General features: G+C 37.6%; 56 protein-coding genes and 1 tRNA gene (2 of these 57 running past the window's edge). 48 read left to right on the top strand and 9 right to left on the bottom strand.

The window, feature by feature from the left end:
* The 26 genes from SULBA_RS09240 to SULBA_RS09120 form a co-directional block, all read left to right on the top strand.
* A protein-coding gene (locus SULBA_RS09240) for a glycosyltransferase family 4 protein (protein ID WP_014770026.1) crosses the window boundary here: on the top strand, positions 1 to 160 show its 3' portion. The gene continues 860 nt to the left of window position 1, outside the view; 160 of the gene's 1,020 nt are visible here — the last part of the coding sequence; the start codon falls outside the window, past its left edge; its stop codon occupies positions 158 to 160.
* A 114-nt stretch (positions 161 to 274) separates the two neighbouring features.
* Positions 275 to 1,309 (top strand): acyltransferase, encoded by a 1,035-nt coding sequence (locus SULBA_RS09235; RefSeq protein ID WP_014770024.1) that lies wholly within the window; start codon positions 275 to 277, stop codon positions 1,307 to 1,309.
* Positions 1,310 to 2,824: an oligosaccharide flippase family protein gene (locus tag SULBA_RS09230; protein WP_014770023.1), complete on the top strand. Its 1,515-nt coding sequence runs from the start codon at positions 1,310 to 1,312 to the stop codon at positions 2,822 to 2,824.
* A 17-nt stretch (positions 2,825 to 2,841) separates the two neighbouring features.
* A complete protein-coding gene (locus SULBA_RS09225) occupies positions 2,842 to 3,075 on the top strand; it encodes an acyl carrier protein (protein WP_014770022.1) in 234 nt (77 codons plus the stop codon).
* Positions 3,076 to 4,083 carry a ketoacyl-ACP synthase III gene (locus tag SULBA_RS09220; RefSeq protein WP_014770021.1) on the top strand — a complete coding sequence of 336 codons (1,008 nt, stop codon included), beginning with the start codon at positions 3,076 to 3,078 and terminating at the stop codon, positions 4,081 to 4,083. It begins immediately after the preceding gene.
* Positions 4,084 to 4,113: 30 nt separating this feature from the next.
* Positions 4,114 to 5,307: a Coenzyme F420 hydrogenase/dehydrogenase, beta subunit C-terminal domain gene (locus tag SULBA_RS09215; RefSeq protein WP_014770020.1), complete on the top strand. Its 1,194-nt coding sequence runs from the start codon at positions 4,114 to 4,116 to the stop codon at positions 5,305 to 5,307.
* On the top strand, positions 5,294 to 5,989 hold the full coding sequence (locus tag SULBA_RS12805; protein ID WP_014770019.1) for an acyltransferase: 696 nt from the start codon (positions 5,294 to 5,296) through the stop codon (positions 5,987 to 5,989). Before SULBA_RS09215 ends, SULBA_RS12805 begins: the two co-directional genes overlap by 14 nt.
* A gap of 2 nt (positions 5,990 to 5,991) precedes the next feature.
* The gene (locus SULBA_RS09210; RefSeq protein WP_014770018.1) at positions 5,992 to 6,909 is read left to right on the top strand and encodes an aldo/keto reductase family protein; all 918 of its coding nucleotides are present in this window, start codon (positions 5,992 to 5,994) and stop codon (positions 6,907 to 6,909) included.
* A 20-nt stretch (positions 6,910 to 6,929) separates the two neighbouring features.
* The gene (locus tag SULBA_RS09205; protein WP_014770017.1) at positions 6,930 to 8,057 is read left to right on the top strand and encodes a polysaccharide pyruvyl transferase family protein; all 1,128 of its coding nucleotides are present in this window, start codon (positions 6,930 to 6,932) and stop codon (positions 8,055 to 8,057) included.
* Positions 8,044 to 9,042, top strand: a complete 999-nt coding sequence (locus SULBA_RS12800) for a glycosyltransferase family 2 protein (protein ID WP_014770016.1) — start codon at positions 8,044 to 8,046, stop codon at positions 9,040 to 9,042. The genes SULBA_RS09205 and SULBA_RS12800 overlap by 14 nt, the downstream gene beginning before the upstream one ends.
* A gap of 278 nt (positions 9,043 to 9,320) precedes the next feature.
* Positions 9,321 to 10,415, top strand: coding sequence for a glycosyltransferase (locus SULBA_RS09195; RefSeq protein ID WP_014770015.1), 1,095 nt, complete (start codon positions 9,321 to 9,323; stop codon positions 10,413 to 10,415).
* Positions 10,412 to 11,590 (top strand): glycosyltransferase family 4 protein, encoded by a 1,179-nt coding sequence (locus tag SULBA_RS09190; protein ID WP_014770014.1) that lies wholly within the window; start codon positions 10,412 to 10,414, stop codon positions 11,588 to 11,590. The genes SULBA_RS09195 and SULBA_RS09190 overlap by 4 nt, the downstream gene beginning before the upstream one ends.
* A complete protein-coding gene (locus tag SULBA_RS09185) occupies positions 11,590 to 12,336 on the top strand; it encodes a glycosyltransferase family 2 protein (protein WP_014770013.1) in 747 nt (248 codons plus the stop codon). The genes SULBA_RS09190 and SULBA_RS09185 overlap by 1 nt, the downstream gene beginning before the upstream one ends.
* Complete coding sequence (locus SULBA_RS09180; RefSeq protein ID WP_014770012.1) at positions 12,333 to 13,190, top strand: NAD-dependent epimerase/dehydratase family protein; 858 nt, start codon at positions 12,333 to 12,335, stop codon at positions 13,188 to 13,190. Before SULBA_RS09185 ends, SULBA_RS09180 begins: the two co-directional genes overlap by 4 nt.
* On the top strand, positions 13,190 to 14,161 hold the full coding sequence (locus SULBA_RS09175) for an MraY family glycosyltransferase (RefSeq protein WP_041672002.1): 972 nt from the start codon (positions 13,190 to 13,192) through the stop codon (positions 14,159 to 14,161). The genes SULBA_RS09180 and SULBA_RS09175 overlap by 1 nt, the downstream gene beginning before the upstream one ends.
* Entirely contained in the window at positions 14,161 to 15,888 is a 1,728-nt protein-coding gene (gene pglF / locus SULBA_RS09170; RefSeq protein ID WP_014770010.1) for a UDP-N-acetylglucosamine 4,6-dehydratase (configuration-retaining), read from the top strand. Before SULBA_RS09175 ends, pglF begins: the two co-directional genes overlap by 1 nt.
* 8 nt (positions 15,889 to 15,896) lie before the next feature.
* The gene (locus SULBA_RS09165) at positions 15,897 to 18,053 is read left to right on the top strand and encodes an STT3 domain-containing protein (protein WP_014770009.1); all 2,157 of its coding nucleotides are present in this window, start codon (positions 15,897 to 15,899) and stop codon (positions 18,051 to 18,053) included.
* A gap of 32 nt (positions 18,054 to 18,085) precedes the next feature.
* A complete protein-coding gene (locus SULBA_RS09160; protein WP_014770008.1) occupies positions 18,086 to 18,991 on the top strand; it encodes a PDC sensor domain-containing protein in 906 nt (301 codons plus the stop codon).
* Complete coding sequence (hisH, locus tag SULBA_RS09155) at positions 18,988 to 19,599, top strand: imidazole glycerol phosphate synthase subunit HisH (protein WP_014770007.1); 612 nt, start codon at positions 18,988 to 18,990, stop codon at positions 19,597 to 19,599. Before SULBA_RS09160 ends, hisH begins: the two co-directional genes overlap by 4 nt.
* A complete protein-coding gene (hisA, locus tag SULBA_RS09150) occupies positions 19,599 to 20,321 on the top strand; it encodes a 1-(5-phosphoribosyl)-5-[(5-phosphoribosylamino)methylideneamino]imidazole-4-carboxamide isomerase (protein WP_014770006.1) in 723 nt (240 codons plus the stop codon). Before hisH ends, hisA begins: the two co-directional genes overlap by 1 nt.
* 67 nt (positions 20,322 to 20,388) lie before the next feature.
* Positions 20,389 to 20,754, top strand: a complete 366-nt coding sequence (locus tag SULBA_RS09145; RefSeq protein WP_014770005.1) for a chemotaxis response regulator CheY — start codon at positions 20,389 to 20,391, stop codon at positions 20,752 to 20,754.
* Between the two features lies 1 nt (position 20,755).
* Positions 20,756 to 21,583 carry a 50S ribosomal protein L11 methyltransferase gene (locus tag SULBA_RS09140; protein WP_014770004.1) on the top strand — a complete coding sequence of 276 codons (828 nt, stop codon included), beginning with the start codon at positions 20,756 to 20,758 and terminating at the stop codon, positions 21,581 to 21,583.
* Positions 21,584 to 23,542, top strand: a complete 1,959-nt coding sequence (gene ftsH, locus SULBA_RS09135) for an ATP-dependent zinc metalloprotease FtsH (RefSeq protein ID WP_014770003.1) — start codon at positions 21,584 to 21,586, stop codon at positions 23,540 to 23,542.
* Positions 23,529 to 24,188, top strand: a complete 660-nt coding sequence (locus tag SULBA_RS09130; RefSeq protein WP_014770002.1) for a phosphatidylserine decarboxylase — start codon at positions 23,529 to 23,531, stop codon at positions 24,186 to 24,188. The genes ftsH and SULBA_RS09130 overlap by 14 nt, the downstream gene beginning before the upstream one ends.
* A complete protein-coding gene (gene pssA, locus SULBA_RS09125) occupies positions 24,178 to 24,912 on the top strand; it encodes a CDP-diacylglycerol--serine O-phosphatidyltransferase (protein WP_014770001.1) in 735 nt (244 codons plus the stop codon). The genes SULBA_RS09130 and pssA overlap by 11 nt, the downstream gene beginning before the upstream one ends.
* A 208-nt stretch (positions 24,913 to 25,120) precedes the next feature.
* The gene (locus SULBA_RS09120; protein ID WP_014770000.1) at positions 25,121 to 26,680 is read left to right on the top strand and encodes a 2-isopropylmalate synthase; all 1,560 of its coding nucleotides are present in this window, start codon (positions 25,121 to 25,123) and stop codon (positions 26,678 to 26,680) included.
* Between the two features lie 34 nt (positions 26,681 to 26,714).
* On the opposite strand, the gene SULBA_RS09115 is transcribed toward SULBA_RS09120, so the two are convergent.
* The 6 genes from SULBA_RS09115 to SULBA_RS09090 are packed head-to-tail and all read right to left on the bottom strand — an operon-like array spanning position 26,715 to position 34,374.
* Positions 26,715 to 29,078: a tetratricopeptide repeat protein gene (locus SULBA_RS09115; RefSeq protein WP_014769999.1), complete on the bottom strand. Its 2,364-nt coding sequence runs from the start codon at positions 29,076 to 29,078 to the stop codon at positions 26,715 to 26,717.
* Position 29,079: 1 nt separating this feature from the next.
* The gene (gene serS / locus SULBA_RS09110) at positions 29,080 to 30,324 is read right to left on the bottom strand and encodes a serine--tRNA ligase (RefSeq protein ID WP_014769998.1); all 1,245 of its coding nucleotides are present in this window, start codon (positions 30,322 to 30,324) and stop codon (positions 29,080 to 29,082) included.
* Positions 30,325 to 30,332: 8 nt separating this feature from the next.
* The gene (gene trpS, locus SULBA_RS09105; protein ID WP_014769997.1) at positions 30,333 to 31,298 is read right to left on the bottom strand and encodes a tryptophan--tRNA ligase; all 966 of its coding nucleotides are present in this window, start codon (positions 31,296 to 31,298) and stop codon (positions 30,333 to 30,335) included.
* 13 nt (positions 31,299 to 31,311) lie between these two features.
* Positions 31,312 to 31,791: a shikimate kinase gene (locus tag SULBA_RS09100; RefSeq protein ID WP_041672001.1), complete on the bottom strand. Its 480-nt coding sequence runs from the start codon at positions 31,789 to 31,791 to the stop codon at positions 31,312 to 31,314.
* Between the two features lie 28 nt (positions 31,792 to 31,819).
* Positions 31,820 to 33,256, bottom strand: a complete 1,437-nt coding sequence (gene der / locus SULBA_RS09095; protein WP_014769995.1) for a ribosome biogenesis GTPase Der — start codon at positions 33,254 to 33,256, stop codon at positions 31,820 to 31,822.
* A gap of 47 nt (positions 33,257 to 33,303) precedes the next feature.
* Positions 33,304 to 34,374: a mechanosensitive ion channel family protein gene (locus tag SULBA_RS09090; protein ID WP_014769994.1), complete on the bottom strand. Its 1,071-nt coding sequence runs from the start codon at positions 34,372 to 34,374 to the stop codon at positions 33,304 to 33,306.
* A gap of 77 nt (positions 34,375 to 34,451) precedes the next feature.
* Here SULBA_RS09090 and SULBA_RS09085 point away from each other — a divergent pair, with 77 nt between their 5' ends.
* The 18 genes from SULBA_RS09085 to SULBA_RS09005 all read left to right on the top strand — a co-directional run bounded on the left by SULBA_RS09085 (position 34,452) and on the right by SULBA_RS09005 (position 51,008).
* Complete coding sequence (locus SULBA_RS09085) at positions 34,452 to 35,357, top strand: DMT family transporter (protein ID WP_041671841.1); 906 nt, start codon at positions 34,452 to 34,454, stop codon at positions 35,355 to 35,357.
* Positions 35,354 to 36,154 carry a 3-deoxy-8-phosphooctulonate synthase gene (gene kdsA / locus SULBA_RS09080; protein WP_014769992.1) on the top strand — a complete coding sequence of 267 codons (801 nt, stop codon included), beginning with the start codon at positions 35,354 to 35,356 and terminating at the stop codon, positions 36,152 to 36,154. Before SULBA_RS09085 ends, kdsA begins: the two co-directional genes overlap by 4 nt.
* Before the next feature lies 1 nt (position 36,155).
* Positions 36,156 to 38,252 carry a 5-histidylcysteine sulfoxide synthase gene (gene ovoA, locus SULBA_RS09075; RefSeq protein ID WP_014769991.1) on the top strand — a complete coding sequence of 699 codons (2,097 nt, stop codon included), beginning with the start codon at positions 36,156 to 36,158 and terminating at the stop codon, positions 38,250 to 38,252.
* Between the two features lie 64 nt (positions 38,253 to 38,316).
* On the top strand, positions 38,317 to 38,934 hold the full coding sequence (locus tag SULBA_RS09070) for an acetate uptake transporter (RefSeq protein WP_014769990.1): 618 nt from the start codon (positions 38,317 to 38,319) through the stop codon (positions 38,932 to 38,934).
* Between the two features lie 65 nt (positions 38,935 to 38,999).
* Positions 39,000 to 39,464: a 6,7-dimethyl-8-ribityllumazine synthase gene (gene ribH / locus SULBA_RS09065; RefSeq protein ID WP_014769989.1), complete on the top strand. Its 465-nt coding sequence runs from the start codon at positions 39,000 to 39,002 to the stop codon at positions 39,462 to 39,464.
* A 9-nt stretch (positions 39,465 to 39,473) separates the two neighbouring features.
* A complete protein-coding gene (nusB, locus tag SULBA_RS09060; RefSeq protein WP_014769988.1) occupies positions 39,474 to 39,881 on the top strand; it encodes a transcription antitermination factor NusB in 408 nt (135 codons plus the stop codon).
* On the top strand, positions 39,881 to 40,564 hold the full coding sequence (gene pyrF, locus SULBA_RS09055) for an orotidine-5'-phosphate decarboxylase (RefSeq protein WP_014769987.1): 684 nt from the start codon (positions 39,881 to 39,883) through the stop codon (positions 40,562 to 40,564). Before nusB ends, pyrF begins: the two co-directional genes overlap by 1 nt.
* A gap of 17 nt (positions 40,565 to 40,581) precedes the next feature.
* The gene (locus tag SULBA_RS09050) at positions 40,582 to 42,012 is read left to right on the top strand and encodes an AsmA family protein (RefSeq protein ID WP_014769986.1); all 1,431 of its coding nucleotides are present in this window, start codon (positions 40,582 to 40,584) and stop codon (positions 42,010 to 42,012) included.
* A gap of 56 nt (positions 42,013 to 42,068) precedes the next feature.
* Complete coding sequence (locus SULBA_RS13050; protein ID WP_014769985.1) at positions 42,069 to 42,212, top strand: hypothetical protein; 144 nt, start codon at positions 42,069 to 42,071, stop codon at positions 42,210 to 42,212.
* A 75-nt stretch (positions 42,213 to 42,287) separates the two neighbouring features.
* Positions 42,288 to 42,377: transfer RNA gene (locus SULBA_RS09045), tRNA-Ser, on the top strand.
* Positions 42,378 to 42,536: 159 nt separating this feature from the next.
* Positions 42,537 to 43,484 (top strand): phosphate/phosphite/phosphonate ABC transporter substrate-binding protein, encoded by a 948-nt coding sequence (gene phnD / locus SULBA_RS09040; protein ID WP_014769984.1) that lies wholly within the window; start codon positions 42,537 to 42,539, stop codon positions 43,482 to 43,484.
* An 8-nt stretch (positions 43,485 to 43,492) separates the two neighbouring features.
* Positions 43,493 to 44,317, top strand: a complete 825-nt coding sequence (gene phnC, locus SULBA_RS09035; protein WP_014769983.1) for a phosphonate ABC transporter ATP-binding protein — start codon at positions 43,493 to 43,495, stop codon at positions 44,315 to 44,317.
* The gene (phnE, locus tag SULBA_RS09030; RefSeq protein WP_014769982.1) at positions 44,314 to 45,105 is read left to right on the top strand and encodes a phosphonate ABC transporter, permease protein PhnE; all 792 of its coding nucleotides are present in this window, start codon (positions 44,314 to 44,316) and stop codon (positions 45,103 to 45,105) included. Before phnC ends, phnE (SULBA_RS09030) begins: the two co-directional genes overlap by 4 nt.
* Complete coding sequence (gene phnE / locus SULBA_RS09025; protein WP_014769981.1) at positions 45,093 to 45,908, top strand: phosphonate ABC transporter, permease protein PhnE; 816 nt, start codon at positions 45,093 to 45,095, stop codon at positions 45,906 to 45,908. The genes phnE (SULBA_RS09030) and phnE (SULBA_RS09025) overlap by 13 nt, the downstream gene beginning before the upstream one ends.
* A complete protein-coding gene (locus SULBA_RS09020) occupies positions 45,908 to 46,828 on the top strand; it encodes an HAD-IIA family hydrolase (protein WP_014769980.1) in 921 nt (306 codons plus the stop codon). Before phnE (SULBA_RS09025) ends, SULBA_RS09020 begins: the two co-directional genes overlap by 1 nt.
* Before the next feature lie 133 nt (positions 46,829 to 46,961).
* Complete coding sequence (locus SULBA_RS09015) at positions 46,962 to 47,909, top strand: lipid A deacylase LpxR family protein (protein WP_014769979.1); 948 nt, start codon at positions 46,962 to 46,964, stop codon at positions 47,907 to 47,909.
* Between the two features lie 96 nt (positions 47,910 to 48,005).
* Positions 48,006 to 50,483, top strand: coding sequence for an efflux RND transporter permease subunit (locus SULBA_RS09010; RefSeq protein WP_014769978.1), 2,478 nt, complete (start codon positions 48,006 to 48,008; stop codon positions 50,481 to 50,483).
* On the top strand, positions 50,484 to 51,008 hold the full coding sequence (locus SULBA_RS09005; protein WP_014769977.1) for a lipocalin family protein: 525 nt from the start codon (positions 50,484 to 50,486) through the stop codon (positions 51,006 to 51,008).
* Here SULBA_RS09005 and SULBA_RS09000 read toward each other — a convergent pair.
* Both SULBA_RS09000 and SULBA_RS12795 read right to left on the bottom strand, forming a co-directional pair.
* A complete protein-coding gene (locus SULBA_RS09000; protein ID WP_014769976.1) occupies positions 50,962 to 51,579 on the bottom strand; it encodes a LysE family translocator in 618 nt (205 codons plus the stop codon). The genes SULBA_RS09005 and SULBA_RS09000 overlap by 47 nt on opposite strands.
* A 45-nt stretch (positions 51,580 to 51,624) precedes the next feature.
* The gene (locus SULBA_RS12795) at positions 51,625 to 52,437 is read right to left on the bottom strand and encodes a helix-turn-helix transcriptional regulator (protein ID WP_014769975.1); all 813 of its coding nucleotides are present in this window, start codon (positions 52,435 to 52,437) and stop codon (positions 51,625 to 51,627) included.
* A 45-nt stretch (positions 52,438 to 52,482) separates the two neighbouring features.
* Here SULBA_RS12795 and SULBA_RS08990 point away from each other — a divergent pair, with 45 nt between their 5' ends.
* The 4 genes from SULBA_RS08990 (at position 52,483) to SULBA_RS08975 (ending at position 57,464) form a co-directional block, all read left to right on the top strand.
* On the top strand, positions 52,483 to 53,166 hold the full coding sequence (locus tag SULBA_RS08990; protein ID WP_014769974.1) for a tetratricopeptide repeat protein: 684 nt from the start codon (positions 52,483 to 52,485) through the stop codon (positions 53,164 to 53,166).
* An 8-nt stretch (positions 53,167 to 53,174) separates the two neighbouring features.
* The gene (locus SULBA_RS08985; RefSeq protein ID WP_014769973.1) at positions 53,175 to 55,880 is read left to right on the top strand and encodes an HAD-IC family P-type ATPase; all 2,706 of its coding nucleotides are present in this window, start codon (positions 53,175 to 53,177) and stop codon (positions 55,878 to 55,880) included.
* Between the two features lie 17 nt (positions 55,881 to 55,897).
* Complete coding sequence (locus SULBA_RS08980) at positions 55,898 to 56,296, top strand: cupin domain-containing protein (RefSeq protein WP_014769972.1); 399 nt, start codon at positions 55,898 to 55,900, stop codon at positions 56,294 to 56,296.
* A 76-nt stretch (positions 56,297 to 56,372) separates the two neighbouring features.
* On the top strand, positions 56,373 to 57,464 hold the full coding sequence (locus SULBA_RS08975; protein ID WP_014769971.1) for a hypothetical protein: 1,092 nt from the start codon (positions 56,373 to 56,375) through the stop codon (positions 57,462 to 57,464).
* 164 nt (positions 57,465 to 57,628) lie between these two features.
* Here SULBA_RS08975 and cydB read toward each other — a convergent pair whose 3' ends face one another.
* Positions 57,629 to 57,671: the end of a cytochrome d ubiquinol oxidase subunit II gene (cydB, locus tag SULBA_RS08970; RefSeq protein ID WP_014769969.1), read on the bottom strand. Its footprint extends 1,088 nt past the window's final position; 43 of the gene's 1,131 nt are visible here — the last part of the coding sequence; the start codon falls outside the window, past its right edge; the stop codon is at positions 57,629 to 57,631.

Raw genomic sequence — 57,671 nt, 5'->3', positions numbered from 1 at the left:
AGTTTTTATTTTAGGTTTATTACAAATTTTGTTTTCGTATATTGGGTTAGGATTTAAAGTAAGAGATGATATTTTTATTTTTGTATTGTATGCGCTCGTTTTTGTTTTGGTCTATTCGCTTTTGACAATATCAGATAAGGGCTATAAAGAGAATGTATAAGCTTATTAAAGAGTTGTTTTTTTTACTGACATTTGCTCAGCGCAAACAATTTTATCGTTTACAACTTTTAGTCATCTTTATGTCTTTTGCGGAAATTATTGGGGTGGCATCTATATGAAGTTAAGTTATGAAAGAATTAAATATTTTGATATGTTAAGAGGAACTGCAATTATTTTCGTTGTGATAATACACTCATCAAATAAGGGATTTCAATTTTCAAGTGATAGCTTTAATTTTAACTTCACAGTATTAACTAGACAATTAATAAATATAGCTGTTCCTTTATTCCTTGCAATTTCAGGTTATTTTTTAGTTCAAAAAAATATATCCAGATGGGGTGAATACTTTAGTTTTATCAAAAAGCAAATTCCAAAAATATACATCCCTTTTTTATTTTGGTCTAGTGTATTTTTAATATTAGAAGTTTTGATTTTTAATCAATCAATTGCAAGTGAACTATTTAAATTAGTGGTTTTTCAATCGTCCGGACCTTATTATTTCATAGCTCTAATTATTCAATACTATATTTTATTGCCAATACTAAAAAAGCTTGCAAACTTTAGAGGATTGATTATTAGCTTACTTATAAGTTTTGCTGTAGTAGGTATTACATTTTATATTAGAAATTATATGGGCATAAAACTACCACTAATACTTTATGCAGGAAATTTTCCTGTTTTATTAGTATTTTTTGTTCTTGGTTTATATCTTGGGTCAATAAAAAAAATTTCTATAAGCAATAAACTACTTATTACTTTAGTGGTAACTTTTTATATATTATCTTGCCTTGAATCATACTTTTTATTTTCACTTTTTAGAAATGGAGGACTTGCTGCTACGGCTATGAAACCTTCGTCTTTTATGTTTTCATTTTTTTTGATTATCTTACTTTTTAAAAATATTGATTTTTTTAAATCTAGAACACTAGAATATCTAGGAAAAATATCTTTTGGAATATATTTAATACATGTTTTATTATTAAAAATTATCCCCCCCCTTATCGTAAAAATTGTACCATCTCTAATAGAAAATCAACTAGTTTATCAATCCCTATTAGCTTCATCCGTCTTAAGCTTTTGTGTTTTAATCATTTTAATTTCAAGAAAAATTTTTCCAAAAAAGATTATAGAAGTATTAGGTTTTAAATAAATGACCCAGAACTACAAACGAATAGCTAGAAATACAATGTTCCTTTACTTCCGCATGATAATTATCATGGCGGTGAGTTTATACACCACTAGAATAGTTCTGATTACTCTAGGGGTTACTGATTTTGGTATATATAATGTAGTAGCTAGTTTTGTAGTTATGCTCGCATTTTTAAATTCTGCTCTTACCTCCGCCACACAAAGATTTATAACTTTTGAATTAGGTAAGCTTGGAGCCCAAGAGTTACAAAAAGTATTTTCTATTTCCATGATTATTCATATTGGGCTAGCATTAGTTGTTTTTATTTTAGCCGAGATTATAGGTCTTTGGTTTTTAAACAACAAGCTCAATATTCCAGTCGATAGAATAGAGGCAGCTTTTTGGGTGTTTCAATTTGCAGTATTAAGCACTATGGTAAATATCATAAAAGTGCCTTATCATGCAATGGTGATTGCTCATGAAAAGATGAGCTTTTTTGCATATATGAGCATACTAGAAGCACTTTTGAGACTTGCAGCAGTCTATCTTTTGGTAATAATTGTTTTTGATAAGCTGGTTGCTTATGCAGCTTTTACAGCGTTTGTGGTATTGATGATTTTAGGATTTTACTATTTCTATAATAAAAAGTATTACAAGGCAGAAACAACTTTTAGTCTCACATGGGACAAGCCACTTGCAAAAGAGATGCTTTCTTTTAGCGGATGGAGTTTGTTTGGAAGTCTAGCCTGGATGCTTATGAATCATGGCATAAATATCATGCTAAATATTTTTTTTGGTCCAGCAGTGAATTCCGCTAGGGGTATCTCCATGCAAGTAAATATGGCTATTGGCTCACTAATAAATAGTTTTAGAATGGCAGTAGATCCACAGATAGTGAAAATGCATAGTGGTGAAAATAGTGAGGGAATGAAGCATCTCTCACTATTGAGTGCAAGATATACATTTTATTTAGCTTTACTGCTGATCCTTCCTTTGTATTTAGAGATAGAAACAATCTTAAATATTTGGCTTGTAGAGGTGCCAGAATGGACTGTGGAGTTTTGTAAATTGATGTTGATATTTTCACTTATACAAACTTTTGATATGTCATTCGGAACAATATTTAAAGCACTTGGCAACATAAAAGAAAACCAGATATTAGGAGGTGTTACATATTTACTAGTCTTACCAATGGGATATATAAGTTACAAATTTTATGATTTAGAACCAACTGCTATTCTCTATATTCAAATAGTTGCAGTTATAGTAGTGGCTTTTGTTGTAAAAGTATATTTACTTAACAAGCTTACGGATATTTCATTTGATGAATATTGGCATGATTTTTTATTACCTGTATTAAAAGTTATGAGTATTGTAATGGTATTGAGTGATATTATTGTGCTAACAGTAATGAACCCTTTTGTTATAATTATACTTAGTATAATAGGTGTTTTATTGAGTATATATTACTTTGACATGAGTAAATCTATGCGAAATAAAATTCTTATTTATATTACTAATTATGTTGGTAAATAAAATTAAAAGGAAATAAAATGGAAAATAATCAAAAATTTATAGAGTTAATAGCAGGTTGTTTAGAAGATATATCAGTAGAAAGTATTAGTATGGAAACAAACTTAGACGATTTAGAAGGTTTTGATTCCTTGGCTACTTTATCTATGTCAGCAGCTATCAATATTGAATACGGTGTCAACCTATCTGGGTTAGATATAAATGAATGTGAAACTATTGGTGAAGTATTTGATTTGGTACAAAAAGGTTTATAAATGATAGATGTTTTTATAAAAGCTCAAAGCTATTATCTTCCTAAAAAAGTATTAACAAATGAAGAATTGATAAAAGAGTTTCCAAAATGGACAGTTGAAAAAGTTTCAAAAAAAGTTGGTATAAATTCTCGGCATATTGCTGATAAAAATGAAACAGTAGGAGATATGGCATATCAAGCAAGTGAAAAGCTTTTCTCAGAAAATAATATTGATAAGTCAGAAATCGATTTTATTCTGCTATGTACTCAAACACCAGATTATTTTTTACCTACAACAGCATGTACATTGCAATCAAGATTGGGACTATCAACAAGTTGTGGGGCATTAGACTTTAATTTAGGTTGTTCTGGGTATGTTTATGGATTATCATTAGCTAAAGGTTTAATAAACGGGAATATGGCTAAAAATGTTCTACTTATAACTTCTGAAGCCTATAGTAAGCATATGCACAGTAAAGATAAAAAAAATAGAACTATTTTCGGAGATGCAGCAACTGCAACAATAGTTTCTACAACTGGAAACTTAAAAATTGGAAATTTTAGTTTTGGAACAGATGGACGAGGTTCAGAAAATCTAATAGTTAAGACAGGTGCATTTAAATTTCATGATATGATGGATTTTGATGAGAATGAAGCTATAGAAAAAGATCATTTTCCAAATAATTTATATATGAATGGTGCGGAAGTTTTTAAGTTTAGTATGGACACTGTTCCTAAGCTTGTAAAAGATACTCTTGAAAAAAATGCTTTATCAAAAGATGACATCGATCAGTTTATTTTTCATCAAGCAAATAAGTTTATGCTAGACACACTAAAAACAATATCAAAAATTTCAAATGAGAAATTTATATATAGTATAGATGATGTAGGTAATACAGTGTCCTCGACTATTCCGATTGCTTTAAATAGAGCTATAAAAGAAAATAAAGTTAATAAAAAAGATAAGGTCTTACTAGCAGGATTTGGTGTTGGCTATTCGTGGGCTGGTTGTGTATTGGAATGTCAATAATAAAGTCTAAGATTTCAGAGAGGTTGCAATATGCCAATAAATATTATCGATAAAAAAGAGTGCAATGGATGTAATGCTTGTTTTGATGCATGCAGTGATGCTCAGGCGATTCGATTTGAGATAGATAAAGAGGGTTTTTGGTATCCCAAAGTTGATTTAGATAAGTGTACTGATTGTGGGGTTTGTGAAAAAGTTTGTCCAGAGCTGAATGCTGATTCTCCTAAGCTAAAAGTTGGGAAAGAGCCTATAGTATATGCCGCAAGACACAAAGACAAAGAAGTTATTAAAGATAGTACAAGCGGAGGTGTCTTTACAGCATTTGCTGAATTATTTTATCAAATGGGAGGGTATGTTGGGGGAGCAGTATATGATAATGATTTTAATATCAAACATATTGTTACAAATGACGTCAATGATTTACCAAAACTAAGAAGCTCAAAATATGCACAAAGTGATTTAACAGGTTTTCATGCATCTGTCAAAGCACTTTTAAGAAAAGGTGAAAAAGTTCTTGTGTGTGGTACCCCTTGCCAAATGGCAGGACTTAGAATGTTTTTACGAAAGCCATATGAAAACTTACTTATTTTAGATTTTATTTGTAGAGGCATCAACTCTCCAAAAGTTTATCAAAAACACTTAAATAGTTTAGAAAAAAAGTTTGGATCAAAAATCAATTATTTAAAAGCGAAAAACAAAGAATTAGGATGGAGAAGCTTAACTTTTAAAGCAACTTTTGAAAATGGTGAAGCCTATTATGCAAAAGGTAGAGATGACAACTATACAAGAGGATATCTTCAAACGGGCAATATCACACGAGTATCATGTTTTGATTGTAAATTCAAAAAAAATCCACGAATAGCAGATATTACGATGGGAGATTTTTGGGGTGTAGAAAAAGTTGCACCTGAACTAGATGATAACTTGGGAACTTCACTAATAATGTGTAATACAGATCAAGGAATGAATTATTTTCAAGCACTTGATAATATTGACTTTAAGAAAGTAACCATAGAAGACATAATTCCAGGCAATAGAAGCTTATATCAGTCAGTAAGTGAATCTACAGAAAACAGAGAATATTTTTTTGAAGATTTGGACAGATATGACTTTGACTATGTTACAAACAAATACTTTCCAAAGAAAAAGCTGAGTTTAAAGCAAAAAATTAGAAAGATAGCAAGAAATATTGTAAAGCCAGGAGCCAGTAAGTATGATTTGGGATAAAATGATCAAATTTTTAAAAGGTTTAAAGTTGCTCTATAAAAACATGGGGTTTTCAATAACGACATGGTATAAGTTTTTTTGGATTAATTTTTTTAGAAAAAATAGCTTTACAAACTTTAAAAAAAGCAATCTAATTATACCTACAAAATATTGCGTTTTTGATATACATCCAGAAGCCAAAATTGAAGTTTGTGGCTTGGTTACAGTAGGGTATTCAAAAGTAAAAGGCTCTAAACTTGAAACACGAATTAGACTAGAAAAAAATACACTTTTTGCGATAAACGATAAATTTACAATGTATGCAGGTGCAGATATGCAAGTTTTTGAGGGTGGATGTTTAATTTTTAAAGGTGGTCCAGCCGCTGGATGTAACATACACTGTCAAATTGTTTGTGCAGATAAAATTACTATTGGTAAAAGTACTTTGATAGGTAGAAATGTAGTTATCCGAGATTATGATGCTCACTATATAATTGATGATAATTTTAAAATTAAAGAGCCAATTGTAATAGGGGATCACTGCTGGATTACGGAAGGTGTATTGATTTCAAAGGGTGTAACAATAGGCGATGGTTCAATAGTAGGTGCTAGGTCTTGGGTAATAAGAAATATTCCCGAAAAAACACTTGTAGCAGGTAACCCAGCGATGCCTATACAAAAAAATATAGAGTGGAAAGTTTAATTATGCAAGATATATTATTAACTAGTGGAAATACAATGCCTATTTTTGGACTAGGAACAGCTGACCCTATGCATGATGTAAAGCCCCCCAAATGGGTAAAAGGAAGATGGACCAATGCACTGTATCATAGGACACTTTTTAGATTTTTATGGATAATGAGAGGCTTTAAAATGGCTTTTTTAATAAAAAATGCTATAAAGTCTGGATATCGTATGATAGATACATCTTCTACTTATAGAAATGGTTTTTATATCAGTCTTGGTATCAAAATGAGTAAGATAAAAAGAGAAGACTTATTTATCATTACACGAATTAGCAATAAAGAGCAATGGAATAGCTCAGTTAGAGAATCTGTAGATAAATCTTTGCGTGAATTAAACATAGACTATATAGACCTTTTTATGTTTCATTGGCCAGTTTCTGACCAGTTTTTAGACACTTGGAAGCAGATGGAAGAAGTTTACAAAGAAGGTTTAGTTAAGTCAATTGGTGTGGCAAACTGTCACGAGCACCATCTTGAGGATATTTTAAAAATTGCTACGGTGATACCATCTGTCAATGAGTTTGAAATACATCCTTTGATGACGCAAAAAAAACTAGTACAGTTTTGTAAATCAAAAGATATAGTGCCAATGGCATATACTCCAATAGGTAGAGTGCATCCTAAAATTGTTAAAAATCAGGATTTAATAGCAATTGCCAAAAAGTATAATAAATCTGTGCCACAGATAGTTTTAAGATGGCATACCCAAAAAGGAATTCCTGCAATTCCACGATCTATGAATAAAACTAATATAGAAAAAAATATTGATATATTTAATTTTGAACTAGATAAAAGTGAGATTATGAGAATAGATGATATTGATGAAAATATGAGGTTAAGATATGACCCAGATAATTGCGATTTTACAAAGTTATAGAAAAGTATGTGTATTACAATATGAAAATAGGAATATTAACCCTACCAATAGCAGAAAATTATGGTGGAATTTTACAAGCTGTAGCATTGTATAGATTTTTAAGTTCTCAAGGTCATGATGTGGTTTTGATATACAAACAAAAAAAACAAGTATTTTGGAAGCGGCTTATTATTGCATTGATCGTAAAAATACCTTTTCAAGATTTTAGAGGTCTAAAAAGTAATTATAAAAACAATAAAGAGAGGCTTAAGAGAAAAGCGTTTCATAGAGGATTTATCGAAAAAGAGATATCTGAAATGAGTAAAGATTTGCACACAAGGCAAGACCTAGAAGAGTTTGCAAGAGAACAAAAGCTAGATGTTGTGATAGTAGGAAGCGACCAAGTTTGGAGAAAGAAATACATAGATGAGAAATACTACAAAAATTATTTTTTAGACTTTGTGGATGGAAGCAGGACGAAAAAAATAGCCTATGCAGCTTCTTTTGGAAAAGACCACTGGGAGGGTGAGAATGACCATGCGGAGATAGCAAAATTACTTCAAGATTTTACGGCTGTATCTATGCGAGAAGCTTCGGGAGTTCTTACATGTAAAGAAGCATTTGGCTATGAAAAAGCTGTACATGTACTAGACCCGACAATGCTTATGAGTAAAGATTTTTACCAAGAAGAAATTATAAAAAAACACAACGTGACGGGCGTGGGTAAAGGGGGACTTCTTACCTATGTCCTCGATGAGGCGGAAGAGAAAAAAGAGATTATAGAGTTTACAAAAAATATCTACAAGTTTGAAAATGTACTCCATTTAAAAGGTTTTGACACGCTACATGTAACGTACTCTGCGCCCCAATGGTTAGCGGCATTTGCTGGTGCTGACTTTGTGGTGACGGACTCATTTCATGGGATGGTTTTTTCTATCATCTTTGAAAAAGAGTTTGTAGTTATAGGAAATGAGAGCAGAGGGCTTGATAGGTTTATATCTTTGCTTGATGCGCTAGGACTGAAAGAGAGGCTTGTTTTTAATGTGAAAAACTTTGAAGGTGGAGAGCTGGGAAAGATAAACTACAATAAAGTGAACGAGATTTTAGGCATGCAAAAGAAGAAGTCTTTGGAGTTTTTAATGAGAGCATTGAATAATGGGCGAAGATAAACCATTTTTTAGTGTGGTGATACCGCTTTATAATAAACAAAATCATGTAAAAGAAACTATAGAAACAGTTTTAGCTCAAACTTTTCAAGACTTTGAAATAGTGGTGGTAAATGATGGCTCAAAAGACGATAGTGCGAAGATGGTTGAAGCGATGCGAGATGAAAGAATAAGGCTCATTAACCAAGAAAACGCTGGGGTATCAGTAGCAAGAAATAATGGCATAAAAGAAGCAAAAGCAGAATATATAGCTTTTTTAGATGCTGATGATTTGTGGCTGCCTGAGTTCTTGCAAACTATTTATGAACTAAGACAAAACTTTCCAGATGCTGGACTTTATGCTACAGCATATAAAAAGAGAAAAGCAAATGGCGAAGAAAGTGGAATTGATATACAAGGGTTACCTTCAAAAGATTATATAGGATTAATCCCAAATTATTTTGAATCCATTGTAAAAGGTAGTAATTTAGTTTGGACATCCGCAACATGTATTCCTAAAAAAGTATTTGTAGAAAATAATATATGGTTTCCTGAAGATGAAAAATATGGAGAGGACCAATATGTGTGGGCTAGAGTTGCTCTTGAAAAAAGAATCGTATATAACACCAAAGAATGTGCTATATATCTTAGTGAAACAGAGAATAATACAGCCTTTATAACAGATAGACTTGAAATGCCACTACCTACTAAAATAAACTTAATGAATTATAAGAATTTAGCACACAACGAAGATATTAAAAAGTGGCTTAGTCTATATATAGACAAGCATCTTTTAAATAAAGTAATTAAAAATAAAAAAAATAAAAATGGAAAAAATATACTGAAAATCTTGTGTACAAATAAATTTACTTTTATTAATCATTTAAAAATAATATTTATTTTATTAATTCCTAACATCTTATTTGATTACTTTATTCAGAAAAAAAATAAGTCTAAAAAAGTTAAGCAGTTTTTTAAAGCTATACTATTCTTTAAAGTAATAGAATAATACTTAAGAAATCTAGTTTTGATAAATTTTCATAAATATTATATTAATTATTTTGATTTTAATGAAAAAATTAGACCTAGAAATATTTACAAAATATGATAAAAAAAATTGGTTAGACTTAAAACAAGTAGATCTTGTAGGATAGAGAAAAATTTGAATAGTCTCCTAGAAAAGAAATGTGATCAAATAGATGTTTGAGTAGTATTATCTATATTAAATATTCATTTAAAAAAATAATCTAAATAAACTCATAATGTGAAAAGAGTAAGGACAGTAATATGAAAATAGCGTATCTATCAAATAGCCCTTTAGAAAAAAAAGTTGCCAATGCTATACATGTAATGAATATGGCTTCTTCTTTTGCTAAAAATGGGCATCAAATTTATTTACATGCAAAGTGTAATGCTCAAAATAGAGATTTTTTATTTGATGATTATGGTATTAAAAATGATTTTAAGCTTATTTGTGTTCAATCTAAAAATATTAAATTTTTAGGTCCTATTTTATATGGATTAATTCAAGCGTTTAAAGCAAGATTATGTATAAAGCCAGATTTGTGTTATAGTCGGTGTCTATTGAGTGCTTTTTTTACTATGAACTTAGGCTTAAAATCAATTGTCGAATTTCATGAGATGCCGCATTCAAAATTTTTAAAATGGCTTTATCGCTCATTATTAAGAAATAAAAATTTATTAAGAGTTGTTGTGATCTCCGAAGGACTAAAGTTAGATTTGGTAAAAGAGTTTGAGATAAGCAACATTATAGTCGCACATGATGGGGCAACCCTTTCTTATCACTCCGAAAAATTTTTGTTAGAAAATAAAAAAGAGATAAACATAGGTTATGCAGGGGGATTACGAGAAGGGAATGGTTTACGTTTAATGATGGATTTAGCAAACGAACTACCTCTTTTGCAGTTTCATATTGTAGGTGGAGATATTAATGATATTGAACAGTGGAAAACTTTACAGAGAAGCAATAATATCAATTGGTATGGGAAACGGGAGCCTAAAGAAGTTGGTGCATTTTTACATGAATGTGATATTTTATTAGCACCCTATCAAGTAGGTCCTAAGACATCCAGCGGAAGAGATACTGCAAGATGGATGTCCCCATTAAAAATTTTTGAATATATGGCATCAAGAAAAGCTATGGTTGTTTCAAAGTTTGAGGTGCTTGAAGAAGTACTCAATAAAAGTAATGCTATTTTAGTTAATCCTGATGATTTTTTGGCGTGGAGAAGTGCTATAGAAAATTTAGCATCTAATATTTCGCTGAGAATGGAGCTAGGCGAAAATGCTTATAATTGCTTATTAACAAAATATACTTGGGAAAAAAGAGCAAAAGCTGTTCTTGAAGGTCTTCTAGTTTGAAAATAGCCTATATTACCATGCAATTTCCCTCACCCAGTGAAACTTTCGCATCACATGATGTGGTTGCATTAAAAAAAATTGGGATGGATATATCCGTTTTTTCAATGAGATCGCAACATGTTTTACACGATAAAATGCTAAAAGAAAGAGCATTAGAGGATATACCTCTTTGCGCTAGCAATAGTAAAAAAGTATTGGCAGGGGTTATTGAAATTTTTAAATCCTCTTGTCTCTTTTTAAGTACACTCAAATGGATACTTTTAAACGATATAAAGAAGCCACAACATTGCATACGCCTGATTGCTCTTATGCCCATTAGTTTTTATATTTTAAAACAATTAAAAAAACTCCAACCAGACGTTGTACATCTTTTTTGGGGTCATTATCCTAGTGTTGTTGGATTTTTATTAAAAAAAAGACTTCCTCACGTTAAACTTTCAATGTTTTTAGGGGCATATGACTTAGAATATGCTTTGGGAGTCAGTCGAAGTTTAGCGCAAAAAGCCGATTGGATATTTACACATGCCTATGCTAATGAAAAGTCTTTAAGACACTTAGGTATAGAGGAAGATAAAATTCATGTTGTACATAGAGGAACATGCGCCAAAGAACATTTAAAGATTCTTGAGGGTATCAAAAAAGAGAATCATCTCTGGATCGTCGCTGGAAGGTTGATACCATTAAAAAGATTTGAGATGGCGATTGATATTTTTGGTGATTTTTCCAAAAATATTGATAATTCAAAAATGTTAGTGTGTGGAGATGGTGAGCTTAAAGAGGTGTTGAAAACACAAGTTACCATGATGCGACTTGAAAATCGTGTTGAATTTAAAGGGCATATTTCACAGCATCTTCTTTTACAGTATATGGCAAAATCAGATGTTTTACTTTTGCTGTCAAGTCGAGAACGATTACCAAATGTTGTGAAAGAAGCAATGTTGGTAGGGTGTATATGCATTGTCTCAGATACCCCAGGAATTCATGAGTTAATTGAAGATGGCAAAACAGGATTTATTATAAAGAATGGTCAATACGATAGTATTCCCCAATTAGTGATGTCATTAACTCAAACGAAGAAAGAGCAAATGAGAGAAGAAGCAAAAAAATTTATCTTAGAAAATTTTGATGTAGAAGACTTGATGAAGAAATATGTTCAAATATGGAGACAATCGTAATGGAACTTGTTTCAATAATAACCCCATCTTATAATTCAGAACTTTTTATATCTCAAACGATTGAGTCAGTATTGTCTCAAACCTATCAAAATTGGGAAATGATTATAGTTGATGATGTTTCACCTGATAAATCAAATGATATTGTAGAAGAATATTCTCAAAGAGATAGTCGCATAAAGCTTATAAGATTAGAAAAAAACAGTGGTCCAGCTATTGCTCGAAACACGGCGATAGAAACAGCACAAGGAAGGTACATTGCTTTTTTGGATGCCGATGATGTATGGTTGCCTGAAAAGTTACAAAAGCAAATAGCCTTTATGCAAGAGAAGCATCTTGATTTTACCTATTGTTCTTATGTGCTGATTGATGAGATAGGTAATCATTGTGGCCAAACTCTAGCACCAGAAAAGCTTAACTATACAGCTATGCTTTCTTCAAATAAAATTGGCTGTCTCACTGCTATATACGATACCAAAAAACTGGGAAAAATCTATATGCCTGATATTTTAAAACGGCAAGACTATGGCTTATGGTTAAAAATTTTCAAAATAATTGGGACAACACAGGGACTACTTGAGCCCTTAGCAGTTTATCGTATTCGTAAGAATTCAGTTTCAAGTAATAAATTAGCGTTAGTCAAGTATCATTATATACTTTTTAGAGAGCATGAAAAGCTTTCAATTTTTAAATCATTTTACTATGTGGGTGTGAATATCATGAGTAAATTCTTGCAGAAGCGATTATGAAGCATCACGTATTAGTAACGGGGGCATCAGAATTTATAGGTGGCTACTTTACAACGCATTATAGCGCTACTTACAATATATCTTTTTGTTCCTTTCACCAAGAAAATTTGGATGCATTAGCATTAGGTGGGATTAGTACTATTCTTCATCTTTCTGCAATTGTGCATCAACCCAATGCAACACAAGCTTTATGCAATGAATTCAATGTCTCTAAAACAGTAAATCTTGCATTAAAAGCAAAAGAAGCAGGTGTCAAACAGTTCGTTTTTATGAGTACGATTGCTGTTTATGATACCTCTTTGACATTTTTAAACGAAGATTCACTCCTTAACCCTGCAACATTTTACGGTCAAAGTAAATTGGAAGCTGAGAAACAGTTATTGGCTTTGGAAGATGAACACTTTAAGGTTTCTATTATTCGTCCACCTATGGTCTATGGTGCAAATGCACCTGGTAATATTAAGAGCTTAATGAAACTCATCGATAAAGTACCTATATTGCCTTTTGGTGGCATTATGAATCAACGCAGTTTTGTGTATGTGGGCAATTTGTGTGCCATGATAGATTGCATTATGAAGCAGCGACAAAGTGGTATTTTTTTGGCGAGTGATGATGCACCACTTTCTACAACGCAGTTGATTGAACACATTGCAAGGGCTAAAAATAAAAAAAAATACCTTTTACATGTAAAGCTTTTTGAGTACATGCTTCGATGGTTAAAGCCCTCACTGTATCAGCGGTTATTTTGTGATTTGGTCGTGGATAATTCTCAAACAAAAGCGACATTAGATTTTAAAAATCCATACAGAGTTGAAGAAGGGATTAGGCTTATGATTGAAGGTGAAAAAGAATGATGATATATGTTCTTGCGTTTTTTGTTTCATTTCTTTTGACGTATGGTATTCGTTTTGTTGCATTAAAAAAATCTCTCTTGGCTGAGGTAACTGAGCGTAGCTCGCACACGGTACCAACACCGCATGGCGGTGGTATTGCAATAGCTTTAACATGGTTTTTGGGACTTCTTTATTTTTTTACATGTAAAGAGATAGAACCCTCTTTATTTTATGCACTTATGTGTGGTAGTGTGCTCTCTTTTGTAAGTTATATAGATGATGTATATGAATTATCACCCAAAGTAAGGCTTGTTGTTCAGGCTTTGGTTAGTATTGCAGGGCTTTATACATTAGGTGGGCTCAATCATATTGATTTTGGATTTTTGGTACTTGATAATTCATTGTTTTGCAATATAGTGGCTTTTTTGGGAATTATGTGGTGTATCAATCTCTATAATTTTTTAGATGGCATTGATGGTTATGCTGGAAGTGAAGCCATTTTTTTAACGTTTGCAGGATGGTTAATATTTGGTGGAGAACATTTTTTGATTTTAATGGTTTCTGTGGCTGGTTTTTTAGTATGGAATTGGCATAAAGCAAAAATTTTTATGGGCGACGTCGGAAGTACGCTTTTAGGGTACACCGTTTCTATTTTTGCTCTTTATGATCAAAATAATGGAGTTTCTATTTTTGTGTGGCTTATTCTTTTTGGGCTCTTTTGGTTTGATGCAACACTGACCCTTTTAAGACGTTATAAAAACAAAGAGCGTTTAAGCAAAGCCCATCGAAAACATGCCTACCAAAGAGCAGTCCAAAGTGGCTTAAGGCATGATAAAGTCGTACTTTTAGGCATGGGTATCAATCTTGTTTTATTGATTCTAGGGTATAGTGCTTTTTACTTTCAAGAATTCACAATGGCTTTTTTTATACTTGCATTGGTTTTTTTATATGCAATCGTAAAATGGGTTGATTGTCACAAGAAGTTTGAGTAATGCACAGTATTGATAAACGTATTTTAAACCTTCTTGTTATTGTTGTTTTAACTTGTATGAGTTTTGTATGGACATTTTGGATTTTTCATTTGCCAATTCAGTGGTTTACGATTGCTAGTGTTGCTAGCGTACGCATCATTGCTTCTATTGCTATTTTTAAAGATTTTTCACTTTCATGGTCCAAGGTAACGCAAAAAACTTTCTTAATGAAAAGCCTTGTTTACATGGCTGCTTTTTGTGTCTATGCACCTTTTTATTATGGAAAATTGCGTCTTTCTTTTATGCTTTCAGAACTTTTCTTGTATCTGTTTCTGATTAATTTTTTAATGTATACGTACTATATGTTAGCAAACAGAAGTCATGTTACAAAAGAGAAAAAGCTTGTGATTTATGGTGCAGGAAAAGCAGGACTAAAACTTGCAGAAGAGTTTCGAGACAGTGTGTATAAAATACGTTATTTTGTTGATGATAATAAAAAACTTCAAAAACGAAGTATTGATGCAGTTAGAATTATTTCGAAAGATATTTTAAAACAAAAAATGCAAACTAGTACGTATGACTTGTTGTTAATTGCAATTCCTTCTGCATCTGCTAAAAAAAGGAATGCGATTTATGAAGAGTTAAAGCCTTTTTTCAATGAAATTAAAATTTTACCTGCACTAGAAGATATTCTTTCCGATACCTTTTTATCAAATCAACTTAAAAATATTACGGTTGAAGACCTTTTAGCAAGACATCCTCAAGATCTAGATAAAGCGAAGATTTCAGCATTTATTCACGACAAAGTTGTATTGATAACAGGAGCTGGTGGCAGCATCGGTAGTGAAATAGTGCGACAATGTTTAAAGTACAATGCCAAAAAGTTGATTTTAGTTGATCACAGTGAGTTTAACCTGTATCAGATTATGGAAGAGTCGCAAAGCGATAAACTTGTGCCCATTATGCAAAGTGTTCTAAATGAAGAACTCTTTAAAAACGTTTTTGCTCAGTATAGACCCAATATTGTTGTTCATGCTGCTGCCTATAAACATGTACCATTGGTGGAGGCAAATCCAAAAGAAGGTATTTTAAATAATATTTTGGGAACAAAAATTTGTATTGATTTGGCAATTCAATATGCAGTAGGTACGTTTATATTAATTTCAACCGATAAAGCCGTTCGTCCTACGAATGTTATGGGTGCAACAAAACGCGTGTGTGAACTCTATGCGCAAAATGTTAGCTCTCCCAAAACACAAATAGTTGCCGTTCGGTTTGGTAATGTTTTGGGTAGTAGCGGGTCTGTTATTCCTAAATTCAAAGCGCAAATTGAAAAGGGAGGTCCTATTACGGTGACTCATCCTGATATTACACGCTATTTTATGTTGATTCCTGAAGCGTGTGAATTAGTACTTCAAACAGGAGCGATTGGAAAGAGTGGTGAGCTGTTTATTTTGGATATGGGTGAACCTGTCAAAATTGTTGATTTAGCGCAAAAAATGATAGAACTTTCAGGAAAAAATGATATTGCTATCGAATTTATAGGACTAAGAGCAGGTGAAAAACTCTATGAAGAGCTTCTTATGAATGAGAGCGATAAAAAGACACAATATGCCTCTATCATGGTAGCGCATAAGACCGAATATCCTGTAGAAAAATTAGTAGCAGATATAGAAGAACTTTTTACATGTAGGGATAAATTAGCACAACTCAAAAAGATAGTCCCTGAATTTCATCATCATCCTTAAGGAAGTGTATGCATAAAATGTCACGTTTTTCATATTTAAATCTTTTTATTTTTAGTAGTATTGCGTTTTTATTTAGCTTTGTGGTCCGTCTTATTTGGGTCTATCAATTTAATGACTATGAAGCGTTTACATTTGCAGGTCAGTTTATGATCAATACCAACGATGGATACTATTGGGCGGAAGGGGCTAGAGACTTGCTCAGTAGCATTTCTCAAAAGTACGACCTCTCTCCCATTGACTCAGCACCTGCGTGGTTGACGTATGTGGCTGTTAAGCTTTTGCCTTTTTCGTTTGAGAGTATTATTTTTTATATGCCTGCTATTTTGGGCTCGCTCATTGTCATTCCTCTCATTCTCATCGCTCACAATCTTAAAATGATAGAAGTGGGATTCTTAGCTGCTCTTTTAGGCTCTATTGCCGTGAGTTATTACAATCGTACTATGGTGGGATATTACGATACGGATATGCTGACGATTGTGTTCCCAACATTTTTAGTGTGGTCATTGATTTTGGCTTTTCGCACGCAAGAAGAAAAATATCTTATTATTACAGCTATAGAAATTATTGCGTATCGTTGGTGGTATCCGCAAAGTTATTCGTTAGAGTTTGCTTTTTTTGGGTTAATTTTGCTTTATATGCTTATTTTTCAGCGCAAAAATATTTTTTATTACCAGCTTTTAGCCATAATGCTTTTTGCAATGATGGGATTGGATGCTCTGATTCGTAGTGGTATTGTCATGGGTGTGTATTGGCTCTTTAAGCAAGAAAAATTTCAAAAGTATACCTATGGTATTTTGGCAGTTGCTATTGCACTTTTTTTTCTAAGTGGAGGGTTTGAGCCTATTTGGGTACAACTCAAAGGCTATGTGTTTAAAGATGCTATTGAAGTAGCCGATGCAGAACTCTCTCTTCATTTCTTTTCGGTCATGCAAACCATTCGTGAAGCAGGGCAGATTCCTTTTAGTGTTTTTGCGGAGCGTATCAGTGGACATACGGTGACATTTATTTTATCTCTTGTTGGGTATGGATTGCTTCTGAAGCGTTACCCTGTGATGTTTTTAGCCTTACCTCTTTTAGGACTGGGTTTTTTAGCGCTTTGGGGTGGTCTTCGATTTACCATTTATGCGGTTCCTGTGTGTGCGTTGGGTGTGGCGTATTTACTCTTTACATGTAGTGAATTTATCATGACTTCTTTTGTGAATGATCGGGTAGGGAGCATTGTAAAATCGAGCTTTGTGATTCTTGCTAGTTTAGGTATTTTGTATCCCAATCTTTTACATGTAATGAATTATCGTGTTCCTACTGTTTTTAATCAAACAGAAGTCGCGCAACTAGATATGTTAAAATCTCAGGTGCAACGAGAAGATTATATCGTGACATGGTGGGATTATGGGTACCCCCTTCGTTATTACAGCGATGTTAAAACACTGATTGATGGGGGAAAGCACAGCGGAGAGGTCAATTTTCCTGTCAGTTTTATGCTCACAAATTCTATGGAATCAGCCGCTCGATTGGCACGTTTAGAAGTGGAATATACGGAAAAAGCATTTAGTTTAGAAGAGTCTAACACGAAAAAATCTAAAAAAGAGAAAGTAAAACTTGTCAATAATACCGCCAAAATGACTTTAGATTATGGCTTTAGGGATGCCAATGATTTTTTAGATGCTTTACAAACACCTCTTGTTTTACCCGAAAAAACACGGGATATTTATTTTTATTTGCCGTATCGAATGATACATATTTTTCCAACAGTGGCACAATTTAGCAATATTGATGTCATGAGTGGTAAAACAGCTAAAGAGCCTTTCTTTTTTGAGAGTAGTCGCTTTAAAGATGAGGGGGCACTGCTGCATTTTGGCAATGGAATTGTATTTGATAAAGCAAAGGGTACCCTAAAAATAGGTGCACAAGAGGTTATGGTTAAACAGTTTATTCAAACATCGTATACTCCTGAGATGAAGTTTTCTAAAGTGCACAACACTTTACATGTAAACGGAGTATTCTCAATTATTTACATGCAAGCGTATAACACATTTTTAATTGTGGACGAAGCCATGCTAAATTCATTGTATATCCAAATGTTTGTTTTGGAAAATTACGATGAGCGCTTTTTCGAGCCAATCAGTTTAGAAGCTTATGCTAAAGTGTATAAGCTAAAAATTTAGCTAAAATAGGCAAAAAGAAAAGGTGTGTAAAGATGATTATTCGTGAAATTCAACAGTTTTCTGAAGTACGAACACGAGCACGGGCATATTTGTGTTATCTTTTTACCCGTAATATTCCTAATCGTATGCCTGAGCCAAACATTGATGTGATTAGTGCAAGCTTAGACAAGATTGTGCATGAAGTGGAAGAGTTTGAAGCACTTTATTTGCTCGATCATCGAGGTGAACAGGTGATTAACAATATTACCGATGATCCTCGAAAAAAAGGCGGTTTAGGGCAAAATCGTAGTGCTAAGTCATATTATTATCGTGCGGTACGTGAAAAGCGTTGTGTTTTAAGTGATCCGTATCCCTCAACATTGACAAATGATTTGACGGTGACTGCTTCGTATCCTATTTATGATAATGAAGGAAGTTTACACTACATTGCCTGTATTGACGTCTCTTTAGAACATATTTTAAAAATTGCACACCCCTCATCACTACAATCTTATTTTGGTAAAAGTTCTCAATTGATTTACTCGATTTTTTCGCTCTCTTTGTTAGCCATAGCCATGTTACTTTTGTTCAATGGTTTGCGCAGTCTTTTCACCCATGGTCTTGCCTTTAATCTTTTGGATATTGAGGCAATGTTTCAATCGACCATTCTCATTACGCTCTCTTTAGCTATTTTTGATTTAGTGAAAACCATTTTTGAAGAAGAAGTATTAGGGCGTCATGAACGTGATGAAAGTTCGGGTATCCATAAAACGATGGTACGCTTTTTGGGCTCGATTATTATTGCTCTTGCTATTGAAGCCTTAATGTTAGTTTTTAAATACGCCATTATAGATTCTGCGCATATTTTAAATGCTGTTTATCTTATTGGGGGTGTTACCTTGTTATTATTTGGATTGGCATTTTATTTGAAAGCAATTTCACAAAAGAGAGATGAATGATTGGTTTAATTGATTACAATATGGGGAACCTTCGCAGTGTAAGTAATGCTTTTGAAAAGCTAGGCACGGAAGTGAGTGTTATTAGAACTGCAGAGGATATTGCTCAATGCGATAAGATTATTTTGCCAGGAGTGGGTGCTTTTAAAGATGCTATGCACTGCTTGAAAGAGCGAGGCATGGACGAAGCAATTGGTGCCTTTGCTTCTTCTGGAAAACCTCTTTTGGGTATTTGCCTTGGGATGCAACTCCTTTTTGAGAGTAGCGTGGAGTTTGGGAAAAGTAAAGGACTAGGTCTTATTGAAGGTGAGATTGTTGCTTTTGATACGTCTTTATTTCATAAACGTCTTAAGATTCCACATATGGGGTGGAATACCTTGTATGTGACACAAAAATCTGATTTGTTTAAAGGTATGCCAGAGTCATTTTATCTCTATTTTGTGCATAGTTTTCATACGCACTGTGATGAAAAATATAGGATTGGCAAGACCATGTACGGGTATGAATTTCCTAGTGCTGTACAGAAAGATAACGTGTATGGGTTTCAGCCACACCCTGAAAAATCACATGAAAATGGCTTGAAAATTTTAAAGAATTTTGTGGAGTTATGATGGAAATTTTACCAGCAATTGATTTAAAAGATGGGCAAGCTGTTAGATTAACAAAAGGTTTAATGCAAAGTGCTAAAATTTACTCGGATGAACCATGGGAAGTTGCCAAAAAGTTTGAAGAAATGGGCTCATCTTGGGTGCATTTAGTCGATTTAAACGGTGCTTTTGCAGGCGAGCCAAAAAACCTTGAACAGATAGAAAAAATTCGTCAAAATTGCCACTTAAAGCTAGAATTAGGTGGGGGTATTCGGGATGAAGAAACCATTCGAAGGTATGTTGATTTAGGAATTGATAGAATTATCTTAGGCTCTATTGCGTTGAAAAATCCTTCTTTTGTAAAAGAGATGGCACAAAAATATCGTATTGTCGTGGGTATTGATGCGATTGATGGGTATGTCGCTGTTGAAGGGTGGGCAGAAAAATCGACAATGAAAGCAACCGATTTGGCCCGTGCTTTTGCCGATGCAGGCGTGGAAGCGATCATCTGTACGGATGTGGGACGAGATGGGATGCTCAGTGGGGTAAATGTAGACTTTACACTCTCAATTGCAGAAGCTTCAGGCATTGCCACCATAGCAAGTGGAGGATTAAAAAATTTAGACGATATAATAGCGCTGAAAGAGAGTCAAAAAATCTCAGGAGTCATTGTTGGAAAAGCCTTTTATGAGGGGACGTTAGATTTGCCTGAAGCATTCGCTTTTCTCGCTAAAAACATGTTTTAATCTAAGTTCAAACTAAAGTTAGTTAGAATTAAGAGTAAAGCCATAACTTAAAAATAAAGGAGTGACATTGAAGCTGCTTGTAGTAGACGATAGCTCAACAATGCGCCGTATAATAAAAAATACCTTACAGAGACTAGGATATGACGATGTTTTGGAAGCAGAACATGGTGTTGAAGCCTGGCAAATTATGGAGCGTACACCTGATATCAATGTTTTAATCACCGATTGGAACATGCCTGAAATGAATGGATTGGATTTGGTCCGTAAGGTAAGAGCCGAGAAAAAATATGAAAGTATGCCTATTATTATGGTAACAACAGAGGGTGGCAAAGCGGAAGTAATCACAGCACTTAAAGCAGGTGTTAATAACTACATTGTGAAGCCTTTTACACCACAGGTACTTAAAGAAAAACTTGAGGATGTTTTAGGTTAAGATGAATAAAACCTATAATGAACTTCATATAACCCCAAGTGGAGAGTACCCACTTTTTCTTGATATGATAATGAGTCTTAATGATGAGGCTGTTGAAGAGTTAAATGGAACTTTAATTGTGCGAAGCGAAGAGGATTTGTCTATGCTCCGTTTTGGGATAGAGACATTTGCAGAAGAACTCTCAAAGCTTCTTCGTAAGACGATTCATGTTGATATTGCACAGTATGTTAAAGAGAATGAAGATTGGATCGCTAATTATCGAAATTCTATTCAACCTTTACATGTAGGCGATTTTTATATTCGCCCTAGCTGGATTCCGCAAGAAAACAATAAAAAAAATATTATTATTGACCCAGCACTTGCTTTTGGTTCTGGACATCATGAAACTACCTATGGTTGTTTATTGTTGCTACAAAAGTATGTTAAAGAGGGAACAAGGCTCTTAGATGTGGGGTGTGGTAGCGGTATTTTGAGTATTGCTGCACGTAAATGTGGTGCCATAGTTGATTTGTGTGACACCGATGAACAAGCAACACACAGTGCTAAAGAAAATTTTGAACTCAATGATGAAGTGTATGAAACATTATGGACAGGCTCTGTTCAAAAACGCACGGGTGAATACGACGTTGTTATCGCCAATATTATTGCTGATGTACTAATTATGTTATCGAGTGATTTAAAACAAGCAGTTAAAGAGGGAGGCTATCTCATTCTCTCTGGTATTTTAGATAAGTATGTTGATAAGGTAGAAAATAAGTTTTCATCCATGACATTGGTTGAAAGATTTCAAAAAGAGGAGTGGTTTACACTCGTATTAAAAAGGAATTAGATGGCTCAGAATAACCAAAATAGAGATAACAAAAACGAAAAGAAAAACAATTTTTTTAATCAAAATCCGCTTTTAATGTTTGCAATTTTTTCCATCATTGTTATTTTAGTGTTTAAAAATTTTACATCTATGTCAGAGAACAGTATGGATGCAAATTTTGGAACACAAAACAGTGCAACGAAAAATATCAGTTATTATGAACTAAAAGAGTTGATTAAAAATGGTCAAATTAATTATGTAGCGATTGGTCAAACAACCATTAAAGCGTTTTCAACCGCAGGTACACAAAAAACTGTTTATATGGTTAAAAAAGTGGGTGAGGATAGTACCTTTATTCCTCTAATGGATGAGAAAAAAGTGGGATATGGTGGCTATAACGAGACCAATATTTTAACAGAGATACTTTTTTCATGGGTACTCCCTGTTTTTGTCTTTTTTGGTATTTGGATGTTTTTAGCAAACAAAATGCAAAAAAATATGGGTGGCGGTATCCTTGGAATGGGGAGTAGTAAGAAACTGGTTAACTCAGAAAAACCAAAGGTGAAATTTGAAGATGTTGCTGGCGTTGAAGAGGCAAAAGAAGAGGTCAAAGAGATTGTTGATTTTCTTAAATTCCCTGATCGCTATATGAGTTTGGGTGCAAAAATTCCGAAAGGCGTTCTATTGGTGGGCCCTCCTGGTACGGGTAAAACTTTGCTTGCCAAAGCGGTGGCAGGTGAGGCAAGTGTACCATTTTTCTCGGTTTCAGGCTCAAGCTTCATTGAAATGTTTGTAGGTGTGGGTGCAAGTCGTGTAAGAGATTTATTCGAAAATGCTAAAAAAGAAGCGCCTGCGATTGTCTTTATTGATGAGATTGATGCGATTGGTAAAAGCAGAGCCGCAAACGGTATGATGGGTGGGAATGATGAGAGAGAACAAACCCTCAATCAACTGCTTGCGGAGATGGACGGTTTTAGCTCTGATAAATCACCTGTTATTGTTTTAGCTGCAACGAACCGTCCCGAAGTCTTGGATGCTGCGCTTTTAAGACCAGGCCGTTTTGATAGACAAGTTTTGGTTGATAAACCTGATTTTCAAGGTAGAAAAGATATTTTAAAAGTACATAGTGCGGATATCAAATTAGATAAAAATATTGACCTTGAAGAGATTGCTCGTTTAACAGCAGGCCTAGCAGGGGCTGATTTAGCGAATATTATTAATGAAGCTGCACTTTTAGGTGGACGTAAAAATAAATCACATGTAGAACAGATTGATCTTGTAGAAGCAGTGGAGAGAGCTATTGCTGGACTTGAGAAGAAAAGTCGTCGTATTAATCCTAAAGAAAAACGTATTGTTGCGTATCATGAGAGTGGTCATGCTCTGATAGCAGAAACAACAAAAGGTGCCAAAAAAGTCTCAAAAGTCTCTATTATTCCTAGAGGTCTTGCAGCTCTTGGATATACACTTAACACACCTGAAGAGAATAAATTTTTGATGCAAAAACACGAGCTCATCGCTGAAGTAGATGTTCTCTTAGGTGGGCGAGCTGCTGAAGATGTCTTTTTAGGTGAAATTTCAACCGGTGCTGGCAATGATTTAGAGCGTGCAACAGATATTATTAAAGCGATGGTTAGTATTTATGGTATGAGCGATGTGGCTGGGTTAATGGTTCTTGAAAAACAGCGTAATACTTTCTTAAACGGTGGAACAACCAAAGATTACAGTGATAAAATGGCTGAAAAGCTGGATGAACATATTAAAAAAGCATTGCAAGAACGTTATGAAATTGTAAAGGCACGTTTAGAAGAGTACCGTGAATGTATTGAACGAATTGTTGTTAAACTAACTGAGGTTGAAAGCATGGATGGTGAGCAATTAAGAGAGATTATTAAAGCGTATGAACAAGAGTTTAATATTGATCCAAACACAGAAAAAGTCGTTTCTTTAAATGAGAGCTTAACTAATAATGATGCAAACTAATTATACACGTACGCATTTTATTGCGAAAGAGGGATGGAACCAGATTGTTTTTGCGTTTATGGTTTTCCTTCTTTCGTATGCTCTGTCTTTTTTACCGTGGCTTTTTTTTGTTTTTTTTCTTGCTACAGCTTTTGTCTATCGAAATCCAGAACGTATTGCAGAAGAGAGTGATGAGCGGTGTTTATTAGCTCCTATTGATGGGACGGTAACCAAGATTTCAAAAGTCGATTTAAAAGACGGTAGTGAAGCTTTATGTGTGGTCATTCGAAAATCACTTTTTGATGTAGGTCTTCTTCGTGCACCTGTAGGTATGGAAATTCAAGAGGTTAAAAATCGTTTTGGTCTTTTTATGTCGAGTTCTTCATCTCTCTTTTCATCATTGTGTGAGCGAAAAACTTTTACATGTAAAAGTCAATTTAGCTCCTTTAAAATAGTTGTAAGTGCAGGGCGTTTTAGTCAAAAAATTATTTATTTTAAAAAAGATGGATTGGTTAAAGCCAACGAGCGTTTTGGATTTTTAAGAGAGGGTGAAGTTGCATTGTTATTACCATTAGATGTACGCATTAAAGTCTCGTTGAATCATAAAGTTATAAGCGGTCAAAGTGTTTTAGGTTATCTCTCCCATAAGGATACTCATGCCAAATAGTGGTAACAAATTTCAGTTAATCTATATCTTCCCCAATCTTTTTACTGCAGCTAGTGCCTTTTTGGGAGTTATTAGTATTTTGTGTTCGGCAAGTGGACAATTTGAAAAGGCTGCTATTTATATTTTACTTTCTTTGATTTTTGATGGGCTTGATGGAAGGGTTGCTCGATTAACGAATACGACAAGCCAATTTGGAGCGGAGTTTGATTCTTTGGCTGATATTGTTGCTTTTGGGGTTGCTCCTGCGATGCTTTTTTATTTTAGTGTTGGGCATATGTACGGCAAAATCGGCTTTTTATTATGTGCGATGTATGTGGTTTTTGGGGCTATTCGATTGGCACGTTTTAATGTGATGATTGGGGTCAATGAGCCTTCAGTATTTATTGGTGTACCTATTCCTACCGCAGCGGTTGTTCTTGCTATGTGGATATTGTTCTATGGCGAATACAGTGTGCTCAAAGGAATTGAATGGGTATTGTTAGTGGGTATTGGGTTGCTTTCATTTTTAATGGTCAGTAATATTCGTTATCCTAGTTTTAAGAAAATTGATTTAAAAAAGGCTCATTTGACTAAAAGTTTAGTCTACCTTGTTATCCTTTTTTCTTTCTTGTATGTCTATCCTATTGAAGCGGGTACAGCATTGATTACCCTATACTTAGGGTATGGATTAGTGCGAGGGGTGTATACTTTTTGCGTTGCCAAATTCCATAAAAATTTAGTATAATATAGCAACTTTGAGGCGAAGGTGTTTCCTTTGCCTCAAGCATTTGAAAGGAGAAGCGATGAATAGCGTTGATATAGGCATTATCAAATCAATCAAAATTTTACCCAAAATAGAGATTAAAAACGCTCTCCTGCAACACCTCCTCTGCCTCTAATTCTTTTTTCATTTTTTTAACATTACTTAACGAAAATATACCTAAGGAACAACAATGAAGAACAATAAAATTATAATTTTTGATACGACATTACGAGATGGTGAGCAAAGTCCTGGTGCTTCCATGAACACGGAAGAGAAAATTCAGATTGCTTTACAATTACAAAAGCTAGGCGTTGATGTCATTGAAGCGGGATTTGCTGCGGCGAGCCCTGGGGATTTTGATGCGATTTCTCGTATTGCTGAGGCAGTTAGTAAGAGTCGTGTGTGTTCGCTTGCTCGTGCGTTGGAAAAAGATATTAAAGCAGCAGGTGAGGCGGTTGCCAAAGCGAAGATGAACCGCATTCATACGTTTATCGCAACCAGTTCGATTCATATGGAATACAAACTTAAAATGACGCCCGAACAAGTGATCAAAAAAGCAGTGGAAGCCGTGCAGTATGCTAAGACATTTTGTGAGGATGTTGAGTTTAGCTGTGAAGATGCAGGACGAAGCGATGTGAGTTTTATGAAAGAGATTTTAGATGCGGTAATTAATGCGGGTGCTACAACGCTGAATATCCCTGATACGGTTGGATACCGCTTACCCACAGAGATGGGGGCTATCATCAAATCGTTGTCTGATTTTGTGGGTGAGAGAGCGATTATCTCCGTGCACAATCATAACGACTTAGGTCTTGCTGTGGCAAACTCTTTGGCATGTATTGAAAATGGTGCACGTCAAGTGGAGTGTACGATCAATGGCTTGGGTGAGCGTGCTGGGAATGCGGCGTTAGAAGAGATCGTGATGGCGCTTCGTACCCGTAAAGATCATTTCAGTGGCTACGAGACAAACATTAACATTAAAGAGATTTATCCAACGAGTAAGCTCGTTTCATCGATTACGGGTATTGAGCCTCAACCGAACAAGGCGATTGTGGGTAAAAATGCCTTCTCGCATGAGAGTGGTATCCATCAAGATGGTGTGTTAAAACACACCCAAACCTATGAAATTATGAGCGCCAAAGACATTGGTTTGGATAAAAACTCAATTGTACTTGGAAAACACTCAGGCCGCCATGCGTTTAAAGATAAATTATGTACGCTTGGATATGAGCTTAAAGATGAAGAGATTAATGAGGCGTTTGATCGTTTTAAAATTCTAGCCGATCAGAAAAAAGAGATTTTTGATGATGATTTACGTGCGTTAGTGGCTGAGGAGATTACCAAGATTCCTCAAGTATTTGATTTGTTACGTTTACAACTTTCTGATTGTGCACCGGGCGGTGTCCCAAGTGCTGCGGTGACTATTTTGCATGATGGTAAAGAGATCACCGATGCCGCCATTGGCAATGGCACAATGGATGCGATCTTTAAAGTCATTGATCGGGTGTGTGGTGTGAGCGGCGAGCTTAAAGATTATAAAGTAGACGCCGTTTCGCAAGGTAAAGATGCGATGGCACGTGTTTTGGTTAAGGTGGTCTTTGATGAGAGCAAGCCTGCTATTATGGGGCATGGACTCAGCGTTGATACCATGTTAGCAACGGCAAAAGCGTACATTGGTGCGCTTAATAGCTACATGTCAATGAAAGAGCGTCTTAGAAATGTTCAAAAGATAGAGCAAGAAGGCATCTAATTGATTGCTTTACATGTAAAGAGGCGTTTTCTCTTTACATGTAAGCTGATTTCATGATATTAAAACTAAAATAACGTGAACTAAATCCGCTATTACCAATACTTCGGTATTGCACACTTGCTGCTTCAAAGTTTCCAATTTCTTGATACAAAAGTCCTAGTGCGTAGCGACTTTCAGCATTGCTCGGATCGGTTAGTTTTGAGAGCTCAAGCAATGCGATAGCATTTTCACTGTGCCCTGCACCAATAGCTGCAACAGAGGCTAAAAAAATGGTATGGGTATCTCTTTTTTGATAATCATCTATGAGTTTATTGTAAAGTGTAAAAGCCTCTTCAAAACGATTCGCATAAATTTCCATAAATGCGAGTGTTTGCATGATGGAAGGAATATCCTCTTGTTCTTCTTCCATTTTAGCCCGAACCCCATCACGTTTTTGATGCACCAAACCTCCAATTTGAAGCAATTTAACATACTGCTCTTTAACAATATTAGGTCCATAATAAAAGGCATCATAATCCAGGGGAAGTTGGTTAAACTCCATTTGAATCTCTTTTGCATAGGTTTTGATTGCTTTTTTATTGTGTTTCACATTAAAGGCAATGATATTTGCCATAATATCTTTAGGCAAGAGCGTTTGCAATTTTTGCGAACCAAGATGATACATGCGTTCATTGTGGAGTTTTTGTGCAGCAATAATATTTAACACAAGGCTAAGGGGAGTGTCATCTTTTTCTAATTCAAGCCAACGTGTGAGTGAAAAATGATTCCCATCCGTAAGATAAATCAATGAAATATAGAGGTTTTCTTTCTCGAGGTTTGTATTTTTATTGAGGCTATCTTTTACATCTTCTGAAAGTTTTGTAATATCTCTTCCAATCAATTTTCCACTCATGAGTGCAAAAACACCTGCAAGATAGTTGCTATTATCCAGATGATAACTTTTTGAAAAGTTTTTATAGGCGTTGGCGTAATCACCCATTTGTGCATAGGTGAGGGCAAGATTGTAGTGTAAAATAGAGTGATTTGGATAGGTCTCTACCATTTGAACAAAAATAGCATTGGCTTCATAAACGTGAAAATCAAGAGCTTTTTTAATCCCTTGACTGATGGCAATGTTTACTTTTGAAATGGTTGAGCTTGCTTTTAAATACGAAAGGGCAGGCCCTATCTCATCAATAAAAATATTCATACTCCCTTTGCGGATATAATCAATGGTTTGTTTGGCATCAAACACTTTATACGGTGCATAATAGAACAGAAGATTATAGGTGTTTTCATTGTTAAAAAAAAGTTCTTTCTCAAATTCGGCTTGTGCACTTTGAATATCAAACAGTGAAGGTTTTAAAATCGTATGAATGCCGTAAATGGGTTTTGTATCTGTTGAGTTGACATTGTAAACATCCCGAATAAGTGTGGCGCTGTTGCCTAAATTGCCTAGTTTATTTTCGACCAATGCCAAGGCAATTTTTATTTTTGTTTGTGTTGGATTGTACTGCGAAGCTTTGAGTAAATACGTTCGTGCGGTTTGATAATCGCCCGTTTTAGCGTATAAAAGACCCAATGTAAAATGATCACTTTCTTGTTTAATGGACTCAAGCGTTGAAAGAGAAAGGCTATTGTATTGCAGTGAGCCTAGAATTTTTGATGCGAGATAGGTTTGGTCTTCCTTATAAAATTCCATTTCTGGGTGGCGAAGAGCACTTAAAGCTTCGTAGTAAAAGTTTTTATAATAATGCACTAAGCCTACATAATACGAATATAAAGGAGCATTGCTCTCTTCGGGGAGATAGGCAAAGGCTAAATCAATGTAATACGTAAAAAGCGCATCATCTTTCATCTCCAAAGCGCATACGGCTGCATTGATTGCGCTGATACAGCGATGTTCTTTATTTTGAATCGCTTTTTTAAAGGCATCAAGAGCCTCAGGAAAATTCTGTTCTTTTAATTTTGCTACACCGATGTTATAGTAAGAGATAGATTCGTTAAAGGTTGCAATTTTTTCATAAATTTTTAGTGCTTCTTCTTTATTGCCTTGTTCGTAGAGAAGGTGCGCTTTTTTAATCATGGTATCAATTTTTGAGGGAGAGAATTGTTCTTTTTGTATGGGTTTTTCTTCTGTCTTCTGGGTAATAACAGGAGCAATAGGAGGATTTTTCTTTGTACTAAAGATAAGAAGAAGTGCGACACTGATTCCAAGAAGAATCACGACCCCTGCGATGAGTAAGAACAGTAACTTTTTTTTTGTTTTTTCATGTGTAGACGCTTCATTGTTGATGGGCACAACGTATGAAGGGGTGATTTCACCATCTTCATGTTCTTCTTCAATGGGTGCAAATGATTCTTCATCCTTTGATGAAGCATCATCTGCTTCAAGGATGATAACTTCTTCTTCTGCCATCTTACATGTACTTTTTCAAAACGTCAGGGATGGACACGGTGCCATCTTCATTTTGGTAGTTTTCCATAATGGCAATGAGTGTTCTTCCAACGGCAAGAGAAGAGCCATTAAGGGTGTGAACCAAGCGGTTTTTACCCTCATCTTTGAATCTTATTTTCGCACGTCTGGCTTGAAAATCAAAGGTGTTGGACACAGAACTGATTTCACGGTAGCGGTTTTGCCCAGGGAGCCACACTTCCAAATCCACGGTTTTTGCCGCACTAAACCCTAAGTCGCCACCACAAAGCATCAAGTGACGGTGAGGGAGTCCTAGGGAAGTCAGCAAATCAGAAGCGCAGGAGAGCATCTCGTCAAACACCGCTTCACTTTGCTCAGGTGTGGTGATACAGACGAGCTCTACTTTGTCAAATTGGTGTTGGCGAATCATACCTCGTGTGTCTTTACCCGCACTGCCAGCTTCTTTACGAAAACATGCTGAATAGGCGGTCATTTTAAGAGGAAGCTCTTCTTTGCTTAAAATCTCATCTCTGAAAAGATTGGTCACGGGTACTTCGGCGGTGGGAATCAAAAAAAGCTCTTCGCCCTCAATTTTAAATAAATCATCTTCAAATTTAGGCAGTTGACCTGTGCCCATTAAGGTTTCACGGTTTACAATGTAAGGAACCGCTACTTCAGCAAAACCTCGACTTCGGTTAAAATCAAGCATGTAATTAATTAAAGCACGCTCCAATCGTGCGGCTTCATTTTTGAGGACGGAAAAACGGCTTTTGGAAAGCTTCACGCCACGCTCAAAGTCAATCCAGTTTTGTTTGCTGTCGATGTCCCAATGCTCTTTAGGTGTGAAGGAGAAGGTTTTAGGCACAAGAACGCGCTTGAGTTCCACATTATCGTTTTCATCTTCGCCATCAGGTACTAAAGGGGAGGGCATATTGGGAATGATGGTGGCAAGTGCTTCAAGCTTTTCTTCTAACGCTCTTACAACCTCGGTTGCTTCAGCAATTTTTTCTTTATTCTCTGAGAGTTCGGCTTTAAGGGCATTGACGTCTTTTCCTTCTTTGGCATACACACCAAAAAGTTTGCTTTTGGCATTTTGCTCGGCTTGGAGGGGTTCTAAGACCAGACGTGCGGATTTAAGCTCCAAAGAGATGGCTCGCACTTCTTCTAAGAGGCTTTCATCCACTTTCTTTTTACGTAATGCTGTTGCCACAGCGTCAAAATCATTTTGAATCAGTTTAATATCTAACATACGTTTCCTTAACGGTAAATTCCAACTAAATCACGAATAGAAGCCATTTTTTCACGAGCAATCGTACGAGCTTTATTCGCACCTTCATCTAAAATAGCAAAGACTTCTTGTTTGTTTTCCAAATAGTAAGCCCTTTTTTCACGAGCAGGCGCAAAATAGTCCCAAATGAGGGTGTTAAGATAGGCTTTAAAGTGGCCATACCCCTCACCCCCTTTTTGATAACGTGCTTTGAGCGCTTCTACTTCGTCATTTTCTAAAAAGAGCTTTGCTAAAGCAAAGACATTACATGTAAGATAATCTTTAGGCTCTTCCATCGGAGTTGAGTCAGTTACGATGCGTGAGGTTGCTTTTTTGAGCTCTTTTTCGGTGCAGAAGATATCGATGGTATTGCCATAGCTTTTACTCATTTTAGCCCCATCAAGCCCTGGGACAGTGGCGACCTCTTCATCGACTTTAAATTCGGGTACTTTGAAAATATCCCCAAAATCATTGTTAAACTTAATGGCAATATCTCGGGTAATTTCGACGTGCTGAATTTGGTCTTTCCCCACGGGAATGACCTCTGAATCGTAGAGCAAAATATCTGCTGCCATTAAGACAGGATAGGAAAATAAGGAGTGATTTGCGGCAATACCTTTTGCGACTTTATCTTTGTAGCTATGTGCTCGCTCTAAAAGTCCCATTGGTGTGTAGCCTGAGAGTATCCAGTAAAGCTCCAACACCTCTTTGACATCGGATTGTGCCCAAAAGGTGACTTTTGAAGGGTCTATGCCCAAAGAGAGAAAATTAATCGCTGCATCTAGGGTGTTATTTTTAAGGGCCTCACCATCTTTTAAAGAGGTCAGGGCATGATAATTGGCAATAAAAATAAATAAATCACTTTTTTCTTGAAGGTCTATCATCTGTTTGATGGCACCAAAATAGTTGCCTATATGCAGTGCACCTGAGGGTTGAATTCCTGTTAATACTCTCATCTACATCATCCTGTTACTGTAAGTGTTTGATTATTTCTTTAACAATTTCTTTAACGCTTCTATTTTCAACATCAATAATAACATCGGCTTTTTTCTCGTACAAAGCGGTACGTTCATGAAAAAGAGCCTTTGCTTTTTCCTCATCGCTTAAAAGAGGGCGTTTGGCAAATTTAAGTTCAGCATTTTCGTGTTCTTTAAGACGTTTTATAATCCCATCAAAGGAAGATTGTAAATAGATAATGGTGCCAATTTTATCTAAATTGCTGACTTTAAAAAAACCGCCACCTGTGGAAATAATAGTATTTTGAACACTTTTTTCCAACCATTTGGCTGTTTTTTTCTCACATTCTCGAAAATAACTTTCGCCCTCTTGTTCAAAAATGGTTTTTATTTTACGATTTTCCATACTCTCTATGACATCATCGGTATCAAGTCCCATACGTTTTGTTTTTTGAATGAGTGCTCGTGCAATGGTTCCTTTGCCAACACCCATAAAACCTATAAGAACAATATTTTTGTTTTTAAGATTCTTCACCGCTGTTTTCCTGTTCGTTATCTCTCTCTCCCTTTGCACGAGGGTAGAGTAAAATAGGTGAGCCTTCTAAATTGAAGACATCACGTAGTTTATTGGCAAGGTAGCGTTTGTAGCTAAAGTGCAAAGAGCGGGGTTTATTCATGACAAGCGCAATACGAGGCGGTTTGGTTTGGTACTGGGTTGCAAAGTAAATTTTTACGACTTTAGAGTGGTCGCTTGGAATTTGATGCCTGATGGTTGCTTCACGAATGACTTCATTGAGTTGTCGTGTTGGTATGTGTTGAGAATAGTTTTCATACACGCTTAAAATCATATCTTTGATTTTTGAGACCCGCTGTTTGCTTTTAGCAGAGACTGTAATAAGCGGTGCATAAGAGAGAAATTTAAAACGGTGGCGCACCTCTGCGGTGACTTTTTCGAAGTCATCCATCGCTTCATCCCATTTATTTAAAACGATAATACACGCAAGGTTGTTCTCTTCCACAAGCCCTGCAATGCGTTCATCAAGTTCTAAGAAAGGCTCACTAGAATCTAGGACAAGCAAGGCAATATTTGCACGCTCAAGCATCTCTTTGGTACGCATGAGGGCAAATTTTTCGATGCCTTCTATTTTGCCACGGCGACGAAGTCCAGCGGTGTCAACAAAGTTAATCACTTTTTCATTGTACTCAATGCTTTCATCCACGGGGTCAATGGTGGTTCCAGCCACGCTGCTAACGACGGCTCTTTGTTTTCCAACCAGTGCGTTGAGTAGAGAACTTTTACCCACATTCACCCGACCAATAATCGCTACATTAATCTGCTGATTTCCAACGTCTTCAACCATCTCAACGATATTGGCTATCTCCTCTTCCTCTTCTTCAGCACTATCCTCTTCCCATGCTTCGTCTTCATCACACAAAGACTCTTCACTTTCAGAAGCAGGGCTCCCCTCAGGTGCGGGTAAAAATTCACCAATCCACTCTAAGAGCGCACTGACTCCTCGGTTATGTGATACGGAGATAGGAAAAACATGATCCGCTCCAAATTCGTCAAATTCCCATGCTCTTTCCATTTCCTTGTCATTATCAATTTTGTTGATAATGAGTGCAATAGGTTTACCTAATCCTTGAAGCGCATAAAAAATCTTTTTTTCTTCTTCACTCGGCAGAAGTTTACCATCCACAACCATGACGATAACATCAGCTTTTTTGGAAGCTTCCATCGACATGTTATGAACATTTAAAAAAAGCTCAGAAGATTTGTCAAGCCCCCCTGTGTCTAAAATAAGGCAGGGTTTATCGGTAATGTAAACCTTATGCGTTTTAATATCACGTGTGGTTCCGCTAAAATCAGAGGTGATGGCGATGCGTTGTTTTGCAATGCGATTAAAAAGAGAGCTCTTACCCACATTGGGTAGCCCAATAATAGCAATTTTTTTCATAGTAACCTTTGGTATATAATTGATTCGATTATAGCGTGTGTTTGCTGTTATTTTGGTAAACTCTCTACGTAAAGCGACTGAGACGGGAAGGCAAATTGTGCACCATTGTGTGCGACAATCTCCATAATTTTAAAATTAATATCTTGCTTTACATGTAAATACTCTGCGGTGACAATGGTGTTGGTAAAAAAATTGAGTAAAATGCTCAGAGCACTGGCTTCAAATTCATCAAAATTAACGACAATAACCTCAGGGTGTACCTCAGGATGGTTTTGAAGCATGGCTTTAATTTCACGCACAATGGTTTGCATTTGTTCAACACTTGTTGCGTAGGTGAGTCCAATGCGCATGCGTATGCGCCGTTTTCCCATACGTGACCAGTTGGTAATGGTGGTGTTTGCCATTTCTGCATTTGGGACACTGACTAAGGCTTGTGCATGGTTACGAATTTTGGTGGAGCGAATGCCAATTTCCTCAATGGTTCCCTCCACACCGCTCATTTCAATCCAATCTCCTACTTGAAAAGGTTTGTCACTAAAGATCACCAAAGAGCCAAAAAGGTTTGCAACAGTATCTTTGGCAGCTAATGCAAAGGCTAATCCTCCCAGCCCCAAAGAAGCAACAAATGCACTGACATTAATGCCCCATTTTTGTAAAATTGCCATGAGTCCTAGGGCAATAATTAAAACTCTCAAAGCTTTAATGGTGAAGTTTTGAATACCATTGTCCAATTCGGTACCAAATTTAGAAGAGACGAACATAAAAAGGTGTGAAAAACGGTTGACAAGTCGGTATAAAATCCAAAAAATTAAAAAGGTCAGAAACGTTTTAAAGCTTAAATCAATGAAGCGTTGTAAAGCAGGGTAGGGTAACCATGAGCTTGCACCGTATGCGCTAAAAAAGACAAGCGTCACTTTTAGAGGTCCTTCAAGAACATGAATAACTTTATCATCCCATGTACCTTTGCTACGACGTGCTATAAGCTTAAAGGGCTTTAAGAGTACGCTGGCAATAAAATTCCGAAGCCATACAACGCTCAAAAAGAACAGAAGAGAAAGCCCAAGATAAAGAAGGGGAAGTTTTAAAAAGGTGTAGTTTAAAAAGAATTCAAGATTCATGCTTTCTCCTGTAAAATAAATAAATTCAATCAACCAATTTTAACACAGAATTGATTATGATGCGCTATTTGTAAGGTATGGGAGTCGTTGTGAGAGTATTTATTGGTCGGATAAATAAAGGTGTTTTATTTATGCTGATCTCTTCGTTTAGTTTTGCGTTTGATGGTGCTTTTGCCAAGGTGCTTAGCCAAAGTATGGACTCAGTCGAAGTGGTCTTTTTTCGTAATGGTATTACGATGTGCATTGTGGCGTTAAGCATTTTTAAATTACCGCTAAAACAAGTGGGTGGAAAGCCGTGGTTGTTGCTCTTTAGAGCCTTAATCGGTTTTGCATCCATGTTGGTTTTTTTCTACAATATTGCTCATATTCCTCTTGCGGATGCTATTACATTTTCACGAACCGCCCCTATTTTTACTGCTATTTTGGCATTCTTTTTTCTTAGAGAAAAAATGGGATGGAAAGCATGGTTGGCTGTTTTTATTGGTTTTTTAGGCATTGTTTTGGTGATGAAACCCAATGGTTTGATGCTCTCAAAAACCGATTTATTTGGGCTTTTTAGTGGTCTAGGAGCAGCATTGGCGTATACCAGTGTGAGAGAACTCAATAAAGTGTACGATACCCGTGTGATTGTCTTAGCCTTTGTTTCAACAGGGACGATATTTCCTGCACTCTTTATGCTTATCTCTGAAGTCTATCATGCACCGATGTTTGATTTTATGATGGGGCAATTTGTGATGCCTCAGGGCATAGCGTGGGTTTATATCTTGTTGATGGGATTTTCAGGGGCGATTGGACAGGTGTATATGACCAAAGCATTTGCCACAACCCGTGCAGGAGTGGTGGGGGCTGCTGGGTATTCGATTATCTTTTTTTCCTTGCTGATTGGCATGGTTTTAGGGGATCCTCTACCTGATTTTATAGGACTATTTGGTATACTCTTAGTCGTTTTAAGCGGAATAATTGTAGCAAAGGAGAAAGAGTGATTTTAATTGCAGGACCGTGTGTTATTGAAAGCAGAGACAACCTGTTTAGGGTTGCTGAAAAATTAGTAGGGTATCACGAAGATCCAACCATAGATTTTTATTTTAAAAGCAGTTTTGATAAAGCCAATCGTACGAGTATCGATAGTTTCAGGGGTCCAGGAATGGATGAAGGATTGAAACTTTTAGATGAGGTGAGAGCTCAGTTTGGCTACAAACTTTTAACCGATATTCACGACTATACTCAAGCAAAGCCTGTGGGCGAAGTCGTTGATGTGCTTCAAATCCCAGCGTTTTTGTGTCGCCAGACCGACCTTTTAGTCGCCGCCGCACAGACCAAATGCGTGGTCAATGTTAAAAAAGGGCAGTTTCTAAATCCTGCGGATATGCGCTATTCGGTTAAAAAAATCTTAGATACCAGAGGGGTCAAGGAAGAGGGTTATGAAGCCGCTAAAAAAGCAGGCATTTGGCTGACCGAGCGTGGCAGTACGTTTGGCTATGGCAATTTGGTGGTGGATATGCGCAGTTTTGGCATTATGAGAGAATTTGCTCCTGTGGTTTTTGATGCAACCCATTCGGTGCAAATGCCAGGAGCGGAAGGGGGAAAAAGTGGTGGAAAACGTGAATTTGTCCGTCCGCTTTCACGAGCAGCAGCGGCGGTTGGGGTCGATGGCTTTTTCTTTGAAACCCATTTTAGCCCGTGCGAAGCGCTGTGTGATGGTCCTAATATGCTAGATCTTGATGATTTGGCTTTGGCGATTAAAGACATTAAAGCAATTCAAGAGAGTTTAAAGGCATAAGATGCAACTTATTCCCACACGCAATATTCTTCTCAATGAAGGAAGTGCTGAACAAAAACGAGCGGAAATTAGAGACTATTTTCTCAAAACCTACACGGTGTATGAGAGGCTTTTTGAACTTTTGAGCGATGATGAGAGTTACTACCTCACCGCCGATCCTCTGCGTCACCCCTTGGTGTTTTACTTTGGTCATACGGCGACCTTTTTTATCAATAAATTGGTGCTTGCTAAGCTGATTGATAAGCGTATCAATCCAATATTCGAGTCGATTTTTGCGATTGGTGTGGATGAGATGAGTTGGGATGATTTGAACCAATCGCATTACAAATGGCCTCGCATTGCTGAAATTCGTGCGTATCGAGAGCAGGTCAAAGCTAAAATTTTAGAACTCATTGACACGTTGCCACTTTCCATGCCCATTTCGTGGGAGAGCCCGTTTTGGGCGATTATGATGGGCATTGAGCATGAGCGTATTCATTTAGAGACGTCATCGGTGTTGATTCGTCAATTGCCGCTTGAGCGTGTGAAGCCGAGCGATTTTTGGAAAACATGTCCACTCGATACGCCTGTTGTGGAAAATGAACTGATAAGCGTAAAAGGTAGCACACTTCGTTTGGAGAAAAAAAGAGACGATGCGCTGTACGGTTGGGATAACGAATACGGTTTACATGTAAAAGAAGTCAAGGACTTTAAAGCGTCCAAATACCTTGTGAGTAATGCCGAGTTTTTGGGCTTTATGGAAGAAGGTGGGTATGAAAATGAGCGTTTTTGGAATGAAGAGGGCTGGAAGTGGAAACAGTATAAAAATGCGACCATGCCTCTGTTCTGGCGCAAAGATGAAAAAGGCTATCGTTTACGTTTAATGGCGGAAGAAATCCCGATGCCGTGGAGTTGGCCCGTGGAGATTAACTACCTTGAAGCCAAAGCGTTTTGCAATTGGAAAAGTGCGAAAGAAGGTAAGTCTATTCGCCTCCCAAGCGAGGAAGAGTGGTACGTTCTTCGAGACTTACATGTAAAGGTAGATGAGCCGTTTTGGGACAAAGCACCTGCCAATATCAACCTAGAATATTTTGCCTCAAGCGTGCCTGTGGATACCTTTGCCTTTGGCGAGTTTTACGATGTCATCGGCAATGTATGGCAGTGGAGCGAAACGCCGATGAATGGCTTTGATGGCTTTGCTGTGCATCCTCTTTACGATGATTTCTCCGTTCCGACGTTTGATGACAGACACAACATCATCAAAGGCGGTTCGTGGATCAGCACGGGAAATGAAATTATAAGGGCGTCTCGTTACGCCTTTCGTCGTCATTTTTACCAACATGCGGGTTTTCGCTATATCGAATCTAGTGAAGCGGTGGAAACAAGCTCCGTTTTTTATGAAACGGATTTTGCGCTCTCTCAAATCTGTGATGCTCATTTTGGACAAAAAGAGTCCAATTATTACGAAGCAATGGCGCAATTTTGCATAGCTTTGGGTGGAAACAAAGGCAAAGCCCTTGAGATTGGTTGTGGAGCAGGCAGGGGTTCATTTGCCCTTGCACGCCACTTTGCGATGGTTCACGGCGTTGAATTTACCGCACGTGTGGTCAGGCTTGCGACCAACTTTAAAGAGAGCGGTAAACTCAAATATGCATTAAAAGAAGAGGGAGAACTTGCCTCTTTTGTTGAGCGAAATTTAAGTGATTTTGGCATCGACCCTGTGCTTCAAAAAGTGGAGTTTTGGCAAGCCGATCCGCACAATATGAAGCCTTATTTTGATGGGTATGACCTCATTTTAGCCAACGATGTGCTGGATACCTTGTATGACCCAGCGCTGTTTTTGACAAACATCAAAGAGCGTTTACATGTAAACGGATTTTTGGTCATTGCCAGTAGCTATGACTGGGATGAGTCCAAAACACCTCGTGAAAAATGGTTGGGAGGCTTCAAGAAAAATGGCGAAAAATACGCTACATTTGATGCGTTGAGTGAACATTTATCGCCTTATTTTGCTTTACATGTAAAGCCTGTGGAAATGCGTTTGGGCGTTCATGAAAGTGAGCGAAAAGAGGTTGTGAAATCTTTACATGTAAGTGTGTGGAAGAAAAAGGCTTTGTAATAAAATTCTTAAAAAATTAGATTATAATACTCCCTTTATTTTAACACTAAAGGGAGCATCTCTCATGCCTCATGAAATTCAATACATCAAAAACATTGTTGCAGACCCAACACCACTGGGACTTTTTGGCTTAGCCATGGTTACACTTGTTGCTTCTTCTCAAAAATTAGGATTTACATCGGGTTTGTCTTTGGTATTGCCCTGGGCGATTTTTTTAGGGGCATTTGTTCAATTGATTGCCTCTCTTTTTGACTTTAAACACAATAACATCTTTGGAGCAACGGCTTTTGGTGCGTATGCCTTTTTTTGGTTTGGTGTTGCCTTCTCATGGTTGGTGAAGATGGGCGTATTTGGTGATATTTTAAGTGCACAAGCCGATGCGAAACAGCTAGGAATTGCCTTTGTAGGGTATCTTATTTTTACACTTTTTATGACGATTGGCGCCATTGAAACCAATAAAGTTTTATTGGCGATTTTTATTCTGATTGATTTGTTGTTTATAGGTTTGATAGGGGATGTTTTTGCTCTTTTTGCAGGTGCACATACTTTAGCAGCGTATTCAGAATTAGGGATTGCATTGTTCTCTTTTTATGGGGCAGGTGCTATTTTACTCAATAAGCATTTTGGAACTTTATTTTTGCCTGTGGGGCAACCTTTAGGGGTTTTTAAAAGTTTAAAATAGTACCCCTAATCAAATTGTAACGAAAAATAGTGTATCATTGAACAACATTTGATAGAAGGATTGTAATGAAAATTATTGAAGGAAAACTCGCCCTTGGTGGCAATGAGAAAGTTGCTATTATTAACAGTAGATTTAATCACATTATTACCGATCGTTTGGTTGAAGGTGCAAAAGATGCGTTTATTCGTCATGGTGGCGATGAAAAGAATTTAGACCTTATTTTGGTTCCTGGTGCGTACGAAATTCCCTTAGCACTTGACAAAATTTTAAGTTCTGGTAAATACGATGCAGTGTGTTGTGTGGGAGCCGTTATTCGTGGGAGTACACCTCATTTTGACTACGTTGCAGCTGAAGCGACTAAAGGTGTTGCCAATACAGCGCTTAAATACCAAAAGCCAGTTACGTATGGTGTTTTAACCACCGATACGATTGAGCAGGCGATTGAGCGTGCAGGCAGTAAAGCAGGTAATAAAGGTTTTGAAGCCATGACAGGTTTAATTGAACTGATTAGCCTCTATAAAAACCTATAAGGAAACGCATTGGCAACACGACATCAAGCACGAGAGAGTATTATTACCCTTTTGTATGCAGAAGATATTGGAAATTCTGGAATTGACAAATTTATAGATGAGCTTTTTGAAGAGAAAAAGATTCGTAATCAGCAAAAAGAGTTTGCTTTGGGACTTTATCAAGGTGTTAAAGCGCATTTAGGCACGATTGATGAAGCCATTAATGGGCATCTTAAAGAGTGGAATTTAAGTGAAATTGGTATGTTAGAGCGTGCTATTTTACGCTTAGGTGCCTATGAAGTTTTGTATTCAGAATTGGATAATGCTGTGGTCATTAATGAAGCGATTGAACTTTCAAAAAAATTGTGTAACGAAACCAGTCCTAAATTTATTAATGGCGTTTTAGATGCTATTAGTAAAGAGGGAGAAGTTAAATAATGGAGCTTTGTGTTGCGTTGGATTTGTCCACCAAAGAAGAAAATCTAGCACTCACTTCAAAGCTTAAAAGTGAAAACGTGTGGCTAAAAGTAGGCTTGAGGTCGTTTATTAGAGACGGTCAAGCACTTTTGGAAGAGATTAAAACGATTAATCCAAGGTTTAAAATTTTTTTAGATCTTAAAATTCATGATATCCCAAATACCATGGCGGATGCTGCGGAATCTATGGTCGGATTGGGTGTTGATATGTTTAATGTGCATGCCTCAAGTGGTGTTAAAGCCATGAAAATGGTTATGGAACGTGTCAATACATTTGCCAATCCACCCCTTGTTTTAGCTGTGACGGCTCTCACAAGTTTTGACAATGCCTCATTTGAAGCGATCTACCATGCTCCTATTGCTAAAAAAGCCCTTGATTTTGCTCAAGATGCGCATCTTGCAGGCATTCATGGTGTGGTATGCTCTGTGTTTGAGAGCCGTGCTATTAAAGCCTGTACTTCAGAATCATTTTTGAGTTTAACCCCAGGTATTCGACCCTTTGGTGAGACGCGTGATGATCAAGAACGCGTGGCAGATCTTGCAATGGCAAAAGCCGAACTTTCCGATTTTATTGTAGTGGGGCGTCCTATTTATCAAAGTAGTGACCCACTGAGTGTTGTTCGAAAAATTATTGAAACAATTTAAAAAATAAGAGGGAAATGATGCTTCAAAAGATAGTACTTAGTATCGTGTTGTTTTTTGCTTTTAGTATTGTCGCTTTTTTCTTATTGATTAAAGTGATTGATTTTAATGAATATAAGCCACGTCTTCAAAAGCTTATTAAAGAAAATACAGGCTATGAGTTGATGATAAAAGGCGATATTACCCTTTCGTTATCACCTGTGGGCATTAGTGTTTTTGATATTGAAGTGCTCAACCCTCATGATAAAGAAAAGGGCGCTTTTGCAAAACTAAAAAGTTTTGATGTTGCTGTAGAAATCGCTCCATTGCTTAAAAAAGAGATTAAAATTCGTCATGTGGCTTTTGATACCTTAGTTTTAAGCATTGAAAAAATGAAAAATGACCAGTATAACTTTGAGTTGCCTTTGGTAGACACGGGAGTGAGTGAAAAAAAAGTTGCTGAGCCACACAGTAGTCTTGAAGAAGAAATTGCTTTCCCCTTGGTCAATGTGAAAAAAGTTAAATTTATCAATGCAAATATTCAGTATTCTGAGGTTAAAGAAAATACAAAACTTCTACTTGAAAATATTAATTTTGAGGTCAATGATATTCGCTATGATGCATCAAAACATAGGCTTCAGGGGCTCTCTTTTGTAGCGAATACCACGATGGATAAATTACAGTATGCACAATACGCCCTTCGTGATATTAGTATGGCGTTAGAGATGAAAGAGGCAATACTTACCAGTGAAAATGTAAAATATACGCTTTTTTCAACACCTTCTGAGGGGAGTGTCAAAATTGACTTGAGTGGGAAACAACCTAAAATTTCATTGAAAAGTAAAATAGAGGGTTTAAAATTAGAAGAACTTTCCAAAGAGCTTTTTCAAAAAGAGTTATTGGGTGGAAAAGCAAATGGCGATGTAAAGCTCTCCTTTTTTCTAGGAGATACCCTAACGTTTAAAAGCACGGTGAATGGTTTTGTGCAGTTGTATGGGGAAAATGTCGTTTTAAAAGGCTACGATATTGATACGGTGGCAAATACATTGAGTAGCACAAAAGGATTGCCAAACATCTTTGTGGGCGGATTAACATCTACACAAAACTCACAAAGTCTCTTAAAAGTGATCAATGCCAAAGTGGATATTGGTTATTCTGAAATTCAACTCAGTGATGTGGCGCTTAGTACCTCAAAGCATCGTATTGCGTTAAAGGGTACCCTGAATATTGTAGAAGAAAAATTTAAAAATTTCAGAGTAGCGCTTTTGGATGCAAAAGGGTGTGCTCGCTTTGAACAAAAAATTGAAGGAACCTTTCAAAAACCTGTTGTTAAACTTGAGGACGTTGCTATAAAAACGCTAAGTAACGTTGCCCTTTCTTTGTTAAATAAGAGCAAAGGGTCAAAGCAAGAAAATAGCCATACGGCCGAAAACTGTGTTATTTTTTACGAAGGCGTTGTGAAGCATCCTTAATGTAGGAATGAATTTTGCTTTTTTTAGAGATATAGCTTAATCTAAAAGGAGTATTCATGCATTTAATTGAAGGCGTAAAGCTTGTTGTGATGCTTAAAGATAAGATTGAAGAGGCAAAAAAGACAGATCAAGACAGTGCTCAAAAGCTTCAAAAACTGCTTGAAAAGTTTTTAAAATCAAGAGATTCTCTTTGTATTTAAAGATAAACGGCTTGAGAGATTTCTCTTAAGCCGTTTATTATATACTTTTGATATACTTTCACTCTACTTTTTAATGGACAGATGGGTGAGTGGCTGAAACCACACCCCTGCTAAGGGTGCGTCGGGGTAACCTGACCGAGAGTTCAAATCTCTCTCTGTCCGCCACCGTTTTATTTTCAATCCTTCTTTTAACTTTTCTTCAATACTTTCTACGACAGATAAGCGTTTCTAATCATTGTTTTCTCAATTGTTGTTTACATGTAATCATTTTGTAATGTCGTGGTAGTACAGTTAACGAAATTTTTAAAGAGGAGTTAACGTACTATGAAACGTTTTATATATCTATTTTTGGTCTCGCTTTTGTGTTCAAATTTTGCATGGGCAGAATTTAAATTGGATGCTCGCTATGAAGATAAAGATGGCGATATGGTGGCAGATACACCTAAAGATGCTCGTAAACTCATAGACCCCTCAACCCTTATTTTTGCGTATACTCCTGTTGAAGACCCTTCTGTTTATGCAGAAGTGTGGGCTGATTTTCTAGTACACATGGAAAAAGTGACTGGAAAAAAAGTGCAATTCTTCCCCGTACAATCTAATGCTGCACAAATTGAAGCGATGCGCGCAGGTCGTTTACATGTAGCAGGATTTAACACAGGTTCAAACCCTATTGCCGTAGCATGTGCAGGCTTTAAGCCTTTTGCAATGATGGCGGGCAATGACAACTCTTATGGCTATGAGATGGAGATTATCACGTATCCAAATTCTGGCATTAGCAAAGTGGAAGATATTAAGGGTAAAAAACTAGCCTTCACCTCACAAACGTCAAATTCTGGCTATAAAGCACCCTCTGCTATTTTAAAAGCAGAGTTTAAAATGGAAGCAGAAAAAGATTTTGAACCTGTTTTTTCAGGCAAACATGATAACTCTATTTTAGGTGTTGCCAATAAAGACTACCCTGCTGCGTCTATTGCCAATTCCGTTTTAGTACGTATGTTGGAGCGTGGTGTGGTGAAAAAAGAGCAGTTAGTAAGCATTTACAAATCACAAACTTTCCCTACCACAGGCTATGGTATGGCGTATAACCTTAAACCAGAACTTCAAGAAAAAATCAAAGAAGCCTTTTTTAGTTACAACTGGGAAGGAAGCAAACTTCTTAAGGAATTTGAGAGTGCCAATCAAACCAAATTTATTCCTATCACGTTCAAACAACACTGGGATGTGGTCCGTAAAGTCGATGATGCTATGGGCGTAGCGTATACATGTAAATAAGGGAAATAATGCTTTCAATTCAACATCTCAGTAAGTCGTATAAAAATTCTCGTCTCATTTTAGACGATATAAGTTTTAATGTTCAAAAAGGAGAAATCCTCGGTCTCATTGGTCCATCAGGGGCTGGAAAATCAACCCTGATTCGTTGCGTTAATCGTTTGATAGAGCCTACACAAGGCTCTATCGTGTTAAATGGTGTGGTCTTAAGCGGCCTCTCTTCTTCGAAGCTACGTGAACAGCGTCGTCTTATTGGTATGATTTTTCAAGAGTATGCCTTAGTTGAGCGTTTAAGTGTGATGGAAAATGTGCTCTCAGGAACCTTAGGGTATGTCCCTTTTTGGCGCTCTTTTTTTCGTCAATTTCCACAAGAAAAGATTGATAAGGCTTTTGCCTATTTGGAACGTGTAGGGCTTTTAGAGCATACCAATAAGCGTGCTGATGAGCTAAGCGGTGGACAAAAGCAACGTGTGGGCATTGCTCGTGCATTGGCGCAAAATCCAGAATTGCTTCTTATTGATGAGCCAACGGCTAGTTTAGATCCTAAAACATCCAGACAAATTATGCGCCTGATTCGTGAGATTTGTAAAGAGCAGCAATTGCCTGCCATTATTAATATTCATGATGTTCCCCTTGCTCAAAATTTTGCAGATCGTATTATTGGACTCAATGGCGGAAAAATCGTTTTTGATGGTTCCCCTGATGCGCTGAGTGAAACGGTTTTAACAACGATTTATGGGGAAGAAGAGTGGCATACACCTGCAGAAAAAGAAGAACAGATACACACCAAAGGTAGCAGTGAAAGTATCGAAATGAAACTAGAGCTTGCCGTATGAGTCGTCAATGGAGTAGACCGCATTATCTTATTCCAACGGCTAAATGGCGTTGGATATTGGGGACTTCCTTTCTTGTTTATGTAATCCTTGCAAGTTTGAGCATTGATGTGAATTGGAGTCGTATGGCAGAAGGGATGCAGAGAGGATGGCGTTTTTTTAATGCCTTTATGCATCCTGATTTTACAACACGCTGGGTGGATATTAAGATAGGGATTATTGAAAGCCTTACGATGAGTGTCACATCCACACTTGCAGGTATTTTACTGTCTATTCCTGTGGGGATTGGTGCGGCTTCTAACATTAGCCCTAAAAGTATTTATGCGGTGTGTCGTTTTTTTATCAGTATTTCACGCTCGATGCAAGAAGTGATTGTTGCTATTTTTTTGGTTGCCCTTTTTGGTTTTGGAGCATTTGCTGGATTTTTAACGCTCTGCTTTGCTACCATTGGCTTTTTAGCAAAGTTGTTAGCAGAAGAGATTGAAGGGGTTCATAAAGCGCCACTGGAAGCAATTCGAGCCACAGGGGCATCATGGTTTCAAACGCTACATTATGCGATTGTCCCACAGATTATGCCTCGTTTGATTGGGTTGTGGTTGTATCGATTTGATATTAATTTTAGAGAATCAGCGGTGATTGGTATTGTAGGCGCTGGCGGTATTGGCGCAACACTGAATACGGCGATTGATCGTTATGAATATGATTCAGCCGCAGCAATTTTATTGCTCATTATTGTGATTGTTTTTTTATGTGAATATGTATCGGGGTATGTAAGAAAATGGTTTATTTAAAAGAAACATCAGAGAAACTCTGGCAGAAACGTATGCGTTTTAAAGCATGGGTGTGGTGGTTTTCATGGCTTTTTAGTCTTAGTTTTTTTCTACTGTGTTGGCAGGAAATGACTAAAGATACGATGTGGGTTTTTGTGTACGATGCACCCACGCAAGCCTATGATTTACTAGATCGTATGTTTCCTCCTCGTTGGAGTTATCTTCCAAGCTTGCTTAAGCCTTTGTGGGATACCTTAAATATTGCAACACTAGGAACACTTTTAGGCATTGTATTGGCTTTTCCTGTGGCGTTTTTAGCCGCTCGTACCACAACACCATCGCTTCTGTTTGTACGTCCTATTGCTTTATTTATTATTGTGGCTTCACGTTCTATTAACTCTTTAATTTGGGCGTTGCTTTTGGTGGCTATTTTAGGACCTGGTCTTTTGGCGGGTATTATTGCCATTGCCTTGCGTTCCATTGGTTTTGTGGCAAAATTGTTGTATGAAGCCATTGAAGAGGTGGATAAAACACCCATTGAAGCTTTAAGTGCCACAGGGGCTAGCAGGCTTCAAGTGATTGATTATGCCATTGTCCCACAGATATTGCCAGGATTTATTGGGATTTCACTGTTTCGTTGGGATATTAACATTCGTGAGTCAACCATCTTAGGTTTAGTGGGTGCTGGAGGGATAGGTTTAGAGTTGCAAGCTTCTTTAAGTGTGTTGGCATGGCCACAGGTTATTTTAATTGTTTTATTGATTTTCTCAACGGTTATTTTTTCAGAAGCGCTCTCTGCAAAAATTCGAAAAGCGATTTTATAATGCCTACCCTTGATACACACACAGCCTTTGAGGCGTATGAGCGTATGCGTCACCGTTTTTTGCAAGCAGATTTCCAAAAAACGAGTTTGAATGTGGAGCGACTTGAAACCCTTTTTGAAGAGGCTGATGGCTTTTTTTTAGATGCCTTTGGCGTTTTAAATGTAGGAAATGGAGCGATTGAGGGGGCTAAAATGTTTATTGCTGCTCTTAGAGAAGCTAAAAAGCCTTTTTTTATTCTCTCAAATTCCGCTTCTTTGCCTAAGAGTGAGTTAATGCTCTTTTTTAAACAGATAGGCTTTATTTTTGAGCCATCTGAAATTATCACAAGCCGTGAGGTGTTGTGGCACTATTTTAAGCCCGAATCTCAAACGTCATGGGGTGTTATTGCCCCACATCTGCATACCTTAGAGCATTCTTTTTTGCATACGTTTCATACCCAAGAGGCATTTTGGGAAAGTGATGGATTTCTGTTTTTGGGGAGTGCTTCATGGAGTGAATCGTTTCAAAAACGCTGGATAGACTCTTTACATGTAAAGCCTAAACCCATTTGGATTGCCAATCCTGATATTAGTGCACCCAGAGGTCAGGGTGTCTATTCAAAAGAACCTGGATTTTACACGCTTTTAAGCGAAGAGGCACTCTTTACACATATGCACTTTATTGGTAAGCCTTTTTCTGAGATTTTTGAGTATGCTCTTTCACGTGCAAAACGGGAGTGGGGTATTGATAAAGAGCGTATTGTTATGGTGGGAGATACCTTGCACACGGATATTTTAGGTGGATGTGCGGCAGGGGTGCAAACGCTTTTAGTGGAAGGGTATGGTTTTTTTGCAGAGCAAAAGGTTGATATGTTTATTGAAAACAGCGGGATAGTGCCACATTTTCGTCTGAAAAATTATGAAATACTGTTTGATACCTAAAACCTTTTACATGTAAACGCCCCTGCGATACTTTGCGTTAGCATTTCCCCCATATGTTTTACAAGAGCTTAGCGAACATTTTGTGCTATTTTTGTTATACTTTTGCGCAAAATTGTTGTTGTGGAGTAAACGAATGATAAATGGGCTAAAAAAAAGTATGTTGTTGGCGTGTGTAACACTTGTGTATGCGGATACCACATCGCTTGTATTGGAAAATGATGCTTTAGTAGGCAAAGATCATCACTACACCAATGGGGTTTATTTTACGTGGATGGGGGAGAATGATACCACATCTTTTGATGTGCTACCCTTTATTGATTTACCACAAAAAAATGTTGCTCTTTCTTTCTCGCATGCCATTTTCACCCCTGAGGATAAAAAACGAAAAACGAAAAATTTAGATGATTTGCCTTATGCTGGTTATATGGGTATTAACCTTTTGGCGTATAAATCTTCAGAGCATTTTTTCCATGAAGCGGGTGTGAATGTGGGAATGGTAGGCCCTTCAACGCAAGCAGAGGGCATACAAAAAGGGTTTCACTCCTTGATTGGGCACAGTAAGCCTAAAGGGTGGGAATATCAGTTGAATGATGAAGTGATGTACGGGGCTTCTTATCAGGTGGGTTATAAAACAGCGCCTGTATCGCTGGGCGATATGAGCTTTGATGTGAGTACAAATGTCCGTGGGGATGTAGGTACTTTTTATACGGGGGCATTGGTTGGTGGAGCGTTACGTCTTAGCAGTGTTCCTATGAAAAGTTTTGTTACGATGGGAAATTATATTGGGGCAAATGAGAGTTTACTGCTCCATCATGAAGCACCTAAGAGTTTTCAATGGGCGCTCTCTTTGGGTGCTTTTTACAATGGTGTAGAGAGTTATTATCTCATTGATGAGGCGATTGATAAGGGGTACCGCTTGAAGAAAATGAATGCCATTGTCGGTGAAAAAGTCTCACTTGATTTCTTTTACGATGAAATACAACTCTCTTTTTACCTAAAATCTGTTGATATTGACTATAAAGGGGGACGCTCTTCCAATGAAAAAACAGGTGGAATGAACCTTGTTTGGAAGTGGAATTAAGCCCTTTATCAACGTAGAAAAGGGTGTAAGGTGCTATAAGCGAAATTAGGCTAAAATACGCGCAATCCTTATGAATTTTAGTACGAAAGTTGCGCTATGTTAATAACATTTTACACCCGTTTTGTGACCACTTATTTTAAAGCAACCCTTCTGTTTGTTGCGCTTTTAACAGGTATCTTTGGCTATTACGCACAGTATTTAAGCATTGATGCCTCCGCTGAAACGCTTTTACTTGAAAACGATAAAGACTTAAAACTCACCCGTGAAGTGCATGGGCGTTATGTGAGTCCTGATTATTTGGTGATTGCTTTTACGCCTAAAGAGCCTCTTTTAAGCGACACGACCCTAGCGAGCATTTCTCAGTTAAAAGAAGCCCTTTTAACCATAGAAGGGGTTGAGAGTATTACATCCATTCTGGATGTCCCTTTGCTTGAAAGTCCTATTCGCCCCATTAAAGATGTGGTGGGCAATGTTCAAACCCTTGAGTCTAGTGGTGTTGATAAAGCTTTAGTCCAAAAAGAGCTCACCACCAGCCCTTTGTATGCTAACAATCTTGTCAGTGCTGATTTTAAAACGACAGCGATTTTACTCAATCTCAAAGATGATGTCAGGTACACAGAGCTTTTAAGTAAACGCAATCAGTACATGATTTTAGCGCAAGAGCGAGCTTTGAACTCAGAAGAAAAGGTGCAGTACGAAGAAGCGAAGCAAGCCTTTAAAGCCTATAGGGATAGTACGCGTGACCAAACGCATGAGATGATTGAGCGGGTTCGAGCGGTCATGGCTCCCTTTAAAAGTGAGGGTGAACTCTTTTTAGGTGGCGTGATGATGATTGCTGATGACATGATTAGCTTTGTCAAAAGCGATATTGCCAATTATGGCATTGCTATTTTACTTATTATGATTCTTATCTTATGGGTTATTTTTAGGCAAGTGCGCTTTGTGGTTTTGCCTATTGTTGCTTCCTTTAGTGCGGTGGTCATCACCGTGGGCATCAATGCTCTTTTGGGCTTAGAGATTACGGTGATTTCGTCCAATTACATTGCGATGCAACTCATTACCACGCTCTCTTTGGTGATTCATTTAATTGTGTGTTACAGAGAAGAGTATCAGGTTTATCCACACTTTACGCAACAAGAGCTGATTGGTGTGACTTTAAAACGCATGAGTGTTCCCTCTGTTTTTGTTATTTTAACCTCTGTGGCGGGATTTGGCTCTTTAATGACCTGTGATATTGTGCCTATCATCGACCTTGGAAATATGATGAACATTGGGGTGAGTGTCTCTTTAATTGTGACCTATTTACTGTTTCCTTCGATGCTGATGCTGTTGGAGAAAAAGGCGCCTGTGATGATTTTTGATAATGCCTTTACCTTAAATGCCACCTTTGCACGTATTGTTGAAAAACGCCGTGGGGTTATTTTAAGTGTGGTGGTACTTATTGCGCTGTTTAGCCTTTTTGGGGTGAGCCGTTTGGTGGTGGAGAACAGTTTTATTAACTATTTTAAAGAGAGCACGGAAATTTACAAAGGGATGCAAAAAATCGACAATGAACTAGGCGGAACCACGCCGCTTGAAATTGTCGTACGTCTGCCTAAAGTGGATGTTGCACAAGGCAAAGACAAGGGTGTGCTTGATGAGTTTGAAGCCGAATTTGAAGAGAAAAATGCTGAAGCTCAGTACTGGTTTACTGCGCAAAAAATGCAGACCATTTTAAAGGTGCATGATTATTTGGAGTCTTTGCCAGAAGTGGGAAATGTTTCCTCTTTGGGTACACTCTCTAAAGTAGGGCGCATTTTAAAAGAGGGGAAAGATTTTGACACCTTTGAGTTGGCACTGCTTTACAATGAGCTTCCTGAGGTCTATAAAAAAGTCATTTTAACGCCTTATGTGAACATCGAGCACGATGAGGCACGTTTTGTGGTGCGCATGGTGGATTCTAATCCGAATTTAAGACGCTCAGAACTTTTGGAGAAAATTCAAAACGAATTACAAACAACCGTAGGCCTGCCACAAGAGGATTACAAACTGGTAGGAATGATGGTACTTTACAACAACATGCTCCAATCGCTCTTTTCGTCTCAAATTTCCACCCTTGGTTTAGCGGTATTAAGTTTGGGTTCGATGTTTTTGTTTTTATTCCGTTCCCTCAAAGTAGCGTTGTTGGCGATGACGGTTAATATGGTGCCTGTGAGTGTCATTTTTGGCATTATGGGGGTGTTTAATATTCCGCTGGATATGATGAGCATTACCATAGCCTCCATTGCGCTTGGCATTACGGTGGACAATACTATTCACTACTACTACCGCTTTAGAGAAGAACTCGCCCTTGATGGCAACTACGTCGCATCCATGCACAGAGCCCATGGAAGTATTGCGTTTGGGATGTTTTACTACTCACTTGCCACCATTGTAGGCTTTTTGGTCATGGTGACATCCAACTTTATTCCAACGCTGATTTTTGGGCTTTTAACGGTGATTGTGTTGATGATAGCTATCATCTCAGATTTGCTTTTTTCACCGCTTTTGGTGTTGCTTTTTAAACCTTTTGGGTATACAAAAAAAGAGGTATAAATGCATAAATTATGGCTTATGGCGCTTGTTTTTTTGAATGCTTTTGCATATGAATTGCCTACGGTTCCTTCCGTAGACATGGAGCGTTACCTTGGCAGGTGGTATGAAATCGCACGGTTTGACCACTCCTTTGAGCGAGGATGTGATGAGGTAGAAGCCTTTTATACGCTACGAGACGATGGGATGATAGGGGTTGAAAATAGCTGTTTCAAGCGTGCGACACAGAAAAAGAACGTGGCATACGGTCGGGCAAAAGTGGTGGATGAGGTGAGTAGGGCTAAGCTTAAAGTCACCTTCTTTTGGCCTTTTTATGGGGATTATTGGATTGTGGATGTGGCGGAGGATTATTCGTATGCGATGGTGAGTGAGCCGAGCAAACGCTATTTTTGGATTCTCTCACGTACCCCAACGATAGACGAAGATGTCCTTAGCCGTTTGCTCTCTTATGCCAATTATTTGGGGTTTGATACAGAAAAGATTATTTGGCGAACCCCGTTACAAAGAGATGAAGTGCGAAGAGAATGAAAAAAACACCAATCATTTTTTGAATATAATGCACATAAGGCAGAAGCTTCAAAGCTTTGGTATTGCCAAATAAAAATGCCACAAAACCATCCCAAAGAAGCAAAAGTCCAATCATCCAAAAAGCGTAAAAAATCTTTACATGTAAAAGCTGTTCAGGTTTAATAATGGTAAAAAGCAGTGAAAAATAAAAGAGAATATTTTTAGGGTTTAACAGTGCTGAGAACAAGCCTTGAAAGAAGAGTTTTGAGGCGAGCCTTGTTTTTACATGTAAGGATGTTTCTACGTGTTGTTTTTTGGATAATAAAAGCAAAATACCCAAATAGAGTAAAAAACACGCTCCACCTGCTTCAATGACCACCATCACGATAGGAAACTGCGTTAGGGCATGATGCCCCATATACGCAAGGGTGATGTAGAATGCATTACCGCTTGCCACTCCCAAACAGACCCACCATGCTTTTTGATACCCATGCGTGAGCGCATGTTTCATAATCAGAAAAAAATCTTGCCCTGGGCTTAGAAGTGCAAGAAAATAGATACTCGTAAGCGTTAAAAATTCACTGCCAAACATTGCCTACCTTTTTTACATGTAAGCATAGGGAAAAGATGAAAAAAATTATTGTACAAAATTGACGTGGTACTCTTTTGGGGTGAGTGCGGTGTGGCGTTTGAAGAAGCGCTGAAAATGGCTTTGATCCACAAATCCACAATAATGCGCACACAAAGAAGCGGGCATTCCTTCTTGGAGCAATTTTTTAGCAAGTTCTATTTTAAGCTGTAAAGCGTAGCGTTTTGGGGTTGTGCCATAGGCTTTTTTAAAATGACGTAAGAGCACATAAGGGTTGTAGGAAAAGCGCTTTGCTAAGTCTTGAAGGCTGGGTGTTTCATCCAGACGTTGTGTTAAAAAATGCGCTATGGATTGCAAGGTAGGAGCGGGTGTTGTGGGCAAAACATTTTGTGTGTAGAGCCATAAAAAGCGCTCTAACCATTGTTCGAGTGCCTTTACATGTAAAGGCTCATAGCCACAAATGAGCGCATCTATAAGGGTGACAAATTCCTCATAGAGTTCTTGGTGATAGATAAGAGGATTTTTAAGAGCTAAGAGCTCGGTAGTAGGCTGATGAAACAAGTGTGATTGAAGGCGTGCGCAAAATGCAGGCTCAAAATAGACCATCACGTAACTTCGAGCTTGATGTGCTAGGGGATTGCAGGCGTGCTGCATCAAAGGTGGAATCACCGCTAATGCGCCTTGTTGTAAAAGAAATGCGCCAGATGGTGTTTGAAACGAGGTTTCTCCTTCTACCATGAAACCAATGGAAAGCGTCGTGTGGGCATGGGTTTCGTATGCTCTCTCACTTTGAAGGGTTTGGCGAATCTGCACAAAGGGAGCTTTTTCATAAGCGATGATGGTTGTTTTTGTTGGTTTCATAGCCATATTGTAATATAATCAGTCAAATAATGACAAGGAATGCACATGAAAAAATACTTTTTTATGATAGCAATTGTTATGACAACACTGGTGTATGGGCTTGATTTTGAGCGAGAAAGTGCACTGCAAAATGCATGCGATAGGGGTGATGCTAAAGCGTGTGTCGCCTTAGGCGCCATGTACCACTCAGGCGATGGGGTTTTGCAGAGTTTTTCACGTGCCAAAGCGTTATACACACGAGCTTGTGAGCTAGGACTAGGACTTGGGTGTGCCAATGTGGGGTATATGTATGAAAGCGGACATGCTGGGAAAAATCTCTCTTTAGCACTTCAGTGGTATGAGCGAGCGTGTATCCTAGGCGACGGGGAAGGGTGTGCGAGTGTGGCGTTGATGTACGAAAATGGCGCAGGGGTAGGAGAAGATTTGCAACAAGCAGTGGATTATCACGATAGGGCGTGTAACTATGGTGTGGGCAGTAGTTGTGATTATTTAGCCTTACGCTACGAACAGGATGAAAATTTTGTGGACGCAGCAATTTACTATCAAAGGGCGTGTGATGTGGGTGTGGCGCATGCATGTTCACGTTTAGGTGAGATGTATTATTATGGGCAAGGGGTAAGCCAAAATGAAAAAAAAGCCTTTGAAGCATTTAAAAACGCATGCGAATTAGGTGAGGTAAGTGGGTGCAAAAATGCAGAGATTGTAAAAGCAAATCAAAGGTGGTATTAGGAGCGTTCATGGAAGCAGAAAAAAGATTCTGGCATACGCTAAGCTCAAAAGACGTTTTAGCGCAATTGGATGTGGAAGAAGCTGTTGGTTTACGCTTTGATGAGATTGAAAAAAGGCGTGAGACGTACGGGGTAAATAACTTGACCCAACAGAAGAATCTTCCTGCATGGAGGCTTTTTCTGCTTCAATTTCATCAACCGCTCATTTACATTTTACTCCTAGCGTGTGTGATAACGGCATTGCTTGAAGAGTGGGTGGATTGTGGGGTTATTTTTGCGGTTGTCTTTGTGAACGCATTGATTGGGTACATTCAAGAAGCGAAGGCGCTCAAAGCCATTGAAGCACTCTCTAAAATGAGCAAAAATAGCATTACGGTGTTGCGTGAGGGACAAAAAGTGCTTGTCGATGCGCAAGAGTTGGTGGTTGGCGATGTGGTTATCCTCTATTCAGGCGATAAAGTTCCTGCTGATTTAAAACTGCTGTATGCTAAAACATTGCAGGTGGATGAAGCTTTATTGACGGGAGAGTCAATTTCTGTTGAAAAGCAAGTTGGCATTTTACCACAAGAGACACTTTTAGCCGATCGTACGACGATGCTTTTTGCTTCAACGCTGGTGACATATGGGCATGGCATTGGGGTGGTGGTTGAAGTAGGGGATGCGACACAAATAGGTAAAATCAATGCGCTTATCTCGTCTGCGGAGGTACTTCAAACGCCTTTAACGCAAAAAATCGCCTCTTTTTCCTTACAGGTTTTGTATGCCATTGTCGTGATGGCCATCATTACTTTTTTGGTGGGTGTGTTGCGAGGAGAGGAGAGTGAGGCGATGTTTATGGCATCGGTGGCATTGGCTGTGGGGGCAATTCCTGAGGGATTGCCTGCGGCGATGACCATTATTTTAGCCATAGGTGTAGCACAAATGGCACTCAAAAATGCCATTATTCGAAAACTCCCAGCGGTGGAGACATTAGGCAGTATTACGGTCATTTGCTCCGATAAAACAGGTACCTTAACACAAAATGCCATGAGCGTGACTCAAATGTACGCAGGAGGTTCTTTTTATGCCCTTAGTGGCAGTGGGTATGAGCCAAAAGGGGAGATTTTAGCGGAGGGAATTCCTTTTGTTCCTCAAAAAGAAAGTGCACTTTATGAGATGCTTGTTTCAGGAGTTTTATGCAGCACGGCACGTCATGTGAAAGTAGCGCATAGCTATATCATTGAAGGAGACCCTACGGAGGGGGCGTTGATTGTTTCGGCTAAAAAGGGTGGCATTCATGATGAGGGCTTAATGCGTGAGTTTGAACGTGTGGATACCCTTGCTTTTGAATCAGAATACCAATATATGGCAATTTCCTATCAATCGTTGCAGGAGAAAAATCTTCATTTTGCCTATGCTAAAGGCTCTGTGGAGAAGATATTGGAGCGTTGTGAGAGCATGATGGATGCGCATGCACAGATTGTTCCCATTGATAAAGAGACGATTGTCATGCATGCCGATGCTATGGCATCGCAAGGGCTTCGTATTTTAGCCTTTGCAAAGTGTTTTTTTGAGGAGAAAATAGACTCACTTGGGCACCACCATTTTGAAAAGGGATTGATTTTCTTAGGTCTTCAGGGCATGATGGATCCCCCTCGCATTGGCGTTAAAGAGTCGATTAAGAGTTGTTACGAGGCAGGTATTGGTGTTAAGATGATTACGGGTGACCATGCTATGACCGCAAAAGCCATTGCGCATGAAATTGGCATTGTGTTGGATGAAAAAAAAGCTGTTTTAACGGGCAAGGAGATAGAGACCTTAGATGAACATACGTTGCGGGAGATGTTGGGGTATGTGAATGTTTTTGCACGTATTGCACCTGAGCAAAAGCTTCGTTTGGTGAGGGCGCTACAAGCCAATGGGCATATTGTTGCGATGACAGGCGATGGAGTCAATGACGCACCTGCTCTTAGGCAAGCCAACATTGGCATTGCGATGGGCATCACAGGAACAGAGGTTGCCAAAGAGTCTGCGGATATGATTTTAACGGATGATAATTTTTTAACCATCAAAGACGCCATCGAAGAGGGACGGGGTGTTTTTGACAATATTATTAAATTTATTACATGGACGCTTCCGACCAGTGTTGGTGAGGGGTTGATTATTTTATGTACAATTTTTGCAGGGGTTTTACTGCCCATCTTACCTGTTCAGATTTTGTGGATTAATATGTCCACTGCCATTTTTCTTGGTATTACATTGGCGTATGAGCATAAAGAGCACTTTTTAATGCAAAGAGCACCTCGAAATCCAAAAGAGCCCATTTTAACGAATGATTTGCTGCGCAAAGTGGTGATGGTTGCTTTTTTATTGGTTGTGCATGCTTTTGGTGCTTTTTTCTATTTGGTCGAGAGTTTGGGCGAAACGGTAGCCCGTACGGTGGTGGTTAATATATTTGTTTTTGGAGAAATGTTTTATCTTTTCAACTGCCGTTCATTGCGCTATTCGATGTTTGAAATCGGTGTTTTTAGCAATCTGTATGCGATTTATGGTGTATTGCTGATGAGCTTTTTACAGCTTCTTTTTACCTATATGCCATGGATGAATCAGATTTTTAACAGTGCGCCATTGGGGGCTTTTGAGTGGGGCATTGTTTTGGCATCAAGTTTTGTTATCTACCTTGTGATGGAAGTAGAAAAACGTGTTACATGTAAAATAAAATCATGCTACCAATAGCATAAAAAAGGTCTACGATGAAAAAAGTGTTCTTGTTGTGTTTTTTTATCATTTCTATTAGTGTGGCACAGGATGTTGTGTCTCAAACCCTTGTAAAGTCTCACACCAGTTGGAATGGTGCTCCTTTGCCTGCGTATCCTAAAGAAGCGCCTGAGATTTCAGTCTTAAAAATTACGATTCCACCGCATACCACACTTCCGATGCATCAGCATCCTATTATCAATGTGGGCTATATGGTGAAGGGTACGCTCAAAGTGGTCAGTGATGAGAATAAAACCTTGATTTTAAAAGCAGGCGATGCGATTATTGAAGTGGTGGACACATGGCATTATGGTGTCAATGAAGGGGATGAGCCTGTGGAAATTGTGGTGGTGTATGCTGGGGTAAAAGAGAGTGTTTATTCGATTAAGCAATGAGGCAGTGTATCTGCCTTGTTTATTTTTTCTTTTACGAGCCGATATGTAGCAATATGTATTATCGTGAGGGGGATTTGTGGCTACTTCCATTTCATCTTTTATGTCTCAAACAGAAGCTTATAAAACACCAAGAGTGCATCATACGGTTAATGAACTAGAAGCACTCAAGAAAGAACCAACCAAAGTAGTGACAAGCGGTGATGTTTATACCTCGTTGGCAATTCACTTTAAGGAACTTTCTCAAGAAGAACTTATTAACGAAAAGATTGTTGCTGACACATCCAAGCAGACGTATGTGAGCCATTCTAATGGTACAAAAAATGAGCCCAATCGCCTTGTGGTCATACGTGATCCCCAAAACAGTACAAACTATATGACGCTGGAGCTTTCGCAAACACGTATTAATCAACTGAAAGAAAAATTTCATGGCGCTAACAACTTTTTTGAACGTGATGATGGAGTTTTGCGTCTTAATGGTGAAGTGGAAGGCTTTGTTGCAGGTTGGGTGCACAATATTAACATTGATCGAAACTACGCCAAATCAGACCTCGATGGCAATGGATTGGTGGAGGGCGATGAAGCAAAAACGCTGAAAATTGGGTTTGAACGACAAAGTGACTACGATTATATTGGTCAAAAAATAGTAAAAATCAACTTTAACACAGGGGAAAACTATCAAGAATTAGGACGTACTTCCCCATCGCTTTTTGCAGATAAAGAGGCAGAATCTCACGTTCAAACAAACCGTACGGCGACTGATACGCATTACCTTCAGTTTGAAAACAGTTTGGACAAAGAGTTAGAGCATACGCTCAAAATGGATGAAGACCTTGATGGAACAATTAGCCTTGAAGAAGGTTTGCGTGATGATTTTGGAAAAGATTACCGTCAAAAAGTTATTGTAGATATGGAAGAATTTCACAAAGACTTGCTTGAAAAAAACTCTAAGTTAAATGACAGTACAAAGTTACAAAACTATAGCATTGACACTCTTGATATTGTTTCTAAAGAGGAAGAAGAAGCCTTTCTTGAAAGCATGTACCATGATACTTTGGAGATAAGCATGTTAGAGCTATCAAAAAATGCGTATCAAAATGACACCAATATTTCTGATAGCATGAAGCAACTTCAAATGCAAGCAGCTAGGAATGCCTATTTGAGAGAATAAGATGGTGTGATTTGGTGTTGCTATTCATGAGGCAGGTAAACTGCCTCATGGCATTATGCTTCTAATTTTTTAACGGTAAAAACAATCAGTTTATAGGTTGCATAAATCAGTACGGGCCAGCATGCAAGCCAGATGAGTGCGCTTGTGTAATCCATAAAATCTCCTTAGTAGTGGTGCTCTGAAGCATCACGTATCTCCGCTTCATCA

It is taken from the genome of Sulfurospirillum barnesii SES-3, from assembly GCF_000265295.1.
Lineage (GTDB): Bacteria > Campylobacterota > Campylobacteria > Campylobacterales > Sulfurospirillaceae > Sulfurospirillum > Sulfurospirillum barnesii.
The sequence above is the reverse complement of the archived record's forward strand: the minus strand, read 5'-3'. Positions and strand labels throughout refer to the sequence as shown.

What these genes read in the sequence shown, in the direction of transcription:
- trpS (WP_014769997.1), bottom strand. Translation starts at nt 31,298, where the DNA reads ATGAGAGTATTAACAGGAATTCAACCCTCAGGTGCACTGCATATAGGC.
- SULBA_RS09010 (WP_014769978.1), top strand. Translation starts at nt 48,006, where the DNA reads ATGTTAATAACATTTTACACCCGTTTTGTGACCACTTATTTTAAAGCA.
- SULBA_RS08980 (WP_014769972.1), top strand. Translation starts at nt 55,898, where the DNA reads ATGAAAAAAGTGTTCTTGTTGTGTTTTTTTATCATTTCTATTAGTGTG.
- SULBA_RS12795 (WP_014769975.1), bottom strand. Translation starts at nt 52,437, where the DNA reads ATGAAACCAACAAAAACAACCATCATCGCTTATGAAAAAGCTCCCTTT.
- SULBA_RS09005 (WP_014769977.1), top strand. Translation starts at nt 50,484, where the DNA reads ATGCATAAATTATGGCTTATGGCGCTTGTTTTTTTGAATGCTTTTGCA.
- SULBA_RS09180 (WP_014770012.1), top strand. Translation starts at nt 12,333, where the DNA reads ATGAAGCATCACGTATTAGTAACGGGGGCATCAGAATTTATAGGTGGC.
- SULBA_RS13050 (WP_014769985.1), top strand. Translation starts at nt 42,069, where the DNA reads ATGCATTTAATTGAAGGCGTAAAGCTTGTTGTGATGCTTAAAGATAAG.
- SULBA_RS09215 (WP_014770020.1), top strand. Translation starts at nt 4,114, where the DNA reads ATGCCAATAAATATTATCGATAAAAAAGAGTGCAATGGATGTAATGCT.
- phnE (WP_014769982.1), top strand. Translation starts at nt 44,314, where the DNA reads ATGAGTCGTCAATGGAGTAGACCGCATTATCTTATTCCAACGGCTAAA.
- SULBA_RS09205 (WP_014770017.1), top strand. Translation starts at nt 6,930, where the DNA reads ATGAAAATAGGAATATTAACCCTACCAATAGCAGAAAATTATGGTGGA.
- hisA (WP_014770006.1), top strand. Translation starts at nt 19,599, where the DNA reads ATGGAAATTTTACCAGCAATTGATTTAAAAGATGGGCAAGCTGTTAGA.
- pssA (WP_014770001.1), top strand. Translation starts at nt 24,178, where the DNA reads ATGCCAAATAGTGGTAACAAATTTCAGTTAATCTATATCTTCCCCAAT.
- SULBA_RS09185 (WP_014770013.1), top strand. Translation starts at nt 11,590, where the DNA reads ATGGAACTTGTTTCAATAATAACCCCATCTTATAATTCAGAACTTTTT.
- ovoA (WP_014769991.1), top strand. Translation starts at nt 36,156, where the DNA reads ATGCAACTTATTCCCACACGCAATATTCTTCTCAATGAAGGAAGTGCT.
- SULBA_RS09050 (WP_014769986.1), top strand. Translation starts at nt 40,582, where the DNA reads ATGCTTCAAAAGATAGTACTTAGTATCGTGTTGTTTTTTGCTTTTAGT.
- SULBA_RS09130 (WP_014770002.1), top strand. Translation starts at nt 23,529, where the DNA reads ATGATGCAAACTAATTATACACGTACGCATTTTATTGCGAAAGAGGGA.
- SULBA_RS09230 (WP_014770023.1), top strand. Translation starts at nt 1,310, where the DNA reads ATGACCCAGAACTACAAACGAATAGCTAGAAATACAATGTTCCTTTAC.
- SULBA_RS12800 (WP_014770016.1), top strand. Translation starts at nt 8,044, where the DNA reads ATGGGCGAAGATAAACCATTTTTTAGTGTGGTGATACCGCTTTATAAT.
- SULBA_RS09175 (WP_041672002.1), top strand. Translation starts at nt 13,190, where the DNA reads ATGATATATGTTCTTGCGTTTTTTGTTTCATTTCTTTTGACGTATGGT.
- ftsH (WP_014770003.1), top strand. Translation starts at nt 21,584, where the DNA reads ATGGCTCAGAATAACCAAAATAGAGATAACAAAAACGAAAAGAAAAAC.
- hisH (WP_014770007.1), top strand. Translation starts at nt 18,988, where the DNA reads ATGATTGGTTTAATTGATTACAATATGGGGAACCTTCGCAGTGTAAGT.
- SULBA_RS09070 (WP_014769990.1), top strand. Translation starts at nt 38,317, where the DNA reads ATGCCTCATGAAATTCAATACATCAAAAACATTGTTGCAGACCCAACA.
- SULBA_RS09210 (WP_014770018.1), top strand. Translation starts at nt 5,992, where the DNA reads ATGCAAGATATATTATTAACTAGTGGAAATACAATGCCTATTTTTGGA.
- SULBA_RS09235 (WP_014770024.1), top strand. Translation starts at nt 275, where the DNA reads ATGAAGTTAAGTTATGAAAGAATTAAATATTTTGATATGTTAAGAGGA.
- phnE (WP_014769981.1), top strand. Translation starts at nt 45,093, where the DNA reads ATGGTTTATTTAAAAGAAACATCAGAGAAACTCTGGCAGAAACGTATG.
- pyrF (WP_014769987.1), top strand. Translation starts at nt 39,881, where the DNA reads ATGGAGCTTTGTGTTGCGTTGGATTTGTCCACCAAAGAAGAAAATCTA.
- SULBA_RS09225 (WP_014770022.1), top strand. Translation starts at nt 2,842, where the DNA reads ATGGAAAATAATCAAAAATTTATAGAGTTAATAGCAGGTTGTTTAGAA.
- SULBA_RS09000 (WP_014769976.1), bottom strand. Translation starts at nt 51,579, where the DNA reads ATGTTTGGCAGTGAATTTTTAACGCTTACGAGTATCTATTTTCTTGCA.
- ribH (WP_014769989.1), top strand. Translation starts at nt 39,000, where the DNA reads ATGAAAATTATTGAAGGAAAACTCGCCCTTGGTGGCAATGAGAAAGTT.
- SULBA_RS09160 (WP_014770008.1), top strand. Translation starts at nt 18,086, where the DNA reads ATGATTATTCGTGAAATTCAACAGTTTTCTGAAGTACGAACACGAGCA.
- pglF (WP_014770010.1), top strand. Translation starts at nt 14,161, where the DNA reads ATGCACAGTATTGATAAACGTATTTTAAACCTTCTTGTTATTGTTGTT.
- SULBA_RS09090 (WP_014769994.1), bottom strand. Translation starts at nt 34,374, where the DNA reads ATGAATCTTGAATTCTTTTTAAACTACACCTTTTTAAAACTTCCCCTT.
- SULBA_RS09020 (WP_014769980.1), top strand. Translation starts at nt 45,908, where the DNA reads ATGCCTACCCTTGATACACACACAGCCTTTGAGGCGTATGAGCGTATG.
- serS (WP_014769998.1), bottom strand. Translation starts at nt 30,324, where the DNA reads ATGTTAGATATTAAACTGATTCAAAATGATTTTGACGCTGTGGCAACA.
- SULBA_RS08990 (WP_014769974.1), top strand. Translation starts at nt 52,483, where the DNA reads ATGAAAAAATACTTTTTTATGATAGCAATTGTTATGACAACACTGGTG.
- SULBA_RS12805 (WP_014770019.1), top strand. Translation starts at nt 5,294, where the DNA reads ATGATTTGGGATAAAATGATCAAATTTTTAAAAGGTTTAAAGTTGCTC.
- der (WP_014769995.1), bottom strand. Translation starts at nt 33,256, where the DNA reads ATGAAAAAAATTGCTATTATTGGGCTACCCAATGTGGGTAAGAGCTCT.
- SULBA_RS09120 (WP_014770000.1), top strand. Translation starts at nt 25,121, where the DNA reads ATGAAGAACAATAAAATTATAATTTTTGATACGACATTACGAGATGGT.
- SULBA_RS09140 (WP_014770004.1), top strand. Translation starts at nt 20,756, where the DNA reads ATGAATAAAACCTATAATGAACTTCATATAACCCCAAGTGGAGAGTAC.
- SULBA_RS09220 (WP_014770021.1), top strand. Translation starts at nt 3,076, where the DNA reads ATGATAGATGTTTTTATAAAAGCTCAAAGCTATTATCTTCCTAAAAAA.
- phnD (WP_014769984.1), top strand. Translation starts at nt 42,537, where the DNA reads ATGAAACGTTTTATATATCTATTTTTGGTCTCGCTTTTGTGTTCAAAT.
- SULBA_RS09100 (WP_041672001.1), bottom strand. Translation starts at nt 31,791, where the DNA reads ATGGGTGTTGGCAAAGGAACCATTGCACGAGCACTCATTCAAAAAACA.
- SULBA_RS09195 (WP_014770015.1), top strand. Translation starts at nt 9,321, where the DNA reads ATGAAAATAGCGTATCTATCAAATAGCCCTTTAGAAAAAAAAGTTGCC.
- phnC (WP_014769983.1), top strand. Translation starts at nt 43,493, where the DNA reads ATGCTTTCAATTCAACATCTCAGTAAGTCGTATAAAAATTCTCGTCTC.
- SULBA_RS09085 (WP_041671841.1), top strand. Translation starts at nt 34,452, where the DNA reads ATGGGAGTCGTTGTGAGAGTATTTATTGGTCGGATAAATAAAGGTGTT.
- SULBA_RS09115 (WP_014769999.1), bottom strand. Translation starts at nt 29,078, where the DNA reads ATGGCAGAAGAAGAAGTTATCATCCTTGAAGCAGATGATGCTTCATCA.
- SULBA_RS08985 (WP_014769973.1), top strand. Translation starts at nt 53,175, where the DNA reads ATGGAAGCAGAAAAAAGATTCTGGCATACGCTAAGCTCAAAAGACGTT.
- SULBA_RS09015 (WP_014769979.1), top strand. Translation starts at nt 46,962, where the DNA reads ATGATAAATGGGCTAAAAAAAAGTATGTTGTTGGCGTGTGTAACACTT.
- SULBA_RS09165 (WP_014770009.1), top strand. Translation starts at nt 15,897, where the DNA reads ATGCATAAAATGTCACGTTTTTCATATTTAAATCTTTTTATTTTTAGT.